This window comes from Prevotella sp. P5-108, assembly GCF_002251385.1.
Classification (GTDB): Bacteria; Bacteroidota; Bacteroidia; order Bacteroidales; family Bacteroidaceae; genus Prevotella.
This window is the reverse complement of sequence record NZ_NPJJ01000038.1, coordinates 57,672-115,342: the sequence shown is the minus strand read 5'-3', so window position 1 is coordinate 115,342 and position 57,671 is coordinate 57,672. Positions and strand designations below refer to the sequence as shown.

The 57,671-nt window shown below is 54.8% G+C and carries 52 protein-coding genes, 1 tRNA gene and 1 pseudogene (2 of these 54 cut by a window edge); 8 read left to right on the top strand and 46 right to left on the bottom strand.

Annotated features, from left to right (window positions below):
- The 4 genes in view from trpA to trpD are tightly spaced (at most 13 nt apart) and all read right to left on the bottom strand, a layout consistent with a single transcriptional unit that may run on beyond the window.
- Nucleotides 1-708, bottom strand: partial view of a tryptophan synthase subunit alpha gene (trpA, locus tag CIK95_RS07765; protein WP_094466700.1) — the 5' portion only. It extends 69 nt beyond the left edge of the window; only the first 708 of its 777 coding nucleotides appear in the window; it begins with the start codon at nt 706-708; its stop codon lies beyond the left edge, outside the window.
- The gene (locus tag CIK95_RS07760; RefSeq protein WP_094385130.1) at nt 701-1,414 is read right to left on the bottom strand and encodes a phosphoribosylanthranilate isomerase; all 714 of its coding nucleotides are present in this window, start codon (nt 1,412-1,414) and stop codon (nt 701-703) included. The genes trpA and CIK95_RS07760 overlap by 8 nt, the downstream gene beginning before the upstream one ends.
- A gap of 13 nt (nt 1,415-1,427) precedes the next feature.
- On the bottom strand, nt 1,428-2,240 hold the full coding sequence (gene trpC / locus CIK95_RS07755) for an indole-3-glycerol phosphate synthase TrpC (RefSeq protein WP_094466699.1): 813 nt from the start codon (nt 2,238-2,240) through the stop codon (nt 1,428-1,430).
- A 5-nt stretch (nt 2,241-2,245) separates the two neighbouring features.
- Entirely contained in the window at nt 2,246-3,250 is a 1,005-nt protein-coding gene (gene trpD / locus CIK95_RS07750) for an anthranilate phosphoribosyltransferase (protein ID WP_173845700.1), read from the bottom strand.
- 452 nt (nt 3,251-3,702) lie between these two features.
- On the opposite strand from trpD, the gene CIK95_RS13575 reads away from it, so the two are divergent.
- On the top strand, nt 3,703-3,828 hold the full coding sequence (locus CIK95_RS13575) for a hypothetical protein (RefSeq protein ID WP_256387326.1): 126 nt from the start codon (nt 3,703-3,705) through the stop codon (nt 3,826-3,828).
- Nucleotides 3,829-3,851: 23 nt separating this feature from the next.
- Nucleotides 3,852-4,511 carry a ribulose-phosphate 3-epimerase gene (rpe, locus tag CIK95_RS07745; RefSeq protein ID WP_094466698.1) on the top strand — a complete coding sequence of 220 codons (660 nt, stop codon included), beginning with the start codon at nt 3,852-3,854 and terminating at the stop codon, nt 4,509-4,511.
- A 14-nt stretch (nt 4,512-4,525) separates the two neighbouring features.
- On the opposite strand, the gene CIK95_RS07740 is transcribed toward rpe, so the two are convergent.
- From CIK95_RS07740 to gap, 7 genes are all read right to left on the bottom strand, one after another.
- Nucleotides 4,526-5,122, bottom strand: a complete 597-nt coding sequence (locus tag CIK95_RS07740; protein WP_022311557.1) for an RNA polymerase sigma factor — start codon at nt 5,120-5,122, stop codon at nt 4,526-4,528.
- Nucleotides 5,123-5,999: 877 nt separating this feature from the next.
- Nucleotides 6,000-7,442: a glycoside hydrolase family 57 protein gene (locus CIK95_RS07730; RefSeq protein WP_022311558.1), complete on the bottom strand. Its 1,443-nt coding sequence runs from the start codon at nt 7,440-7,442 to the stop codon at nt 6,000-6,002.
- A gap of 19 nt (nt 7,443-7,461) precedes the next feature.
- A complete protein-coding gene (locus CIK95_RS07725) occupies nt 7,462-8,733 on the bottom strand; it encodes a glycosyltransferase family 4 protein (protein WP_022311559.1) in 1,272 nt (423 codons plus the stop codon).
- A gap of 14 nt (nt 8,734-8,747) precedes the next feature.
- Nucleotides 8,748-10,691 carry a glycogen debranching enzyme N-terminal domain-containing protein gene (locus tag CIK95_RS07720; protein ID WP_022311560.1) on the bottom strand — a complete coding sequence of 648 codons (1,944 nt, stop codon included), beginning with the start codon at nt 10,689-10,691 and terminating at the stop codon, nt 8,748-8,750.
- A gap of 268 nt (nt 10,692-10,959) precedes the next feature.
- Nucleotides 10,960-11,892, bottom strand: coding sequence for a diacylglycerol kinase family protein (locus CIK95_RS07715; RefSeq protein ID WP_094466696.1), 933 nt, complete (start codon nt 11,890-11,892; stop codon nt 10,960-10,962).
- 18 nt (nt 11,893-11,910) lie between these two features.
- Entirely contained in the window at nt 11,911-12,834 is a 924-nt protein-coding gene (gene miaA, locus CIK95_RS07710) for a tRNA (adenosine(37)-N6)-dimethylallyltransferase MiaA (protein WP_094385182.1), read from the bottom strand.
- 224 nt (nt 12,835-13,058) lie between these two features.
- Entirely contained in the window at nt 13,059-14,069 is a 1,011-nt protein-coding gene (gene gap / locus CIK95_RS07705; protein WP_094385116.1) for a type I glyceraldehyde-3-phosphate dehydrogenase, read from the bottom strand.
- Nucleotides 14,070-14,316: 247 nt separating this feature from the next.
- Here gap and mscL point away from each other — a divergent pair, with 247 nt between their 5' ends.
- Both mscL and CIK95_RS07695 read left to right on the top strand, forming a co-directional pair.
- Nucleotides 14,317-14,742 (top strand): large-conductance mechanosensitive channel protein MscL, encoded by a 426-nt coding sequence (gene mscL / locus CIK95_RS07700; protein WP_094422841.1) that lies wholly within the window; start codon nt 14,317-14,319, stop codon nt 14,740-14,742.
- A gap of 84 nt (nt 14,743-14,826) precedes the next feature.
- Complete coding sequence (locus CIK95_RS07695; RefSeq protein WP_158215110.1) at nt 14,827-15,960, top strand: Sb-PDE family phosphodiesterase; 1,134 nt, start codon at nt 14,827-14,829, stop codon at nt 15,958-15,960.
- A 141-nt stretch (nt 15,961-16,101) separates the two neighbouring features.
- On the opposite strand, the gene CIK95_RS07690 is transcribed toward CIK95_RS07695, so the two are convergent.
- From CIK95_RS07690 to CIK95_RS07540, 31 genes and pseudogenes are all read right to left on the bottom strand, one after another.
- Entirely contained in the window at nt 16,102-17,502 is a 1,401-nt protein-coding gene (locus tag CIK95_RS07690; protein ID WP_094466695.1) for a hypothetical protein, read from the bottom strand.
- A gap of 93 nt (nt 17,503-17,595) precedes the next feature.
- Entirely contained in the window at nt 17,596-19,206 is a 1,611-nt protein-coding gene (gene guaA, locus CIK95_RS07685) for a glutamine-hydrolyzing GMP synthase (RefSeq protein ID WP_094466694.1), read from the bottom strand.
- Between the two features lie 21 nt (nt 19,207-19,227).
- Nucleotides 19,228-19,962, bottom strand: coding sequence for a nucleotidyltransferase family protein (locus CIK95_RS07680; RefSeq protein WP_094466693.1), 735 nt, complete (start codon nt 19,960-19,962; stop codon nt 19,228-19,230).
- Between the two features lie 139 nt (nt 19,963-20,101).
- Complete coding sequence (gene greA, locus CIK95_RS07675) at nt 20,102-20,566, bottom strand: transcription elongation factor GreA (RefSeq protein ID WP_094466692.1); 465 nt, start codon at nt 20,564-20,566, stop codon at nt 20,102-20,104.
- Nucleotides 20,567-20,998: 432 nt separating this feature from the next.
- The gene (locus CIK95_RS07670; protein ID WP_094422855.1) at nt 20,999-22,537 is read right to left on the bottom strand and encodes a phosphotransferase; all 1,539 of its coding nucleotides are present in this window, start codon (nt 22,535-22,537) and stop codon (nt 20,999-21,001) included.
- Nucleotides 22,538-22,903: 366 nt separating this feature from the next.
- A complete protein-coding gene (locus CIK95_RS07665) occupies nt 22,904-23,875 on the bottom strand; it encodes a F0F1 ATP synthase subunit gamma (protein ID WP_022311573.1) in 972 nt (323 codons plus the stop codon).
- A 6-nt stretch (nt 23,876-23,881) separates the two neighbouring features.
- Nucleotides 23,882-25,468, bottom strand: coding sequence for a F0F1 ATP synthase subunit alpha (gene atpA / locus CIK95_RS07660; protein ID WP_094466691.1), 1,587 nt, complete (start codon nt 25,466-25,468; stop codon nt 23,882-23,884).
- A gap of 68 nt (nt 25,469-25,536) precedes the next feature.
- A complete protein-coding gene (locus tag CIK95_RS07655) occupies nt 25,537-26,070 on the bottom strand; it encodes a F0F1 ATP synthase subunit delta (protein ID WP_022311575.1) in 534 nt (177 codons plus the stop codon).
- A 7-nt stretch (nt 26,071-26,077) separates the two neighbouring features.
- Nucleotides 26,078-26,593: a F0F1 ATP synthase subunit B gene (gene atpF / locus CIK95_RS07650; protein ID WP_094385096.1), complete on the bottom strand. Its 516-nt coding sequence runs from the start codon at nt 26,591-26,593 to the stop codon at nt 26,078-26,080.
- A gap of 15 nt (nt 26,594-26,608) precedes the next feature.
- The gene (locus tag CIK95_RS07645) at nt 26,609-26,848 is read right to left on the bottom strand and encodes an ATP synthase F0 subunit C (protein ID WP_022311577.1); all 240 of its coding nucleotides are present in this window, start codon (nt 26,846-26,848) and stop codon (nt 26,609-26,611) included.
- A gap of 74 nt (nt 26,849-26,922) precedes the next feature.
- Entirely contained in the window at nt 26,923-27,966 is a 1,044-nt protein-coding gene (gene atpB, locus CIK95_RS07640) for a F0F1 ATP synthase subunit A (protein WP_094422968.1), read from the bottom strand.
- 21 nt (nt 27,967-27,987) lie between these two features.
- Nucleotides 27,988-28,413 carry a hypothetical protein gene (locus tag CIK95_RS07635; protein ID WP_022311579.1) on the bottom strand — a complete coding sequence of 142 codons (426 nt, stop codon included), beginning with the start codon at nt 28,411-28,413 and terminating at the stop codon, nt 27,988-27,990.
- 18 nt (nt 28,414-28,431) lie between these two features.
- Nucleotides 28,432-28,674 (bottom strand): ATP synthase F1 subunit epsilon, encoded by a 243-nt coding sequence (gene atpC, locus CIK95_RS07630; RefSeq protein ID WP_022311580.1) that lies wholly within the window; start codon nt 28,672-28,674, stop codon nt 28,432-28,434.
- A 25-nt stretch (nt 28,675-28,699) separates the two neighbouring features.
- Nucleotides 28,700-30,226: a F0F1 ATP synthase subunit beta gene (atpD, locus tag CIK95_RS07625; protein ID WP_022311581.1), complete on the bottom strand. Its 1,527-nt coding sequence runs from the start codon at nt 30,224-30,226 to the stop codon at nt 28,700-28,702.
- A 35-nt stretch (nt 30,227-30,261) separates the two neighbouring features.
- Nucleotides 30,262-31,239 carry a 6-phosphofructokinase gene (pfkA, locus tag CIK95_RS07620; RefSeq protein WP_022311582.1) on the bottom strand — a complete coding sequence of 326 codons (978 nt, stop codon included), beginning with the start codon at nt 31,237-31,239 and terminating at the stop codon, nt 30,262-30,264.
- Nucleotides 31,240-31,266: 27 nt separating this feature from the next.
- A complete protein-coding gene (locus CIK95_RS07615) occupies nt 31,267-32,610 on the bottom strand; it encodes an SLC13 family permease (protein ID WP_022311583.1) in 1,344 nt (447 codons plus the stop codon).
- A gap of 160 nt (nt 32,611-32,770) precedes the next feature.
- On the bottom strand, nt 32,771-33,760 hold the full coding sequence (locus CIK95_RS07610) for a glycosyltransferase family 2 protein (protein WP_094422857.1): 990 nt from the start codon (nt 33,758-33,760) through the stop codon (nt 32,771-32,773).
- Nucleotides 33,760-35,223, bottom strand: coding sequence for an oligosaccharide flippase family protein (locus tag CIK95_RS07605; protein WP_094466690.1), 1,464 nt, complete (start codon nt 35,221-35,223; stop codon nt 33,760-33,762). The genes CIK95_RS07610 and CIK95_RS07605 overlap by 1 nt, the downstream gene beginning before the upstream one ends.
- Before the next feature lie 152 nt (nt 35,224-35,375).
- Nucleotides 35,376-35,597, bottom strand: a complete 222-nt coding sequence (locus tag CIK95_RS07600; RefSeq protein ID WP_144007776.1) for a hypothetical protein — start codon at nt 35,595-35,597, stop codon at nt 35,376-35,378.
- Between the two features lie 139 nt (nt 35,598-35,736).
- Nucleotides 35,737-36,666: a tRNA epoxyqueuosine(34) reductase QueG gene (gene queG, locus CIK95_RS07595; protein WP_094466689.1), complete on the bottom strand. Its 930-nt coding sequence runs from the start codon at nt 36,664-36,666 to the stop codon at nt 35,737-35,739.
- Nucleotides 36,644-37,255: a polysaccharide deacetylase family protein gene (locus tag CIK95_RS07590; RefSeq protein ID WP_094385086.1), complete on the bottom strand. Its 612-nt coding sequence runs from the start codon at nt 37,253-37,255 to the stop codon at nt 36,644-36,646. The genes queG and CIK95_RS07590 overlap by 23 nt, the downstream gene beginning before the upstream one ends.
- 2,759 nt (nt 37,256-40,014) lie before the next feature.
- Nucleotides 40,015-40,455: pseudogene (locus CIK95_RS13640) on the bottom strand (DUF2723 domain-containing protein); the annotation flags it as partial.
- A 293-nt stretch (nt 40,456-40,748) separates the two neighbouring features.
- On the bottom strand, nt 40,749-41,450 hold the full coding sequence (locus CIK95_RS07580) for a metal ABC transporter ATP-binding protein (protein WP_022311590.1): 702 nt from the start codon (nt 41,448-41,450) through the stop codon (nt 40,749-40,751).
- A gap of 40 nt (nt 41,451-41,490) precedes the next feature.
- Nucleotides 41,491-42,264 carry a metal ABC transporter solute-binding protein, Zn/Mn family gene (locus CIK95_RS07575; RefSeq protein ID WP_254046441.1) on the bottom strand — a complete coding sequence of 258 codons (774 nt, stop codon included), beginning with the start codon at nt 42,262-42,264 and terminating at the stop codon, nt 41,491-41,493.
- A 66-nt stretch (nt 42,265-42,330) separates the two neighbouring features.
- Nucleotides 42,331-42,765, bottom strand: coding sequence for a YqaA family protein (locus CIK95_RS07570; RefSeq protein ID WP_094385079.1), 435 nt, complete (start codon nt 42,763-42,765; stop codon nt 42,331-42,333).
- Nucleotides 42,759-43,682, bottom strand: a complete 924-nt coding sequence (locus CIK95_RS07565) for a hypothetical protein (RefSeq protein ID WP_094466686.1) — start codon at nt 43,680-43,682, stop codon at nt 42,759-42,761. The genes CIK95_RS07570 and CIK95_RS07565 overlap by 7 nt, the downstream gene beginning before the upstream one ends.
- Before the next feature lie 62 nt (nt 43,683-43,744).
- Entirely contained in the window at nt 43,745-45,016 is a 1,272-nt protein-coding gene (gene purD / locus CIK95_RS07560) for a phosphoribosylamine--glycine ligase (RefSeq protein ID WP_094466685.1), read from the bottom strand.
- Between the two features lie 29 nt (nt 45,017-45,045).
- Nucleotides 45,046-47,292 (bottom strand): DPP IV N-terminal domain-containing protein, encoded by a 2,247-nt coding sequence (locus CIK95_RS07555; protein WP_094466684.1) that lies wholly within the window; start codon nt 47,290-47,292, stop codon nt 45,046-45,048.
- A gap of 98 nt (nt 47,293-47,390) precedes the next feature.
- Nucleotides 47,391-48,863 carry a class I SAM-dependent RNA methyltransferase gene (locus CIK95_RS07550; RefSeq protein ID WP_094466683.1) on the bottom strand — a complete coding sequence of 491 codons (1,473 nt, stop codon included), beginning with the start codon at nt 48,861-48,863 and terminating at the stop codon, nt 47,391-47,393.
- Nucleotides 48,853-49,746, bottom strand: coding sequence for a serine O-acetyltransferase EpsC (gene epsC, locus CIK95_RS07545; protein ID WP_094388068.1), 894 nt, complete (start codon nt 49,744-49,746; stop codon nt 48,853-48,855). Before epsC ends, CIK95_RS07550 begins: the two co-directional genes overlap by 11 nt.
- A 481-nt stretch (nt 49,747-50,227) precedes the next feature.
- Nucleotides 50,228-50,301 (bottom strand) — tRNA-Arg (locus CIK95_RS07540).
- Between the two features lie 184 nt (nt 50,302-50,485).
- Between CIK95_RS07540 and asnA the strand changes: the two genes are divergently transcribed.
- The gene (asnA, locus tag CIK95_RS07535) at nt 50,486-51,523 is read left to right on the top strand and encodes an aspartate--ammonia ligase (protein ID WP_094385069.1); all 1,038 of its coding nucleotides are present in this window, start codon (nt 50,486-50,488) and stop codon (nt 51,521-51,523) included.
- Nucleotides 51,524-51,622: 99 nt separating this feature from the next.
- Here the strand turns inward: asnA and CIK95_RS07530 are convergent, their stop codons facing one another.
- From CIK95_RS07530 to CIK95_RS07515, 4 genes are read right to left on the bottom strand one after another with little or no spacing between them, the layout of a single operon-like run.
- Nucleotides 51,623-52,273 carry a hypothetical protein gene (locus CIK95_RS07530; RefSeq protein ID WP_094388040.1) on the bottom strand — a complete coding sequence of 217 codons (651 nt, stop codon included), beginning with the start codon at nt 52,271-52,273 and terminating at the stop codon, nt 51,623-51,625.
- A 1-nt stretch (nt 52,274) separates the two neighbouring features.
- Complete coding sequence (locus CIK95_RS07525) at nt 52,275-52,739, bottom strand: hypothetical protein (RefSeq protein ID WP_094388041.1); 465 nt, start codon at nt 52,737-52,739, stop codon at nt 52,275-52,277.
- A 14-nt stretch (nt 52,740-52,753) separates the two neighbouring features.
- Entirely contained in the window at nt 52,754-53,071 is a 318-nt protein-coding gene (locus CIK95_RS07520) for a hypothetical protein (RefSeq protein ID WP_144007775.1), read from the bottom strand.
- A gap of 8 nt (nt 53,072-53,079) precedes the next feature.
- Nucleotides 53,080-53,823: a M15 family metallopeptidase gene (locus CIK95_RS07515; protein WP_094466728.1), complete on the bottom strand. Its 744-nt coding sequence runs from the start codon at nt 53,821-53,823 to the stop codon at nt 53,080-53,082.
- Nucleotides 53,824-54,393: 570 nt separating this feature from the next.
- Between CIK95_RS07515 and CIK95_RS07510 the strand changes: the two genes are divergently transcribed.
- The 3 genes in view from CIK95_RS07510 to CIK95_RS07500 are tightly spaced (at most 36 nt apart) and all read left to right on the top strand, a layout consistent with a single transcriptional unit that may run on beyond the window.
- Nucleotides 54,394-56,835, top strand: a complete 2,442-nt coding sequence (locus tag CIK95_RS07510; RefSeq protein ID WP_094466682.1) for a DNA translocase FtsK — start codon at nt 54,394-54,396, stop codon at nt 56,833-56,835.
- Nucleotides 56,832-57,443: a LolA-like putative outer membrane lipoprotein chaperone gene (locus CIK95_RS07505; protein ID WP_022311604.1), complete on the top strand. Its 612-nt coding sequence runs from the start codon at nt 56,832-56,834 to the stop codon at nt 57,441-57,443. Before CIK95_RS07510 ends, CIK95_RS07505 begins: the two co-directional genes overlap by 4 nt.
- Nucleotides 57,444-57,479: 36 nt before the next feature.
- Nucleotides 57,480-57,671, top strand: the 5' portion of a protein-coding gene (locus CIK95_RS07500) for a DUF5687 family protein (RefSeq protein ID WP_094466681.1). It continues 1,323 nt past the right edge of the window; the window shows 192 of its 1,515 coding nt (coding positions 1-192); its start codon is at nt 57,480-57,482; its stop codon lies beyond the right edge, outside the window.

Genomic DNA, 57,671 nt, shown 5'->3' with positions numbered 1-57,671 from the left:
GACAAACTTGCTGCCGATAATGGTTCCGGCGGCGTAGGCTTGGGCACTCTCCAGCGTCTGCCGGTTGGATATTCCAAATCCTATCATGCGCGGGTTGCGCAGTTGCATGGCGTCTATGCGGCGGAAGTAGTCGACCTTGGCGTCGCCAAAACTCTGTTGGGCGCCGGTGATGCCTGCGCTCGACACCATATAGATGAACCCGTCGGTGTGGCGGTCGATGAGGCGTATGCGCTCGGCCGATGTCTCGGGCGTAATCATCATGATGACGCGCACATCGTAACGGTCGGCGATGGGTTTGACCACATTGAGATAATCATCAAACGGCAGGTCGGGAATTATGCACCCCGACACGCCCGTAGCCACGCAGCGCTGGAAGAAGGCTTCATATCCATAGTGCATCACCACGTTGAGATAGCCCATCAGTACCAAAGGGATGCGAACCTGGTCCTTGATGCTGTCTATCTGGCTGAATATCTTGTCGAGCGTAATGCCATTGCGCAGAGCCACGGTGCCTGCCGCCTGAATGACGGGACCGTCGGCAAGCGGGTCGCTGAAGGGGATGCCCACCTCGACCATATCGATGCCACGGCGCTGCAGCGTGAGCAGCACCTGGGGCACCATGTCGACCGTAGGGGCACCCGCGCAGAAGTAGAGCGAGTGGAGTTTACGGTCTGTGTTATCCTGAAACAATCTGTTTATCTTATTCATTTCGTATAGCGTTGATAAAGTTGCGGAGCAAGTGGATGTCCTTGATGCCGGGCTGGGTTTCAAACCTGCTGTTGAGGTCGATGCCGACAAACTGGGGATGGTGGAAGGCGCGTACCCTGTCTACATCGTCGGGCCCGATGCCGCCACCGAGCAGGAAGGGGATGTCGCCGTCGTAGCGGTCGAGCAGCGTCCAGTCGAAGCGGTTGCCGCTGCCTCCTACGCTGTCGCTGCGCGTGTCGAAGAGCAGCATGTCAACCGCGCCGTCATACTCGCGCCAGCGGTCTATGTCACGGGCGTCGGCCACGGGGATGGCCTTGATGATGCGCAGTCCCGGACGGATGTCGGGGTCGATGGTGCGCCGCAGGTTGTCACAGGTGATGCGCGACTCGTCGCCATGCAACTGCACATAGTCGAGGCCGTAGTTGTAGACACGGGTCACGATGTTCTGGGGCATATCGTCGACGAATACACCCACACGGGGCACGTGGGCAGGCTTCTGCATGGGAGCCGCGCCATCGTCGAGGTGGCGTTGCAGCTGGTCGAGCCGCTCACGGCTGTAGTCGGGCATGCTTCCGGCGCGAGAGCGCACCATCTGCACGTAGCGTGGAGACTGGGGATAGAACACCATGCCTATCATGTCGGCACCCAAGTGCTCGACGGCTGTGATATTCTCGGCATCGGTCATGCCGCATACTTTGATAATCATAGTCTGTATAGTTTTAATGGTTGTTGTTGCTGAGGTTGTTCAATTGGCCGACCATACGGGCGAGGGCGTCGCCAGGACTGGGCTCGCGCATAAAGGTCTCGCCGATGAGGAAGCCACGGTAGCCCGACTCGCGCAGACGCGCAATGACATCGGGCGAAGAGATGCCGCTCTCACTCACCTTGCAGGCATCATGGGGCAGACGCTCTGCCAGATGGAAGCTGGTGTCGACATCGGTGGTGAAGGTGCCGAGGTGGCGGTTGTTGATGCCATACATGTCGGGCTCGAGGGCAGCATAGTCGAGTTCGCTCTCGGCGTGCATCTCGAGCAGCACCTCCAGACCCAGCTGGTGGGCAAGCGACATCAGGCGGCGGCACTCGTCGATGGTCAGCACCGAGGCGATGAGCAGCACAGCCGACGCGCCACAATAGCGGGCCTGGAAGAGCTGGTACTCGTCGACCACGAAGTTCTTGTAGAGTATGGGGAGGCTGACGCCCATGAAGCGCGCCTGCTGGATATGCTCGTCGTAGCCGCCAAAGTAGTTGCGGTCGGTAAGGATGCTGACAGCCGAAGCACCACTCTGCTCATAGGCAGGCACCACCTCGCTCACGCGGGCGTCGCGGTGTATCCAGCCACGCGAGGGCGAACGGCGCTTGAACTCGGCGATGATGCCGGTAGTCGACTCCATGAGCGCCCGACGCATCGAGGGCACGGTGATGTGGAGCATCTTCTCGGTCAGCGTGGCCAGCGTGGTGATGGGCAGCAACTGGTGGAACTGCGCTATCTCCTCGCGCTTGTTGGCGACTATCTCTTCCAGTATATCTCTCATGTCGACTATGAATTGATGGTTACAAAACGACGGAAGGCATTGAGGGCAGCACCGCTGTCGATACTCTCACGGGCAATCTCGATACACTCGTCGATAGACTTCAGCCCGCGCTCCATGACCTGGATGCCAAAGGCGGCGTTGGCGACCACGATGTTCTTCTGGGCGGGCAGACAGGTATTGTTGAGCACGCTGTCGAAGATGGCGGCAGCCTCTTCCTCGGTGGCTCCGGCCTGAAGCTCTTCGGGCAGAGCCACCTGCATGCCCAGGTCGGCAGGCGAGAAGACACGCTCATACTGGTTGGTCGACACCTTGAAGTCGCCGGTGAGCGAGATTTCGTCGTAGCCGTCGATGCTATTGATGATGCCATAGTCGATGCCCAAGCGCTGATAGACCTGGGCGTAGAGGCGCATCTGGTCGAGGTTGGCTACGCCCAGCAGTTGGGCCTTGGGGTGAGAGGGGTTGACCAGCGGCCCCAACAGGTTGAAGACGGTGGGAAACTGCAGCGCCTTGCGGATGGGGGCCACGTGCTTCATGGCCTTGGCGAAGAGCTGGGCATGGAGATAGACGATGCCTGCCTCGTGGAGCGAACGGTTGAGGGTGTCGAGGTCGCTGGTAAAGCGCACACCGTGAAGGGCTATCACGTTGGAGGCTCCGCTCACACTGGTGGCGGCATAATTGCCATGCTTGGCGACCTTGTAGCCGGCGCCGGCGATGACGAAGCATGCCGTGGTAGAGATGTTGAATGTATTCTTGCGGTCGCCGCCAGTGCCCACTACGTCGATATAGCGGTCGCAGTCCAACGGGGCCTGCACGCCGGTCTCCAATATGCCGTCGCGGAAGCCCAACAGCTCGTCAACGGTCACTCCGCGCATCTGAATGGCGGTAAGGAGGGCCGTAATCTGCTCGGCGGGATAGGCGTCGCGGGTGATGCCTGTCAGGATGTCCTTGGTCTCTTCGCGGCTGAGCCGTTCCTGGCGGAGCACACGCGTCAAATAATCTTTCATCTCCATAGTCTTGTCTTTTATAGTGTTGGTTCTAAATTTCGGGGTTACGAAAAAAGGCCTGTCGTAAGTTACGGCAGGCCTTTCTCTTATATCTACGGGATATCTATACGGCTGAGCGACTCACGACTTTATCAATCTTGAGTTACGCCACCACCATGCTATAGATACCATATTCTTCATTGTCTTTACTGTTTACGCTGCAAATATAACGATAATCTACGAGCCTGCAAACTTTTTGAAAGAAAAATTTGTGATTTACCGCAATTTTATTACTGAGACCCTCAGCCGATTTCTTATACCTATTATAATATACGCGCGCGTGACTGTATCGGTGGCGGTCATCTCCAGACCGACCGTGACCCTACAGGTGACAGTTTTGAGCAAAAGAAAATGTCACGCGGATGTAATAAAGACCGAAAAGATGCGTTATACAAATATAAAGACTATTAGAAATGCCTATGAACTATTTTACTCCTAACGAGGTGAAGCCCTCGGAAAAAACTTTGCAACTTATCAGACAGATAGCCCGGCTCTGCCAGCGCGCCCACATGAAAGATGGGAAATATAATGTGTGTATGAACTGATTAAACCTTGATGATAGAATAAGATGAACAAAGAGATACTGATATCACCCTCATTGCTGTCGGCCGACTTTACACGGTTGGGCGAAGATTCGGAGATGATAAACCGCAGCGCAGCCGACTGGCTGCACATGGATGTGATGGACGGCGTGTTTGTGCCCAACATCTCATTTGGACTGCCCGTTATCAAGGCAGTACACACGGTATGCCAGAAGCCGCTGGATGTACACATGATGACCGTGCATCCCGAGAACTATATACGCCAGGTCGCCGATGCCGGCGGAGCGCTGATGACCGTACACGCCGAGGCCTGCACCCATCTGCACCGCACCATCCAGGAGATACACAGCGCCGGCATGAAAGCCGGAGTGGCTCTCAACCCCGCCACGCCGCTGGCTATGGTCGAGGAGGTGCTCTCCGATGTAGACCTGGTGCTGATTATGAGCGTCAACCCGGGCTTCTCGGGCCAGTCGTTTATCACCAGCTCGACCGACAAGGTAAGGAGACTAAGACAGATGATAGACCGGCTGGAGCACAGACCGCTGATAGAGGTAGATGGTGGCGTAAACGGAAAAACGGCACCGATGCTCGTCGCAGCCGGTGCCGATGTATTGGTAAGTGGCAGCCATGTCTTCGGTGCAGAAGACCCCGAGGCTACCATACTGAGTCTGAAGTCAAGAGACTGAACGCCGCTGGACGGTCAGTCCAACTGTAGAGTGATGCCGTTGGACTTGGCCATGCGCCGCAGGTTGAGCACGGCGTAACGCATACGACCAAGAGCGGTATTGATGCTTACGCTGGTAGCCTCGGCGATTTCCTTGAACGACATTTCCTGAAAGAACCGCATGAAGATAACCTCTCGCTGCGACGGCGGCAGGAGGTTCATCATGCGCCGAACGTCGCTATATACCTGCTCGTTGACATAGCGGCTCTCCACATTGGGCACTATCACATGGCGCCCGTCAATCTGAGAAAGGTCCTCATTGTCGACCGTGCTCACCACACTCTCTATGCGCTGGTCGCGATAATAGTCCATGATGACATTGTGGGCTATGCGCATAATCCATGCGGAGAACTTGCCGCAGGAGGTATACTGGCCCGACTGGAGACGCATAATGACTTTGACAAACGTGTCTTGAAACACATCTTCTGCCATCTCGCTGTCGTGGACAACGAACAATATGTAGGAATAAAGCCTCTGCTGATTGCGTGAGAGCAATAAATCGAAGGCATTATTATCACCTTTTATGTATGCTATGGCCAACTCTTCATCGGTCATCTTGCTATATACATCCATTATTTCTTTCTTTACTATTGGAGTAAATGTAGGCGATAGGCTTGCGATTTATTGTGTAAATACTGTTAATAATTGCTGCAAAGATAGTATTTTTCTTTATAAATGACAAATTTTAAGTAAGAAAAGTGCTGATTTGCTTCCCTGATATTGCAAAAGAGGTTGGTGCAGGATGCGACCAACCTCGGGGTGATTTCAAAATAAATGGTTGAAATCAAAATAATAATGGCAAAAATAGGATATATATTTGACTTCCCCAAATGTTTTAACAGAAATCTTTCAAATTATTTGTTATTTAGTCGCAAACCATCTATACGACTTGCGCGACTATCTGTAGTACACCCGCCAGCAACTCTGCCGGCACGTATCAAAAGGCACGAACACTCGTATCAATTGTTACGAGCGCTCGTAACATAAGGCACGTACGCTCGTAACATACGATACGAACCAGCAGAGTGTATCAGGGCATGACTAAAGATGGTATAAATCAAGGACAAACGTAATTATCACAATCTCTGCCGATAACATGAAAATGGCAAGACTTGGCTTTTACTGGTTTGCTTTACATCAATATCGTCCGCTTACTGGTTGGCTTCACAGTACTCCAACCCTTTACCATTCTGCTTTACATTGCCTCTACCCTATTGATGACTGTTCCTACCTTTTTACTGGCAAGTTTCACCACCAAGTCTCCCGCGGCATTAGCGAAGAAACAAGGCGTGGCAAGGGATATACAAAAAACGCACCCTGATGTGTCTGGCATAGAGGGAACGATGGTTCGCGCTCTGTGGCAGACGCACAAGGTGCGTCACACTTAACTTATGAGGGTACCCGTTGGTCCTCTATTGCCGCTATCTGCGGTCGAGGGTCTTGGCTTGGTTTACTTTTCTGCCTTAGGCTTCTCTTCCTTGGCCTTCACAGCCTTGGGCTTGGCGGCAGCCTTAGGTTTGGCAGCAGCTTTGGCCTTGGGAGCAGCCTTCTTGGCGGTCTTGGCCTCAACCTGCTCACGCAGCTTCTCGCTGGCAGCCTCAATCTTTTCAATCTTTGCCTGCAGACGTACTATCTCCTTATCCTTGAGCTCTATCTCGTCGCCCTGGTTGCGAATAGTGGTAAGCAGCGACTCGAGTTCCTCATTGTCGATGTCCTCAGGATAAAGGTTGTTGACACGGTTGATGAAGTCGCCGAGGATGTTCATATAGTTGGTGAACGCATCGAAGGCGCTGGCATAGATACCTCTATCCACTGCCACTCCCGAAGGTTTGGTGGAGATGAAGTAGAAGTTATTGGTAGCCTGCAGATAGTCCCAGTCCTGGTTGATACGTGGGTCGTTGGCGATGCGCACGCGGTCGGCTACGCTGTAGAGCTTGTTGAAAGCCTCGCGCTGCATGGGGTTACCCAGCCAGCAAGACACATCGCGCTCCTCGTCCATCCAAGAGAGAGTATCAGGAACATCGAGCTGGCCCACAGACTTCATCTTGGCGCACACCTCTGAAGGAGTGGAGAAGGTGATGCCCTGTGCCTTGGCGCAGGCGGGCAATGCCTTGAAGAACTCGAGGATGTTGCTCGACAGAGGCTGGGCCACGCCGATGGCAGAGAGGTTCATGAAGATGCCATAGAACTGCTCTTCCTCGGGACACTCGGCTATCTTGCGGATATAGTTGTCGGCGAAGAGTGGGTAGCCCTCCCAGTCGCTGTTGTTGAAACGCAGAGAGATGTCGTCGCTAAGGTTGACGTCGCGCAAGAGCAACTTGAGCTTGGGGTTGAGGGCACAGTGGTAGATGTAGTGGGGAGATTTCCATCCCAACACATGCTTGGCACCCTCGGTGAGCATGCCCTTGAAGCCCATGTTGGCTGCCTGCATACCGATGTCATCGCTATAGATGAGGCCGGAATTGCGCAGCACCTTGGGAGACTGGTTGAAGTACTCCTTGATTTTCTCCACCTGCTTCTTGACATCGGTGATGAAGCTCTCCTCATTGGCCAGTGATGAGAGGCCATGAGAATAAGGCTCGGCGAGGAACTCCACGCAGCCGGTGTCATTGAGCTCCTGCAGCTTGGCCAGCACCTGGGGCGCGTGCATCTCCAGCTGCTCGATACCTACGCCCGAGAGCGAGAAGGCTACCTTGAAGGCCTTGCCATGCTCCTTAATCATTTCGCCAAGGGCATTGAGGGCGGGCATGTAGCTACGCTCGGCGATATCGGTGATATCGCGCTCGTTCTCGTAGTCATCATAGTAATAATGGTCGGTACCGATATCAAAGAAGCGGTATCTCTTAAGATGCGTAATCTGATGTATTTCGAAATATAAACAAATTGTCTTCATAATCGTTGTTTGTTAGTTGTTAGTTATTGCCATTGAGCGTGCGCTCATATAGTTCTCGTATCCATGCGCCTACCTTCTCCCAAGTAATCTGGTCGACCTCGTTCTTGCCTTCGGTCTGCAGATAATGGAAGAGGCTCTCGTTGTGGCAGATGGAGTAGATGGCGTCGGCCATGGCGTGGATGTCCCAGTAGTCTACCTTGATACAGTTGTTGAGTATCTCGGCACAACCGCTCTGCTTACTGATGATAGAAGGAGTGCCACACTGCATCGCCTCGAGCGGAGAGATACCGAAAGGCTCGCTCACTGAAGGCATCACGTAGACATCAGAGTCCTTGAGACACTCATAGACCTGCTTGCCGCGCATGAAGCCAGGGAAGTGGAAACGGTCGGCGATGCCGCGCTCGGCGGCGAGGTAAATCATCTGGTCCATCATATCGCCCGAACCGGCCATGCAGAAACGCACGTTGCGGGTGCGGTGGAGCACGAGGTTGGCGGCTTCAACAAAATACTCAGGTCCCTTCTGCATGGTGATGCGGCCAAGGAATGTCACTACCTTCTCCTTTCCGGTGTGGTCGGGACGAGGAATATCGGCCAGCTCCTGACGCAGGGGATACACAGCGTTGTGCACGGTGAAGCACTTGCGGGGGTCCTGATGATACTGGTTGATGACGGTCTGGCGGGTAAGCTCAGATACGCACATGATGCAGTCGGCGTTGTCCATACCGTCTTTCTCTATCGAGAAGACTGTAGGGTTGACCTTGCCACGGCTACGGTCGAAGTCGGTGGCATGGACATGGATGCACAGTGGCTTGCCCGAAACCTTCTTGGCATGGATGCCGGCGGGATAGGTAAGCCAGTCGTGGGCATGGATGATGTCGTAATCGAACGTGCGGGCAACGACTCCAGCGATAATCGAATAGTTATTGATTTCCTGATGGAGATTGGAGGGATATCCACCGGCAAACTCCATCGCACCGAGGTCATTGACGTGCATATAATTGAAATCAGAATAGATGTGGTCGCGCAGGCGGAAGTAGAGGTCGGGGTCCATAATGTTACCCACCTTGTTCTTCACATAGTCGTAATCGACATCGCGCCAGGCGATAGGCACACAGTTCATCGCCACGATATTGGCGGCGCTGCGGTCTTCATCGCCCCATGGTTTGGGCAGACAGAGTATCGTCTCTATATCACCCTGGGCGTGCAGACCTTGAGATATACCATAGTTGGCGGTAGCCAGTCCACCATATACATGAGGAGGATACTCCCAACCAAACATTAAAACTTTCATTTGCGGTCCTCCTATTATTTATATGAATACTTTTCCAGCAACTCCATTGCCCTGAGAATCTCTGCCACGTTCATGGCAAACGAGATAGCGCCTCTGCCCTGGAATGGCGGGTTGCCATCGAAGAGCTCGGGGATAGTTCCGATGCAATGGTTGGACATTTCGTCTTCGTAGCCCACCATCTGGCGCTCGATGAAGCTCAGACGGGTGCGCCTATAGAGGCGCAGACAAGCCTCCATATAGAAGCCGCCGAGCCAAGGCCATGCCGTACCCTGGTGGTAAGCATAGTCGCGCTGTGACTGAGGACCTACATACATGGGGTTGTAGCCACCACTCTTGGGCGAAAGCGTACGCAGACCCTTTGGCGTGAGCAGTTCACGGGTACAGATGTCAAGCACGCTCTTCTTCTGCTCCTGATTGAGGGGCGAATAGTCAAAAGCTACGGGGAAAATCATGTTAGGACGCACACTCCAATCGACCATATAGCCATCGACATAGTCGTAGAGATAGCCATACTCATTGAGGAATGTATCGAGGAATGACTGCTTGGCATTGGCGGCAACAGCCTGAAGGTGTTCGCGCACGGCATTGCCCTCATCGAGAAGAGAGGCACCGAAGAGCAGCGCATTGTACCACAGGGCGTTGAACTCGACGATGTAGCCTGTACGGGGAACAACGAGACGGCCGTTGGCCACGGAGTTCATCCAGGTGATGGCCTCGCCATGCGAACTCTGCGCATAGAGCAAGCCGTTGTCGTGGAGCTTGAGGTTAGGATGGCCGTCGCTCTCGATATACTTGAGAATATCGATGACAAGGGCGCCATACTTCTTGGCACACTTCTCGCGGCCACACTCCTTGGCGTACTGCTGGATGGCCCAGATAGCCCAGAGGGGCACATCGGGTTGCTCTATCTCATAGATATGCTTGGTGATGGGCTTGCCTTCCATAAACTCGCGCAGCGCCACCTCGGCAGTCTTCATCACCAGGTCGAAGTACTCGTCTTCCTCGATGGAGAGAGTGAGACCAGGCAGTGCGATGAACGTATCGCGGGCGCGGCTCTTGAACCAAGGATAACCGGCAAGGATATATCGGTCGTCGTTCTTCTCATGGATATGGAACTGGTGGGCGGCATTGACGAGACAGTGGAAGAAGTTGTCGCGTGGGGTGCGCTCTTCGACTTCGGCATCGAACAACCGCTTCAGACCGGAGGTCTTGCTCTGCGATGTGGAAGCGGCAAAGACGATGCTCTCGCCCTTCTTGATGTTCATCTCGAAATATCCGGGCACGTAGAGGTCCTCATTGGAAGCGTAGCCACGCTCCTGCTCCTTGGGATATTCGACTCCGCGGTACCAGTCGGGAACGAAGTGAAACTCGTTCTTCTTGGAGAACTGCATATAGAGGTCGGGGTAGCCGGCATACATACAGGTCTTGATGCCATTGTCTACCTGAAAATACTCGCGCGAAGCCACCGAATTCTCATGGGTAAACTGGCGCACACTGCGGAAAGCCAGGAACGGACGGAAACGCAGCGTGGTGGCAGAGTGGGCATCTACCAGCGTGTAGCGGATAAGGATGCGGTCCTCATAATGCTGGAACACCACTTCGCGCTTAAGGATTACGCCACCGACGCGATACAGCGTGGTGGGTACTTTGTCACAATCAAACTCACGAATATACTTATGACCCTTGGGACTGAAGTTGTTGCCCTGATACTTATGGAGACCCAGGTTGAACTTGGCTCCATGCTGTATCACTGTCACGTCGAGCGACGAAAGCAGTACATGGTTCTCGTCGTCGAGCTCGGGAACGGGCACGACAAGCAGTCCATGATACTTGCGAGTGTTACACTCTACCACGGTGGAACACGAGTAGGCTCCCGAGCGGTTGGTGCGTAGCAACTCCTTTGGCAACGACTCTTCGAGGTTAGTCATAAGAGTTTTCTCAAACTTAAGATAACTCATAAACTTATGTCAAGATTTAATTAATAGTTGTTCGTTTTTAGAAGCAAGCGACGAGCGCTCGCTTATGCTCATTCAAAAATACTACATTCCATGCAGATAAGCAAATTTTTCATAAACTATTTGCAAAAAAAACAATAAATTCGGCAGTATTATAGATAACCGCCCGAGAGTTGATGTCATTTCCGCCGATGAAATATACCAACAAAGGCATGCCACCTATTATATATAGGGCATGCCTTTGCGTTATTCTGAGTGTGGGAGTTATCGCCTACTCGGGGATGAGAAAGTTGATGACCTCCTGCTCTACCCTCACCTTGAGGGGAGCCATGGGACTGTTCATCAGACGGCCATCGACGCTAACCAGCGACTGGGATATCTCGTCGAAAGTTACCTCGCGCGTGCGGTAGGGATGAACGCTGCGCGAGTTGAGGAACTTGCCGCGCAGGAAGAGATACCATCCATCAAAGAGTTGGGTAATCTCGGGATGATAGACCACCGACACATCGAGCAGGCCATTGTAGGGCACGGCGTTGGGAGTCTGTCCGTAGCCAAGGGCATTGCCCACACACACCGTCATCACCTTGCGTTCTATCTTGTCATCATTGATACGCAGACGCATCTTGTACTCCAGACGCTGGAATATCATGAGGATAAAGGAGAAGATGAATGACAGGGTGCGCGAACCCAAGAGTTGGCGCGTCTGACTGCGCATATTCATGATGGCGGCAATAAGTCCCACGTTGACGCAGTTGAGGAAGTAGCGGTGACAAGCCTCGCCATGCCGGTTGCGATAGTTGATGCGGCCAACGTCAATCCGGCGCACGCGGCGCTGACAGAGCCAGTCGACAGTCTGCTCAACCTCGCCCTCACGGAAACCCCAGTAATGGGCAAAGTCATTCATCGTACCATTGGGAATAACACCGAGAGAGACGCGCTGGCGCACCTCGGCGTCAAACTGCATCAGGCTGTTGACGGCATCGTTGAGGGCAGAGTCGCCACCGGCGATGATGATAGTGCGGTAACCGTTGTTGACCATCATCTTGACCAATATGTCCACGCTACCTGCACTCTCGCTGTGCACGTAGTCATAGTCTATGCGATGGGCACGCAACACACGCTCGATGACATCCCATCGCGACTTGTTGCGGAAAGTGTGTTTGGGGCAATAGATGACTCCCCATTTGTTTTCGTTAACTGCCATTTCTCTACATTATTTATATTAGGGCTGTATATGTGCTATGTCCATAATCTGTGCCACCTTGCTGTCCATGGGGTCAAGGGCATCTATCCAGTGGATGGTAAAGCCGCGGCGCTCCATACCTCTGAACCATGTCATCTGCCGCTTGGCAAACTGGTGGATGGCTATCTCAAGCTGGCGGAACATCTCCTCGTAACTGGTTTTGCCGATGACATACTCGGTGACGAACTTGTATTCCAGACCATAGTAGATAAGATTCTCGGGGGCGATTCCACGGTCGAGCAACTGGCGTATCTCGTCGACCATACCCTCTTCGAGGCGCTGCTTGAGACGCTGCGTTATCTTGCGGCGACGCTCCTCGCGATTGATGTCCACTCCGATGATGACCGAGTCTATGGGTGGCAGCGTGCGGTTGTCTGTGGGGTGCTCGAGATTATAGGTCTCTATCTCTATGGCGCGTATGGCGCGCTGCGCGGTGTCCACATCAGTCCGGTTGTGCATCACCGAATGGTTGCGATGCTTCAGGTCTTCAAGCATTTCGGTGAGTTCGGCGAGCGACTTGTCTGCCAGCTCATCACGCAATGCCTGGTTTTGTGGCACGGGCGACAGGGCGTAACCCTTGAGCACACTCTCAATATAGAGACCCGTACCTCCGCAGAGAATAGGACGCACCCCGCGCGCCACTATATTATTATAAATAAGGTGGAAGTCCTGCTGATACTGGAAGAGGTTATACTTGGTACCGGGTTCACAAATATCTATCAGGTGGTAAGGTATCACGCGGTCGCCCTGACGGTAGTCGTCGAGGTCTTTGCCCGTGCCGATGGTCATGCCACGATACACCTGACGCGAGTCGGCACTGATAATCTCGGCATCGATACGCGCGGCAAGGGCGGCAGCCAGACTGGTTTTGCCCGACGCCGTAGGACCCAATATGGTAATCATCTTCTGCATTTGCTTCTTTCTGCGACAGCTTCGCCCTGCTTACACTACACCTCTCATCAAGGCCAAAGGGCTGTCTATCTGCTACAAAGGTAATGCAAACCAATAAAAATACAAAATAAATCGCCCTGATTTTTACCACCGAGATGCCCATGGGCTTGCACAAGGGTATAAAAAAAGCCGTCCAGCAATGCTGGACGGCCTGTACTTATGTCTACGATTATCGATTAACCGTTAACCTTCTTCATGTGAGCGATGAGCTCGAGCACCTTGTTAGAGTAACCGATCTCGTTGTCATACCAAGATACAACCTTTACGAATGTATCGGTAAGAGCGATACCAGCCTTGGCGTCGAAGATAGAAGTACGAGTATCACCGAGGAAGTCAGAAGATACTACAGCGTCCTCTGTGTAACCCAGAACACCCTTCAGTTCACCCTCAGAAGCCTCCTTCATTGCAGCGCAAATCTCTGCGTATGTAGCGGGCTTAGCGAGGTTTACAGTCAGGTCAACTACTGATACGTCGAGAGTAGGAACACGCATAGACATACCGGTCAGCTTGCCGTTGAGCTCAGGAATAACCTTACCTACAGCCTTAGCAGCACCTGTAGAAGAGGGGATGATGTTGCCAGAAGCAGCACGACCACCGCGCCAATCCTTCATAGAAGGACCGTCAACAGTCTTCTGTGTAGCAGTTGTAGAGTGTACAGTTGTCATCAGACCATCGGTGATGCCGAACTTGTCGTTCAGAACCTTAGCGATAGGAGCGAGACAGTTAGTTGTACAAGAAGCGTTAGATACGAACTGAGTACCCTTAACGTACTTGTCGAAGTTTACACCGCATACGAACATTGGAGTAGCGTCCTTTGAAGGAGCTGACATAACAACGTACTTAGCACCAGCCTGGATGTGAGCCTGAGCCTTCTCCTGAGTCAGGAAGAGACCAGTTGACTCAACTACGTACTCAGCCTCAACCTCGTTCCACTTCAGGTCAGCGGGGTTGCGCTCAGCGGTAACGCGAATCTTCTGACCGTTTACGATCAGAAGGCTGTTCTCAACATCAGCCTCGATTGTGCCCTTGAACGCACCGTGCATAGTGTCATACTTGAGCATGTAAGCCAAGTAGTCTACGGGGCAGAGGTCATTGATACCTACAACCTGGATGTCATCGCGAGTCTGAGCTGCGCGGAATACGAAACGACCGATACGGCCAAATCCGTTAATACCAATTTTAGTCATTTTACTTTTACTTAATTAAAAGGGTTATGTAAATATTTTATTGCTCTGATGCAAATTTTCTTTATTACAGGCGCAAAGGTACAAATTATTTCCTATATTTGCAGTCGAAACGAGTATTAAATAAATTAAAAAAAGCATCTTGCCCGAGATTTTCATAAGGCTGGGAACCGTGGAGGGCAATACTGACAACTCGACTTTGCAAAATTCAAGTGTTATCATACACATTATTAATAATAAGAGCAACATTATGAGTAAATTTATCAACGAATTCAAGGAGTTTGCCGTCAAGGGAAATGCCGTAGATATGGCTGTCGGTGTTATCATCGGCGGCGCATTCGGCAAAATCGTATCTTCGCTCGTCGATGATATCATTATGCCTCCAATAGGTTGGCTTATAGGCGGCGTAAACTTCTCCGACCTCAAGGTGACGCTGCCCACCATGGACTTGGGCATAGAGCAGCTCGAGCCAGCCACCATCAACTATGGCAACTTCATCCAAACCACCTTCGACTTTGTCATCATCGCACTGTGTATATTCATGATGGTCAAGGGCATCAACCATCTGGCACGCAAGAAGGCCGAAGAGCCGGCAAAGCCAGCCACTCCGCCAGCACCCTCTGCCGAAGAGAAACTGCTTACAGAAATCCGCGACTTGCTCAAGGATAAAAAATAGACACTAATCCACCAACAGGCATAGACGGCTCATGTACTGATGGAGCCGCCATTTACCTATAATTCATTTAACCTTTTACATTTCATGAAAAAAATGATTTTGCTGGCTGCCGCGATGGCTGCCACACTGCCGGGCATAGCCCAGACAGACACTATCCAGTACCGCACGTTCCAGGGATACCTCAATCCGCATGAGCGAGGTACCATCCACATTCCCGACATCCTCGGTTACCGCACCATCAAGGCCGACCTGCACCTGCACACGCATCAGAGCGACGGTGGAGTGGCTCCCTACTTCCGAGTTTGGGAAGCCTATCAGGAGGGATTGGACGCTATAGCGCTCACAGACCATCAGCCCATGCCGCGATACAATAAGAACCCAGACGGCAACATTTCCCATCTGCAGGCGGTGAAGGACGCCGAGGACAGAGGCATCACGCTGATACGCGGCGCCGAGCTCACGAGCATGGCGTGGAGGGCCAACTTCAAGGACGTGGGGCACATCAACCTCCTGTTTACCACCGACAACAACCGCTACTTCCCCCGCACCGACGACGTGACCGCACACCAGGCCGACAGTGTGCTGGCAGTGGCTCAGGCCGACAGCGTGTGGGTGACCGCCAACCACCCGGGATGGCCCGACAAGGACAGCGAGTTCTCGCAGTGGCTCATCGGACAAATCAAGAAGGGACGCATACATGGCGTAGAAATCTTCAACGACTTCGAGTTCTACCCGCGCGCCATCGATTATGTCTACGACTACAATCTGACGCCCATCGGCGCCACCGACTGCCACTGGCCCATCGCCTGGCGTTTCGACCTGAAGCGCGCCCATCGTCCCATGACGCTCATCTTTGCCCGCGACAACAGCGTGGCTGCCATCCGCGAAGCACTCTTCGCCCGCCGCTCAGTGGCCTACTCCGACAATACGCTCGCCGGCCGCAAGGAGTATGTCGAGCCACTGCTGCGCGCATCGGTGACCGCCGAGAAGACCGGACGCACGCGCAAGGGCAAGATAGAGGTGGCGCTGAAGAACGTAAGCGACATCCCCTACCGCTTTGCCGACCCCGCCACCAACCGGTTGATGGTAGCCGCCCCGCTCACCACCACCTACGTATGGATGGACGACGCCGAGATGAAGCATACATGGCTGGTGCGCAACATCTACATACGCCCCGACAAGCATCTGGAGATACAACCCCTGTCGCTACAAAGATAACCACGCGCCTCAAATGATGGGGCAGCCCACTCCCTCGCGCCATCCAGTTGAAGCTATCCACAAAAAACAGATGGCGAACAGTCAGCCTATAGACACTGACTGTTCGCCATCCACTTGTCGCTTATAATATCGCAGGGCACCTTAATGTCGCTTACACTCCAGGCAGCGATAATGGTAATGGTCGGTAGCCCGGCTGCAGATATAGCAGGTAGTGCCGCCCGAATTGTGATAAGGGGCCATACTCGAACCAGCTGCGTACTGATGGGCCACAGGGTCGTAGCCCGTGCCGCCACACTTGGGACAGGTACCACGGCGGTTGCTGCTGCGCCCGTTGTCGCGCGATGACGAACGACTGCCTCCGCTGCCCCCGCCACGACCGTCGGTCACGGTGACACGCCCATTCTGGTCGTACCCTACCCCACTGCCATCTGGATAGACCGTACTGGTAAAGGTACTATACCCCTGACCATGACAATTCTGACACACTTTGCTTCCGGCACAACTCTTACAGGGATACCACATGCCACCATAGGCACGGCCGTAAGTTCCACCGAGCCCATGACAGATACCACATACCTTGGTGCCATGACACCACAAACAGGGAGTAGATGTAATAGAGATAATAGAGCCATCGGCCTGACGGGTGTTCTGCCTAAAGCCACCGCCAGGCAGTTCCTCGCGCCAGCTGTTGTTACCAGGCTGATAGGTGGTAGAGTAGCCATTGTTACTCTGGTTAGAAGCAACATTGTTAGACGGTTGGCTCTCCGGGTTGCCACCACCTATATAGTGTAGCTTCATGCCATTATCCCAGTTCTTGCTAAGCCAAGCCGTCACGCCGTTACAATCTATGTTATATGACTGCTGCGGAGTACGCCCTTTCAGTTTGCCATAAGCCAGGAGATACTGTCCACCGCCATATTCGACCAAATGCAAGCGATAACCCTTGTTCCAAATCTTTTTCACCTCGCTGCCCACATCGCCGTCGGTAGCCCAAGTATAGCCCTGAGTCTCTATATTGGTGCCACGGGTTACTACCCACCACCATTTGCCCGAGCTGTAAGTGGCCTGGGTAAGAAAGTAGCCCGCGCTACGCTTCTGGTCATACCAGGTCTTGAGTTCGCTCAGCGTGGCATGCTTATAGCTCTGATCGGTGTAACCCTGGTACTTAGACATTACCACAAACCACTTACTCTGATTACAAGTGATGGCAGTAATATAGTAGCCAGCGTCCCACTTTTCCTTGATCCAGTCACGGGGGAAATCGCCCGAATACTTGTAAGACTGATTGCTGAATTTGGAGTCCTTGCTCATGGCCACCGACCATCCGTTCTCGGTATAGGCCACTGCGGTGATATAGCGGTCATTGTTCCAGTGCTGCTTAATCTTGTCACAGTCCAACTCATTGCCCACACCACTGGAGAACCAGTACTGCTGGCCATACTCAGGGTTCTGCTCCATGAGCATGAACGTACGGTTCTGCGCCCGCATCGCCATCAGGGGCAACAGGAGCAGTATCACTGTAAGGATAAAGGTCTTTTGCATTTGTCTGTCAACAGGTCTTTAATAGTTTGGAGAAAAAGGAAGCCCTGCCCATAAGCAGCAGGGCTTCCCTATAGCGATACGTGAGTGGTAAGTTTACTCCCACTCGATGGTCGAAGGTGGTTTGGACGAGATGTCATAGCAGACGCGGTTGACACCTCTCACCTTGTTGATAATCTCGTTGCTCACACGAGCCATGAAGTCGTAAGGCAGATGAGCCCAGTCGGCTGTCATGGCGTCGGTAGAGGTCACAGCGCGCAGAGCCACAGGGTGCTCATAGGTGCGCTCGTCGCCCATCACACCCACACTGCGCACGGTAGAGAGCAGCACGGTGCCTGCCTGCCAAATCTGGTCGTAGAGCGACACCTCGATTTCACCGTCGGTCATCAGGGCGGGCACTCCGGCAGCCAGCACCTTGCGTGCCTCCTCGCCGGAGAGACGAACCTTGTACTCGCGCAGACCGCGGATGTAGATATCATCGGCGTCCTGCAGGATGCGCACCTTCTCGCGGGTGATATCGCCAAGGATGCGCACAGCCAGACCCGGTCCAGGGAAGGGATGACGGGTGATGAGATGCTCGGGCATACCCAACTGGCGGCCCACACGGCGCACCTCGTCCTTGAACAGCCACTGCAGAGGCTCGCAGAGCTGCAGATGCATCTCCTTGGGCAGTCCACCCACATTGTGGTGGCTCTTGATGACCTTGCCGGTAATATTGAGACTCTCGATACGGTCGGGATAGATGGTTCCCTGAGCCAGCCACTTGGCGCCTTCTATCTTCTTGGCCTCGGCATTGAAGACCTCGACGAAATCACGGCCTATAATCTTACGCTTCTGCTCGGGGTCGGTCACGCCGGCAAGGTCGGCAAAGAACTTGTCGCTGGCGTCGACGCCCACCACGTTGAGACCGAGACACTTGTAGTCATTCATCACATCGGAGAACTCGTTCTTGCGCAGCATGCCGTGGTCTACGAAGATACAGGTGAGGTTGTGACCGATAGCGCGGTGCAACAGCATGGCTGCCACCGACGAGTCGACACCGCCGGAGAGACCCAGGATGACGCGGTCTTCGCCCAGCTGGCGCTTGAGTTCAGCCACGGTGGTATCTACAAACGAGGCGGCGCTCCAGTCCTGACGTGAGCCGCAGATGTCTACCACGAAGTTGCGCAGCAACTGCGTTCCCTGTACCGAGTGGAACACCTCGGGATGGAACTGCACAGCCCAGACAGGCTGCTTGGTGCTGGCATAGGCAGCATACTTGACATCGGCGGTCGAGGCTATCACCTCGAAACCTTCGGGGATGGCAGTGATGGTGTCGCCATGGCTCATCCATACCTGTGAGTTCTGCTCAAAGCCCTTGAAGAGGGCATTGTGGGTATCTACTGTCTGCAGATGGGCGCGGCCATACTCACGCGAGTCGGCCTTCTCTACCTTACCACCCAGAGTATGGGAGATGAACTGGGCTCCGTAGCAGATGCCAAGCACGGGCAGACGACCTATGAACTGGCTCAGGTCTACCTGGAAAGCCTCGGGGTCGTGCACCGAATAGGGCGAACCGCTCAGGATGACACCGATGACAGAGGGGTCGTCCTTGGGGAACTTGTTGTAAGGCAGTATCTCGCAGAAGGTGTCGAGCTCACGCACACGGCGGCCGATAAGCTGCGTGGTCTGTGAACCGAAATCGAGAATAACTATCTTCTGTTGCATTGTACTGAATATTATTGTGGTTTATAGTGTCTTGAGAAACTCTTCGGCCTGGGCTATGGTTTCCATCTTGCCCACATCCATCAGCCTGAGGTCGCGCTTCACGTATCCGTGTATGGAGCAACGCTCACAATAGCGCAGATAGAAATCGATGATGCCAAACCTGTCGGGCATCTCGTCGAAATGGGGGAAGAGGTGCGGACTGAAGACATGGATGCCCGAGAAGGCGTAGGGCTCGCAGGCATCGACCTGCAGGTCGGCATAGGGCGAGCGCACCTCGTGGGTGTCTATATTGGTCCACCCCATGAGCCGGCAATCGTGGGCAGTGTCGAAGAGCAGATAGCGCTTGGTCTGCCGGGGGCTTACCAGCAGCGTGGCATCGCCCTGGGCGCTGTCGTAGAAACGGCGCAAGTCGACATTGCTCAGTATGTCTACGTTGTGAATAAGAATGGGGGAAGTGGTGTCGAAGAGAGATGCGGCATGCTTGATGCCACCGCCCGTTTCGAGCAGCTGGCTGCGCTCGTCGCTGATGCGCACGTCGATACCGAAGCCCTGCTGGGCGGCGAGATAGTCTACAATCTGGTCGGCGAAATGGTGCACATTGACGACCACGCGGGTGAACCCGGCCTCCTTGAGCCTCAGGATGACACGCTTGATGAGCGGCTCGCCTCCCACCTCGACCAGCGCCTTGGGCATGGTGTCGGTCAATGGTTTGAGGCGCGTACCCAGTCCAGCGGCAAAAATCATTGCTTGCATCATGATGCAAAGTTACGCCAAAATCTGGGAAAAGAAGAAGAAAGATAGAATTATTTGCCCCGCCACCACCATTTTTCCGACCGTCGGGCAGGAGCGGCGCAGCGCCGAAGGCTGCATGGTTATCAGCACCATGCAGCGGCAGCTACAGGGTCACCTCGTCGATACGCAAGGTAATCTTGCCGGCAGGCACGCTCACCTCGACCGTGTCGCCGGCCTGGTGGTTGAGCAGGGCTTGGGCGATAGGCGACTTGAGCGAAATCTTGCCTTCGCTCATGTTGGCTTCGTGGGGACTCACGATGGTGTAGGTCATGTGGGCACCGTTGGCCACATTGGTAAGCGTGACCACGCTGAGCAGTCCGATACCCGTGTGGCGGATGGCAGACCGGTCGATGACGCGGGCATTCTCGAGGACGCGACGCTTGAAACGGATGCGGCCGAGCAGACGACCCTGCTCGCGCTTGGCGGCATGATACTCAAAGTTTTCACTCAGGTCGCCCTTGTCGCGCGCCTCAGCGATGGCCTCGCGCACCTCTGGCAGTTTGACAAGTTCGAGTTCGCGCAGTTCGGCTACCAGTTTGTCGTAGCCCTCTTGTGACATATATTCCATTTCTACTACTTTTAGTCCTATTAAAATGGCGAAGAGGCACAAGCGTGTGCCTCCTGCCAACCGAATGCAAAGTTATACAAAATTGGGATATAAAGCAAAGGCGTGGCAGTTTTTTTTCTGCCATGGGGCCGTCACCACGACGCATGGCGCAGCAGGGCAGAGAGGGCTGCCGGCTATAGTCGGCACTGCCCCAGTCTACCCTATCCCGTCGGGCATCGGGCGAAAGTCTGCCGAGGTGGCGTTCATGTATATTGCGTGGTGTGATTTCAGTATTTCACGCCTTGCATTATGGGTTGCAAACCCCGAACTGGATAATTCACGCCCCGAACTCAAGTTGAAGATGATGGCGGGGAGAAAGGGCATAATCAAAAAACGCCCCGCTGTGGCAGCGAGGCGTATGGGGATAATCGGCAAGGGAGGAGGGAGGGGCGCCTACTTGCGGACGAGGGTCTGGGTGATGCCCTGCTCACGGTGGCAGATGCGCACCTCGATGCCAAACTTGTCGTGCAGATGCTCTGCCAGATGCTGGGCGCTGTAGACGCTGCGGTGCTGGCCTCCAGTGCAGCCGAAACTGAACATGAGGTCGGTAAAGCCGCGCTGCAGATAGCGCTCTACATGGGCATCGGCAAGCCGATACACGCTGTCGAGGAAGGTAAGTATCTCGCCGTCGTCCTCGAGAAAACGGATGACGGGCTCGTCGAGGCCTGTAAGTTTCTTGTAAGGCTCATAACGCCCGGGATTGTGGGTGCTGCGACAGTCGAAGACATATCCTCCGCCATTGCCGCTATCGTCGGCGGGTATGCCCTTGCGATAGGAGAAGCTGAAGACACGCACCACGAGCGGGCCCTTGCCGTCGTACTTGGAGAAGGTGGCGGGGCCGTCCTGCGGGTGGGCTGCGTAGACATTGGTGTCGGCTGTGCGGAAGCCGTCGGCACGGTTGGCTGCCGCCTGCTCTATCCGCGTGAAGGCAGGAAGGAGGGTGAGCCGCTCGAGCATATCCATCATGTAGGGATAGGGGAAGAGGTGGCGCACACGCAGCAGCTCGCGCAGATTGTCGATGGCTGGGGGGATGCTGTCGATGAAGTGGCGCTTGCGCTCAAAATAGCCGCGGAAGCCATAGGCTCCCAGCACCTGGAGGGTGCGGAAGAGCACGAAGAGGGAGAGCCGCTCGGCAAAGTGGCGCACAGACGGCACCTCGGTATACTGGCTCAGCGACTGGTAATACTCATAGACCAGCTCGCGGCGGAGCTTGGCGGGATAGCGCGCCGATGCCTGCCAAAGGAAGGAGGCGAGGTCATAATAGTAGGGACCACGACGGCCACCCTGGTAGTCGATGAAATGAGGATTGCCATCGTCATCGAGCATCACGTTGCGTGCCTGAAAGTCTCGGTAGAGGAAACTCTCGGACGGCTCGGAGGTAAGGTCGCGGGCGAACATACGAAAGCAGGCTTCGAGTTTGAGCTCATGAAAGTCGAGCTCGGTGGCTTTGAGGAAGCAGTACTTGAAGTAATTGAGGTCGAAGAGCACACTCTCTTCATTGAACTCGGGCTGCGGATAGCACACCGACCAATCAAGGCCGCGCGCACCGCGCAACTGGATGTTGGGGAGTTGGCGGATGGTGCGCACAAGGAGCTGGCGCTCGGCCTGGGTGTAGCGTCCGCCAGCCTCGCGACCGCCCCTAAGGGCGTCAAAAAGGGAGGTGGAGCCCAGGTCGGTCTGCAAATAGCGCAGCTCGTCGTCGGCCACAGCCAGGATGGCAGGCACGGGCAGCTGGCGGTTGCAGAAATGGCGGGTAAGGCTGATGAAGGCATGGTTCTCGTCGCGGCTGGTGCCCACAACGCCTATCACCGTGAGCCCGTCGGCATCGGTAAAACGATAGTAAACACGGTTGCTGCCGGCGCCAGCCAACTGCTCTACATGGGCGGGCTCGGCTCCGCGCCACTGGCGGTATAAGGAGATGAGTTGTTGCATACTATATATAATAAGGTGTGACCATACGGGGTGTGGCGATACCGTCGGGAGGCGTAAGGCGCGCTGCGAACCTCATGGCACCACTGGACGGCTCAACAAAATTAGCAAAAAAATCAGACACAATGCCCCGCCCATCCGTATATTTTTACCTGGTGCAGGAAAAAAAGGCTAACGGGATGGCCGGGGTATGCAAAGATGATGGGGAAAGAGGTCTTTCACACCTTATGCGGCATGAGAACTGAGGGTGATACACATTGCTGCATCTCTGCGTTGACAACGGGGCATATCAACCAAAAGCGTGAGACGCTATCCACGGTGGTGGAAGGTCTCACGCTTTATTGTTTGCAGAATATCGGTGGTGGATGGTTAGTTGTTGACCGACCCACCTACGATATCAAGAAGTTCGCTGGTAATAGCAGCCTGTCGGCTCTTGTTGTACTGCAGGCGCAACTGGCGCAGCAGCTCGTCGGCATTGTCGGTAGCCGTCTGCATGGCCACCATGCGGGCGGCATGCTCGGAGGCGATACTGTCGAGCAAAGCGGTATAGACCATCAGATTGAGCAACTTGGGAACCAGCGCCTGGAGAACATACTCCAGATTGGGCTCGACCAGGAAGTTGTCGTTGAGGGGCTTGGCCTCGGTCACTACATGCTGACGCTGCTTGTCGCGCTTACGCAGATACTCCTGCGCCTTGGCTGTGGCCACATTGGAGGTAAGGTCGCGGTCGTTCATCACACCAATCTTCTCGGTAGAGAGGTCGATGGGCAGGAACGTACGGCGTGTAAGAATCTGCGAACCGGCGCTCTTGAAATGGTGATAGACCAATTCGACCTTGTCAATCTCGTGGGCAGCATACTTGCGGGTAAGCTCCTGCGAGATGAGGGCACAGTCGCGGGCGTTGGGCTTGTCGGCAAGAGCCACGAAGTCGCCTGCCGAGGTCCACCCTCTCTTCTGCACGCGCTCAGCCACCTTTCGGCCTATGGGATAGACCACGATATCGGTGATGCCCTGGTCGTGATACTCGGCAACTATCTGCTCCATCACCTTGAGCACGTTGGCATTGAAGCCACCGCAGAGAGAGCTGTTGCTCGAATAGACCACGAGGGCCACGCGCTTCACCTCGTTGTGTCGCTGCTCGAAGAGGCTTGTGGCCTCGGGGGTGGAAACGAGGAACGACTTGAGGATATGCTCCAGAAGGTTTTCGTAGGGAAGCATATTCTGGATGGCAACCTGAGCATGGTGAAGTTTGGACGACGCAACCATCTTCATGGCACTCGTAATCTTACGGGTGCTATTGACACTGGCTATGCGGGTCTTTATCTCTTTCAGTGAAGCCATACGCTATTATGCTTTATACAACGAGGCGACGCCTGCCATCACTTCTTCAATGGTGTGGGTGATGGTATCGTCAATCTTACCTTCGGCAAGGGTATCGATAATATCCTGATGCTGAGAGCGCAGCTGGTCGAGGAACTGGTCCTGACACTGGCGGACACTCTCTACGGGTACGTCGTGGAGCAGACCATGCACACCACAGTAGAGCATAGCCACCTGCTCGCCCACGGGCATCGGTGAATACTGGGGCTGGATGAGCAACTGGTTGTTCTTGCGTCCACGGTCGATGGTCATGGCAGTCACAGCGTCCATATCGCTCGAGAACTTGGAGAATGCCTCGAGCTCACGATACTGCGCCATATCTATCTTCAGCGTACCGGCTACCTTCTTCATACTCTTGATCTGTGCCGAACCACCCACACGGGATACAGAGATACCCACATTGATGGCAGGACGGAAACCCTGGTTGAAGAGGTCGGTCTCGAGATATATCTGTCCGTCGGTGATGGAAATCACGTTGGTAGGAATATATGCCGAAACGTCGCCGGCCTGGGTCTCGATGATAGGCAGGGCGGTAAGTGAACCTCCACCACGCACATGGCCCTTCATACACTCGGGCAGGTCGTTCATCTTCTCGGCAACCTCCTGCTGGTTGTTGATGCGGGCTGCACGCTCGAGCAGTCGAGAGTGCAGATAGAACACATCACCAGGGTAAGCCTCGCGGCCGGAAGGACGGCGGAGGATGAGTGATACCTCACGATAGGCAACGGCCTGCTTGGAGAGGTCGTCATAGACTACCAAAGCCGAATGGCCACGGTCGCGGAAGTACTCGCCGATGGCGGCTCCGGCAAAGGGAGCATAGTACTGCATGGCGGCAGGGTCGGCGGCGGTAGCGCTGACGATGATGGTATAAGGCAACGCGCCATGTTCCTTGAGGTTCTGCACCAATGCGGCTACTGTAGAGGCCTTCTGACCGATGGCTACATAGATGCAATAGACGGGTTTGCCAGCCTCGTAGAAGCTACGCTGGTTGATAATGGTATCGACAGCGATGGCGGTCTTTCCAGTCTGACGGTCGCCGATGATAAGCTCACGCTGGCCACGGCCGATAGGTATCATCGAGTCGACAGCCTTGAGTCCGGTCTGAAGCGGTTCCTTTACAGGCTGGCGGTAGATAACACCGGGAGCCTTGCGGTCAAGCGGCATCTCAAACGACTCGGTGAGATCGATCTCTCCAAGACCGTCAATAGGCTGGCCCAAAGGATTGACTACACGTCCAAGGAAGTTGTCGTTGACACGGATGGATGCAATACGGTGGGTACGCTTGACTGTCTGTCCCTCCTTGATACCGGCGGTAGGACCGAGAAGCACACAACCGACATTGTCTTCCTCGAGGTTCATCACGATAGCCATAGTACCGTTTTCAAACTCAAGCAACTCGTTGGCCTCAGCATTACGCAGACCGTAGATACGGGCCACACCATCACCGACGGTAAGCACGGTGCCTACCTCTTCGAACTGCTGGTTGCTGGTAACCTCGGTGAGTTGGCGGAGCAGAACCTCAGACACCTCACTTGGTTTTATTTTATCTGACATGTTGATTTGTTTTAATGAGCTGTCTGCCGGCATGGACGCCGGGACAGACAACCTGTTAATTTAGATAATTACTTTAACTCTGCGAGAATCTTCCTGAGTCCTGTCTTCACACTGGCATCCATGCGATAGGTGTCATATTCGAGTATGAACCCACCGATGATGTCGGGGTCGACCTCAGTATTGAATTCCACAGTTCCACGAGTCTTGCTTTCCACCATCTGCCGCATCTTGTCCTCGATAGCGGGAGTCACGGCAGTAGCGGTGATAAGCCTGCCACAGGTGATATTCTTCTGCTCACGATAAAGTGTAACATAAGAGGCAGCCATAAACTGCAGAGCGTTGTCGCGGCCCTCTCTCAGCACAAGTTTGAGGAAGCGGCGGGTAAGCTCGGTGGGCTCGGTGCCGGCTGCCGTAACGAGCAGCAGTTCCTTCTTCTCAGGCTGGAGCATGGGGGTGGCAATAGCCGTGCGAAGCTGGGGAACCTCGATATAGCTACGACCAAGGCACATCATGTCCTGGCACACGCTATCCTCGATTTTCAGCGCTGTGGCACTCTTGAGAAGCGCACGGGCATATCTCACAGATATCACTCCTAAATCCATAGCTTTATCAGTTTACTTTATTTTGAGGAATATCGTCCAACAGGCGGTCTATCAGTTCCATCTGTTTGGCATTGTCAGACAATTCTTCACGCAGCAGCTTCTCGGCTATCTTTACAGAGAGCTCGGCGACCTGTGTACGTATGCCGCGCATGGCTCCCTGGCGTTCGCTTTCTATCTGCAGACGAGCCTCAGAGAGTAGACGAGCACCCTCTTCGCGGGCCTGACCCTGAGCCTTCTCGACGATGGCGTCACGGGCAGCACCGGCTTCCTGAAGGATAGTGGCTTGCTTAGCGCGAGCTTCCTGCAGGAGGGCATCGCCTTCTTGTCTGACATTTTCCAGACGCTCGGTGGCCTCGTGGGCCTTGCGCAGGCTGTCGTCGATAAATTGCTTACGGCCTTCGACCGAACCAACTATCGCCGGCAGCGCATACTTGGCAAGGAATACGAGCACCACCAGAAACGCCAGTGCCATCCAGAACAGCAGTCCTAAATCAGGCGTCAGTATTGATGGCAAATTCATTATACTCTGTCCTTTCTATTAGTGGATAAGAAACGCACAGGCTGCAATGGCGAAAAGCGCACAACCCTCTACGAAAGCAGAAGTAAGAATCATGTTGGTCATAATCTTACCTGAAGCCTCGGGCTGACGTGCGATAGCGTCCATAGCCTGACCGCCAATCTTACCGATACCAATTCCTGCACCAATAACTGAAATACCAGCACCAATACCGCAGCCCAGCTGTGCCAGACCCTCGGCCAATAAAGTTGAAATAATCATAGTTGTAATGTTTATTAGTTGTTAATTGTTTTGTTAATATTCTCTTGTTCTATACATTATTATATATACATGTTCTATTCGGCCTCTTCTTCCTTGTGGGCGAGCCCTATGAAGACAGCGCTCAGCAGAGTGAAGACGTAGGCCTGTACGAAGGCGACCAGAAGCTCCAGACAGTTCATGAAGAGGAGCATCAGGACGCTGAAGATGTTAAGTCCGATACCGAAGCCCACGCCCATTGTCCATCCCAGGAATATCACGCAGGTGAAGCTGAGTATCACGGCGTGACCTGCCATCATGTTGGCGAAGAGACGAATCATCAGGGCAAACGGCTTGGTAAAGACGCCGAAAATCTCGATGATAGGCATCAATGGAATGGCCTTCAGGAAGATTGGCACATTGGGCCACAATATGTCTTTCCAATACTCCTTGTTGCCAAAGAGGTTGATGGCCAGCATTGTGCATACCGCCAGGAAGAGGGTGATATTGATATTGCCTGTCACGTTGACACCGCCGGGGAAGAAGGGCACCAGTCCCACGAGGTTACAGGTCAGGATGAAGAAGAAGGCGCTGAGCAGATATGGCGCAAAGCGCTTGTACTCCTTTTCTCCTATCGACGACTTCACCACATCATCATGTATGGTCATCACGATGAGCTCCATCGCCCCTACAAATCCCTTCGGCGCCTCGCTAAGGGTATCATGACGACGATACCAACGAGCGCAACAGGTGAAAATCACTATCAGGACAACCACGGCTATCCATATCTGCAGCACCACCTTGGTAATGCTCAAATCCAGAGGGCGCTCGGTGGTCCCGTCTGGCATCTTCTCATAAATCTTGCCATGATGGGTGGCATCAAAGAAGAATGGCGCGGGCAGCGAGTGCTCGGTGCCAACAAACCACTCACCCGTGGCGCCGCTTCTGACGATGATGGGCAATGGAATACTGAGCGAACGCCCCTCGTAACTGGCTATGTGCCACTCATACGCATCAGAGAGGTGCTCCAATACGGTCTCGGGGATATCCAGCTTTTCTTCCTTGCCCCCCTCATTGGCCATAGTTGCCAGGGGGAGCATGACAAGCGCCAGCAGGAGGATGATTGTTCTAATCTGTTTCATATTCATCATATAAAATGTAATCTACGGTTTCTTTTCCGCATCTGTGTTATGCTTATGCGTAAAGAACAGCGTGTGGTGTAGAACTGCGCTGAGATAGAATGCGGCAAAGATGAGGACAAAGGTGAGCATATCGCCCTTGCCGGTCTTGCCGACGAGGAGGAAGTAGACAAACATCACGACCAGCGCCAGCATGAAGCGGCCACCCGAAATGGCCAGAAACACGGAGGGCAGACTGTCGGGAGCCTCGGTAGCCACCTTGCGCCACGCCGTGACCGCCCCTATCTCGACAAAGAGTGCATAGACGGCACTCACGATGAGAGGCAGCGTCACCGAGGGATAGCTCATGGCGAGAACCAGGGTCAGGAAGAACAATACTGCCATGAGTGTCACTCCCTGGCGTATGTACTTCCAGTAGCGGATGTCTATCTCGTTCTTTTGAGTTTCCATTTGTATTCTATTTCAGTATTATACTTCTACGCACAGACTAATCTCATTCTTCTGAACTTCGACAAAACCGCCCATAATGTTCAGTTGTGCCTTCTCGCCGCCTTTGGGGAGATAGGTCACCACGCCAGACTCAAGCGAAGAGATTAGCGGAGCATGGTCCACCAGTATCTCAAACGCGCCGAGGGTTCCGGGCACGGTAACGCTCTCCACCTCGCCGGTGAAAACCACTTTTTCAGGAGAAATTACCTTAAGTGTCAGCATATAGATACTTGTTATTAATCACATCTTATACATTAGCCGCAGCCAGGAGTTTCTTGGCCTTCTCCTTGGCATCCTCGATAGTTCCCACATTGAGGAACGCCTGCTCGGGCAGGTCATCTACCTCGCCATTAAGGATGGCATTGAAACCCTTAATGGTCTCTTCGATGGGCACCATCACGCCTGGCAGACCGGTAAACTGCTCTGCCACAGCGAAGGGTTGTGAGAGGAAGCGCTGTACACGACGGGCGCGGTTAACGGTGAGCTTGTCTTCATCGGAAAGCTCGTCCATACCGAGGATGGCGATGATATCCTGCAACTCGTTATAACGCTGAAGCAACTGCTTTACACGCTGTGCGCAGTCATAGTGTTCCTTGCCCACAATCAGCGGGTCGAGGATACGCGAGGTACTGCCCAGCGGGTCAACGGCGGGATAGATACCCAGCTCGGCTATCTTACGCGACAGCTCGGTTGTAGCATCGAGGTGAGAGAAAGTAGTGGCTGGAGCGGGGTCGGTCAAGTCATCGGCAGGCACATAGACGGCCTGTACAGAGGTGATAGAACCGTTCTTGGTCGATGTAATGCGTTCCTGCATCGCACCCATTTCGCTTGCCAGCGTAGGCTGATAGCCCACTGCCGAAGGCATACGGCCCAAGAGAGCCGAAACCTCAGAACCTGCCTGAGTAAAGCGGAAGATGTTGTCGATGAAGAACATGATGTCGGCAGCTTCGCCGTCCTTGCCACCATGGTCGCGGAACTCTTCGGCCACAGTAAGACCCGAGAGTGCCACAGAGGCACGTGCCCCAGGCGGCTCGTTCATCTGTCCATAGACAAGGGTAGCCTGACTCTTTGCCAGCTCTTCCTTGTCAACCAGCGAGAGGTCCCATTTGCCCTCTTCCATGGCCTTGTTGAAGGCTTCTCCATACTTGATTACACCACTTTCGAGCATATCGCGCAGCAGGTCATTACCCTCACGCGTACGCTCTCCCACTCCGGCAAACACAGAGTAGCCGTTGTGGCCTTTGGCGATGTTGTTGATAAGCTCCATGATAAGCACTGTCTTACCTACACCGGCACCTCCGAAGAGTCCGATTTTACCACCCTTCATGTAGGGTTCGAGCAGGTCGATAACCTTGATACCGGTAGCCAGCATCTCTTTGTGGGTAGACAGTTCGTCAAACTTCGGAGCCTCGCGGTGGATAGGATAAGCGCCCTGCATGTCGAGTTTCTCCATACCGTCGATAGGCTTACCGATAACATTCATCATACGGCCCTTGATCTGGTCGCCGGCAGGCATGGTGATAGGACTTCCCGTAGCCACGACATCCAAGCCGCGCTGCAGTCCGTCGGTATTGTCCATAGCCACACAGCGTACAGTATCTTCACCGATATGTTGCTGGACCTCGATGATGAGGTCTTCACCATTGGGGCGTTTCACTGTGAGCGCCTCATAAATCTTTGGGAGCACCTTCTCCGGATCCTCGCCGTGGGTATCGAAGTATACGTCGATAACCGGGCCGATAATCTGCGAGATGCGTCCATTTATCTGTGACATAAGCTGATTGTGTTAATATGTTCTACATTATTATATTATATACTCAATTCGTCGAGCACCTTGATGAGCGACTTGTCGAAAGGCTTGTCAGAGCGGATGGCTTCCGACAGCGGCACATAGACAATCTCATTGTTGCGCACGCCAACCATCACGTTGCGCTGACCCTGCATGATAGCCTGGATGGCACCCACACCGGTACGCGAAGCGAGGATACGGTCGTGGGCAGAGGGGCGACCGCCACGCTGTAGATGGCCGAGGATGGAAACGCGCACATCATACTGGGGGAACTCGTTGCGCACACGCTCGGCATAGTAGAGGGCGCCACACTTGGGACTCTCAGAGACGATGACGATGCACGAACGCTTTGACTTGCGGATACCACGCTCCATGAACTGTGCCAACTGGTCTACGTCGGTAGAGTCTTCAGGGATGATGGCAGCCTCGGCCCCCGAGGCGATGGCGCTGTTCTGTGCCAGGAAGCCGGCATCGCGTCCCATAACCTCGATGAAGAAGATGCGCTCATGGCTTTGCGCTGTGTCGCGGATGCGGTCCACGCACTCTACGATGGTGTTCATCGTGGTGTCGTAACCTATAGTCGAGTCGGTGCCGTAGAGGTCGTTGTCGATGGTACCGGGCAGACCCACACAGCACACATCGTATGCGCGTGCAAAATCCATAGCGCCGGTGAGCGAACCGTTACCGCCTATCACCACCAGGGCGTCGATGCCCTCTTTCTGCAGGGTCTCATAGGCCTTGGCTTTGCCTTCAGGAGTCATGAATTCCTTGGAGCGGGCAGTTTTGAGTATCGTACCGCCCGACATGATGATACCACTCACGTTCTCGGTAGTGAAGTCAACCACCTCGTCATTGATCAGTCCATCATAACCACGATAGATACCTTTGATATTAAAACCGTTACAGATACCCGAACGGGTTACCGCTCTGATGGCAGCGTTCATTCCGGGGGCGTCGCCTCCAGATGTAAGGATTCCGATTGTTTTAATTTTTGCCATAATCTATATTGTTGTTTCTATTTCGTTCTACATCACTATCATGACCGCCAGCCCCAAGGCTGCGCCTACGAAGGCTTTCCAGCCTACATTGGAGATATACCACCCCACCCTGGCGTTCTCGGTCTTGAGGAATGCCACTCCGCTCAGCGACCCCACACAGAGGATGTTGCCACCCACGGCGGTCGAATAGGCTATCATGCTCCAATAGTCTGAGTTGAGCCCGTTGCTCTTGCCGATGGTGAAGAAGGTAAGTGCCGAAGTGAAGCTGTCGAGCACCGTGCTCAGCGCCGCAGCCAGCGTGCCAGCCACCCAGGTGGCTCCCACGTAGTTGTCGAGCTGTGCCACGAGCCAGCCCACGGCTCCCGTCTCCTGTACCACGCCCACTGCCAGCATGATACCCATGATGTAGAGCATCATCTGTATCACTCCATACTGCAGCACACGAGGCACACGACGCTGCATCATCTCGTCAGTGTCTATCAGACGCCTGTTGAAGATTTCATTGACTACCCACAGCACCGCCAGCACGCAGAAGGCGCCGAGGAAAGGGCTCAGTTTGGTGATACGGTGGAAGGTGGGGATAAACCACAGACCGCCGATACCCACAAAGAGCATCAGCAGCCGCTGCCATATATTCAGACGGGTGTCGTCGCCACGGTAGGGCATCGTCACCCATTCGGTCTCAGTCGTTTCGGGCAGGCTTCTGCCTATCCACCAGGTGGGCAGCAGCCAAGCCGTGAGGCAGGGCAACGCCATCGCCGACGAATAGGCGGTGGGGGTAACGTGGCCCATGTTCCAGAGGAAGAGACCTGTGGGGTCGCCGATTACGGTGAGTGCTCCGCCACAGTTGGCTGCCAGCACTATGGCCGCGCCGAAATAGAGGCGCATGCGCAACTGGGGCACCACCCTGCGCATCACCGTGAGCATCATCACCGTGGTGGTGAGGTTGTCCAGGTTGGCTGAAATGATGAAGGTGATTATCGACAGTGCCCACAACAGTCGGCGGCTGCGACGGGTCTTCAGCAACTGGGAGACGAAGTCGAAGCAACCATTATTGTGAAGTATCTCTACAATGGTCATCGTGGCCAGCAGAAAGAGCACTATCTCTGCTCCGCGGCCAACGTATTTGAGAAAGACATCCTGGGCGATATACTCCTTGACGACACTGCTTGTGGGAACGGCGCCACTCAAGAAGTCGAAATAATCATTAGGGTGCTGACTCATCACGAAGTCGGTGCCGTAGCAGATGTACAATATCCAACCCACCGTTCCTGCAAATACAGCAACAGCAGCCTTATTGACTTTTGTCAGGAGTTCCGTGGCAATTAGCACATAGGCGATTAGCAATATGACAACTATTACGAGTGTCATTTCTCAGATCATTTCCACTGCAAAGATAACCATTTATAATCAAGAAACGCCCTGAGTAGCGGCATTTTTTGGTAGAGGTTAACTTTTTTTTCATTAAGACACACACTTTTTGTGACAAATGGTAAGTTCGCCCCTGTCTCCATGCCCGGCAGAGCAGCTGTCAGAGCCGTCGCAGCCAGCGTTTGAGCGTGAAATAGAGTTCTTCCTGAAGGCAGAAGAGACGCCACGAGGGGCGCAGGGGCATATAGCCCAGTTTCCACTTGTTGCGGGGTTCCAGTGTGGTGGTATCTATGGTCTTCCACACGCGCTTCATCTCTGCCCGAGCAGCCCTACGGTCATGGGGAGTCATATGCTGGCGGTGGATGAAATAGAAGCGCCAGCAGTCGACGAGCACCAACCAGCGCTGGTTCTCATAGCGGCGCAGCACGTCGTCGCCTACGGCCAGGTCTATCAGCTGTCGGCGCATGCTCTCGTTGGCGCGCAGATAGTCAAAATGACGGAGGCCTGCCTTGTGGGTCACCGACGCCTCGTGCTGACGGTAGTAGTAGAGCCCGCCACAGGGTCTCACCTCGCGCGAGATGTAGTAGTGCAGCCGGGTGGTATTGTCGTCGCTATAGGCGCGGCAACTGTCGTCGTAGGGATAGCGGTCGTAGAGAGCGCGGCGCGCCATATAGACTCCGTGGATGGCCCACGACAGACTCTCACTGAAGGCTTCGTAGCCGCTCATCACCTCAAACTGCGGCAGGGGGATGCGCTGCTGATGTTGGTCGTCAAACCACTGCACCACATCAAAGAGCACGCAGTCGGTATGCGCATGGCGGCTGAACACATCGACAGCCTGTCTCAGGGCGTCACGATCGTACCAGTCGTCGGCATCGAGGAAGCAGATATAGTCGCCCTGCGCCAACTTCAGCGCCTGGTTGCGGGCATAGGCCTGGCCGTGGTTTTCGTCGAGTCGCAGGGTGCGGATAGTGTCATAGCGGGCGGCATAGTCAGCCAGCACCTCGGGCGTAGTGTCGGTCGAAGCGTCATCGGCCACTATCACCTCTACCCCATCGAGTGTCTGCGCCATGAGCGAGTCAAGGCACTGGGGCAGAAAGGCGGCGCCGTTGTACACAGCCACGATTACGGAGCATACAGGTCTGACCATCACTGCCGTCCTCCCTGATTGTGGTCCTGACGGTTGCGGCGGCGCAAGAGCCAGAGCGAGACGACAAGACTGGCGAGGGCCAGCGCTATGGCGGCCACCCAGTAGACCCACCCCGTGGCGAGAGTCACCACGGCATAGGCGGCAATGACTGCCGGCAGCTGCATAGCCACACATACAGCCACCCGACCATCGGGACGGTAGCCGTAGCGCCAACGGTTGTAGGCCATCAGCAGCACGGTGTCGAGCACAGCACCGATGAACAGCGCCACACCGGTACCGGTGAGCCCCCAGCAGCCAAAGCAGACATACATCAAGGGTAGTATCATCACCACATAGACGCCCTCCATAAACATGAACGACCGCGAATCGCCTCGTCCCAAGGGGATATAGGCGACAGGCAGTTTGACTGCGCGCAGGAAGAGGGCCATCACCGAGAACTGCATCATGCCAATCACGGGCAGGAACTTGCCACTGAAGAGCAGGGGGAGCAGCACGGGCAGGGCGAACATCATCGCCACGAGCAGGGGCGCCATGATGAGCAGCGACACCTCTATCTGGCGGTTCACGCAGCTGTTGAGGGTAGCCCCCGTGCCACCGACGGCAGAGAGGCGGGGATAGTAGTCGGTCTCCATGGCCGAGAACACCATGCCGCCATAGGTCATCGTCATCATGTAGCCTGCATTGTAGAGGCCCACGGTGTTGAGCGAGCCCGCCACATTGAGGAATGAGCGGATGGCAAACTCCATGCCGCTGCCCATCATGCCGACTACGACAAACGAAAGCCCCAGTTTGAGCATGCCGTTGCCACGGCTGAGAAAGCGGCGGCTGAAGGAGAGGCGCAGGGGGAAGAGACGGCATGAACGCCAGAGGGTCAGCACAGCCTGTATGAGGGCTGCAAGGAAGAGCGAGGGCACGATGGCGGTCTCGCCATAGAGGTAATAGAGGGGAATGGTGACCACCAGCACGGCAAAGACATTGTAAACCGAGATGCGAGCCAACGAGCCCAACTGTCTGACGGCCTTGAGCACTGCCATCTCGCCTCCGGTGAGTGCCATGAGCGCCACCGTGGGCGAGAGCAACAGGTAGTGGAGGGTGTGGGCACCCCAGTTGAAGGAGAAACTGTCGATAAACGGAGCTGCCATCACGCACACGAGCATACCCAGCAGCGCCACCATCACGCTCCAGGAGCGTATCAGGCACACGCTCTCTTCCAACCTGCGGCGGTCGGTGCTCTCATAAGCCTCGGCGATGGTCTTCACACCGCTCGTGGGCACACCCATGTTGGTAGAGTCGCCCACCAGCTTGAGGGTGGAGTTGAAGAGGGCGATAAGGCCCATGCCCCCAGGGCCGAGGATTACCGCCACGAGCTTGTTGCGTATCATCGCCACCAGGATATTGAGTCCCTGGATGGTGCCAAACACGCTGGTGTATTTGAGGATATGCTTGTAGGATGTATGTTCCATATATCTGTCGGGAGCAGCCATGCCCGCCCCATTTCTCCACGGGCTCTTGGCCTGGCTGTGCGGGGCGAAAAGGGCGCAGGCTGAGCCTCGAGGCGGCTGACTTGTTTGTACTTGTATGACTATATCATATAAACGCAGAATATGCCGATTTATTATGAAGACGGCGCACTTAATGTGGGCGCCAAGGCATCGCTGCGGCGAGAGTGAGCCACGACAGACGCCCATCGCGCCACTCTGCCCAGCCCATCAGGGGTTGCCCTCTGACTGGTGCTCACCGTCACCATCATGCGGTCGATGACGGCATAAAACCAGGAGATGGCGAAAATCCTGATTTCGTGGTTTGATTTCTGTATTTCCCACTCTGATTTGCACATTGCAAAGTTTGATTTCACCATTTCACGCTTCGCATCCAACTTTTATGCCATCTCGGTGCAGATGGGCACGGGCACCATCGGGACGGCGCGGAACGGGAGGATATCAGGCATGAACAGGGCGAAAGGGTGGATGGTGCGGTCAGTCGTCGGCAGTGGCTGCGGCGATATTGCGGATGATGCCGGCATACTTGGCGCGCTTCACGGCGCTGCCCTTGAAGAGCCGGCGATAGTCGTCTTCGGTCAGCTGCTGCCAGTCTGCGGTGGTCATCGCCATCAACTCTTGTGAGGGCTGGAACTCGGGCACATCAGTGGGCTGCGCGAAACGGTTCCAGGGGCAGGCTTGCTGGCAGCGGTCGCAGCCATAGAAGCAGTTGCCGAGCGCACGGGATGCCTCGTCGGAGAGGGGACCACGATTTTCGATGGTCTGATAACTGAGACAGCGACAGGCGTCCATCGTAGCCTCGCCGTCGTCGTCGAGATGGATGGCGTGGGTAGGACAAGCCTGCAGACAACGGTCGCAGGTGCCACAGCGTGAGGCCATGGGCTCGTCGTAGTCGAGGGGAATGTCGAGGAATATCTCTCCGAGAAAGAACTGGCTGCCGGCGTGGGGGATGATGAGCTGCTGGTTGCGGCCTATCCACCCTATCCCACTCTGCTGCGCCCAATACTGCTCGAGCACAGGGGCTGTGTCGACAAAGCACCGGTAGCCCCCGGTGATGCCAAGACGGGCTACGAGGAGCTGCATGCGCTGGCGCATCACGTCGTGATAGTCTTTGCCAAGCGCGTAGGCAGCCAGATGAAGCTCGTCGCGAGGCACCTCGACAGCGGGGGCATAGGGCAGCGCCAGACTCACAATGCTCTGCACGCCAGGGACAAGCAGCCGTGGGTCGAGGCGCAGGTCGACATGACGGTACATATACTCCATATCGGCGAAAGTGCGACTGCTCACGCGGCGAAGGAAGCGGCGGGCGTAGCCATCGTCGACGGGGCGCGCCTGGGCTATGCCACAAGCAAAAAAGCCGAGACTGCGGGCCTCGGCTTTTAACTTATTTGAAAACTCGGAATTCATATCCTTGTTCTTTTAACCATCTCAGAGCTTCGGGCAAGGCATAATGCAACTTGTCGATGCTCTTAAGCGAATCGTGAAAGGTAATGATAGACCCGTTGCGGGTATATCGCTTGACATTGTTGAGCACGTCCTCGGCTGTTATCCACTTGGAATAGTCGCGGGTGACGACATCCCACATGATGATGCGATACTTGCGGTTTACCCACCAATAGACCGTGGGCCGCATCCAGCCGTGGGGCGGTCTGAAGAGATGGGCGTGGATGAGCTCGTTGGCCTTGATGACATTGAGGGCATAGGTAATGCTCATGTGCTTGAACGAACCCAGGTGGTTGAAGGTGTGGTTGCCCACCTGGTGGCCCTCCTCAACGATGCGGTTGTACAGGTCATGGTGTCGCAACACGTTCTCGCCCACCATAAAGAAGGTGGCGCGCACTCCGAACTCCCTCAGCGTGTCGAGAATAAAGGGTGTGGTCTCCGGGAGAGGGCCGTCGTCGAACGTGAGATAGACGGCCTTCTCGTGAGAGTTCATTCTCCACACGGCTTTAGGGTAAAGCCAGCGCAGAAACGTAGAGGGTTGCTCGATAAACATGACTATCCTTCGGCATTGGGGTCAACACCACCACGGTTGCGGTAGATGGTGTAGAGCACGTTGAGCTGACGGAGCTGCTCCTTGGCGAGCTTGCTGTCCACGAGTTCGGTCACATCGACTATCTGCTGCATGATATAGAGCTGGGTGAGACACTCGTTGTAGTACTGGTGGAAGTTGGCGTCGTTGAGGGTAACATACCACGACATGTACTGGGTGGCGTCGCGCCAGAGGTCGTTGATAATCTTCTTGGCCTTCGCCTTGGCACCGAGGAGGGCATACGCCCTGGCGATGTCGCCGCCTCCGCCGATATAGCGCAGGGGCAGGTTGTAGGTGGGAAGATACTTCTCGGCCTTGGCAAGCACCTTGGCTGCCTTGTCGGTCTTGCCCTCGGTGATAAGTTTGAGCGCAAGGGTAGCCATAAGCTGTCGATGGGTGTAGCACATGCGGCGAACTGTCTCGTCGAGATAGATGCCGGGCTTCTCGAGACCGCCAAACTTGTAGCGGTTCATTACATTATTATATGTTGTCTCGGTGTCGAAGTTATTGCCGTCCTTGGTGGTGAATGGAGAGATACGGTAAGCCAAGCCCTCCTGGATGAAGTTGTCGCCAAGGTTCATGTAGTTGTCTTCGCCCACGGTCATGGCAACATAGATAGGACGTGTCCACTGGCTGTTGGCCACCATCTCGAGCATCATGAGGTCGTTCTTGTAGAGCGCGCGCTTGCCCTTGAGCGAGATGACCATCCGGTCGGGGATAGAGTCAGAGACCATCATCATGCCGCTACGGCGCACGGCGTCCTTGTCGATGGTGACATAGACGGTGTCGGTGGGGATGACGTGGGTGGTGGGGTCGTTGCTCAGAACCCAATGCTGCATGATGTTCTTCAGCTCGAAGGGGTTCTCGCCGAAGGTCTTGACAGCCTCTTCCTTGTCCTGCTCATAGAACTTAAGCACCTGCTCCTTGAGCTCGGGACGCACTTCGACATAGTCGTTGGTACCGATACAGTACTGGAGACGGTTCCAGGTGATGGGGAGTGAAGGAGAGGTGTAGGCGGGACGGCGCATCTGGTCGATATACCAGTCGGTAGCAAGATAACTGAGGTTGCAGACGCGCGCATCGGTACGCACACCCTCTACATCCTGGTTGTACCAGAGTGGGAAGGTATCGTTGTCACCATTGGTAAAGATGATGGGGTTGCCCTTGTCCTGCAGGGTGTTGAGGTAGTTCTGTCCGAAATCGCGGCAGGTGTATCGGCCACTGCGGTCGTGGTCGTCCCAGGTCTGGCTGGCCATCTGCACGGGGATGAGCAGACACACGGCACCTACAACGCTGCTGATGATGACGCTCTCCTTCTTGAAACGGCGCGCAATCATGTCGATGATGGCAGCGACGCCCATACCACACCAGATGGCGAAGGCATAGAACGAGCCGGCATAAGCATAGTCGCGCTCACGGGGCTGTCCGGGAGTCTGGTTGAGATAGATGACGATGGCGAGACCGGTCATGAAGAACAGGAATGCCACTACCCAGAACTGGCGCTCGCCCCGGCGTCCGCGGAAGAGCTGCCAGAAGAGTCCGATGATACCAATAAGGAGGGGCAGACAGTAGAATACGTTGTGTCCTTTGTTGTTCTTCAGGTCGTCGGGCAGGTTGTCCTGATTGCCGAGACGCCAGTTGTCAAACCATTTGAAACCAGTAATCCAGTTACCCTTTTCAAGAGCGCCGTGGCCCTGAATATCGTTCTGACGACCGGCAAAGTTCCACATGAAATAACGCCAATACATGAAGTTACACTGGTAAGAAAAGAAGAACTTGAGGTTATCCCACTGCGAGGGGACCTTAACCTGCACGGGTTGGCCACAGCGGTCGTAGTTGACGATATCGCCCTGAACGCCACCCATCCAGTCTTCATACTCCTGGGCATGGGCACGGTCGTGCATACGTGGGAAAACCATATTCTGGGCATAGACATAGCGGTCTTTGGTATTGACAATGAAGTAGGAGTCCTTCTCGTCTTCACTGCTCTTCTCCTTACGGCTGTAGATGGGCGCGCCCGTCTTCATACGGGGCACACACATGCCGTCTTTCTCGTCGAGAGCCACCTCAGAGGTGTAAGCCTGGCCGTAGAGCAGCGGGCTGTCGCCATACTGGTCGCGGCTGAGATAGCTGCCGAGGGTGAAGATGTCCTCAGGAGAGTTCTGGTCCATAGGAGGATTGGCTGCCGAGCGGATGACGATGAGCGCGTAGCTCGAGTAGCCTATCATGAGCATCAGCATGCAGAGCAGCGCGGTGTTCTTGATACGCGATGACACGAGATGCACGGCCTTGCCGGTACTGCCCTTACGCTTGTAGTTGAGCACAAACCACAGGATGGCGAGCACGATGGCTCCGGTCACGGCTGCCTTGATGCCGAAACCGTAGAAGGGGATGCCCAACAATGCCACAGAGAGCAGGAATGCCACATTCTGGAGCTTGGGGTGATGGTTGGTATAGGTCTCGTAGATGGCCCATATCACGGTGCCCACAAGGAGTATCAGATAGATAATCTCGCCGGTATTGAACGGACAGCCAAGCACGTTGACAAACAGCAACTCAAACCATCCGCCCACGGTGATGATGCCAGGCACGACGCCGTAAAGCACTGCTGCCACCAGGACAAATGAGATGGCGAGGGCAATAAGCGAACCTTTGAGCTCGACATTGGGGAACTTGCGGTAGGTGAACACCAGCACGATGGCGGGAATACACAGCAGGTTGAGCAGGTGTACGCCGATGCTCAAGCCGGTCATATAGGTTATCAGCACAAGCCAACGGTCGGAGTGGGGCTCATCGGCGTGGTCTTCCCACTTGAGGATAAGCCAGAACACAATGGCGGTGAAGGCGGAAGAATAAGCGTAGACCTCGCCCTCGACTGCAGAGAACCAGAAGGTATCACTGAAGGTATAGATAAGCGCACCTACCAGACCAGAAGCCTCGATGGCTATCATGCGGCTGGTGGTCATATTGCTCCAGTCCTTGATTATCAGCCTGCGCGTAAGGTGGGTGATACTCCAGAAAAGGAAGAGAATGGTGGTGGCGCTGAGCAGCGCACTCATGGTGTTGACCATGCGGGCCACCATAGACGGGTCGCTTACAAACTGGGTGAAGAGGTTGGCGGTGAGCATGAAGAATGGTGCCCCAGGTGGATGGCCTATCTCCATCTTGTAGCCGGTGGTGATAAACTCCGGACAGTCCCAGAACGAGGCAGTCGGCTCAATGGTAGAACAATAGACTACAGCTGCCACAAGGAATGTAAACCAGCCGAGAATATTGTCCACAATTTTGTACTGTTTCATTGTTATTATGTAATTATTAATAATTTCGGGCCTATATATACTTGCAAAGTTACTGCTTTTCGTGCAAGAAAGTGCAGTAATGATAAAGAAAATGAAAAGGATGTGTTCTTTTTAATCAGTTTTTACATTTCCGCGTGACAGACATGGTCACAGATAGGTCAAATATTGAGGAAATGCTCTTCGATTCTCTCATGGGGCATCGAAACGGTATCATGGTAGTGGAGAGTGTGGTTGACACACGCCACATGGCGGGCATTGTCAATCACGGTGGCAATGTCGTGGCTCACGATGACGATGGCGCAGGAGCGGTTGAGTTCGGCAAGGGTCTGGTACATCTGCTCCTGAAAGCGCTTGTCGATGTAGGTGTTGGGCTCGTCAAGGATAAGCACCTCGGGGTTGGAGACGACAGCACGCGCCAGCAACACGCGCTGAAGCTGGCCACCAGAGAGCTGGCCTACATGATGACTGGCCAAGTCGCCGAGTTCAAGGCGGGAGAGGGTGTCGTCAATCTGGCGACGCTGATGGGCATCGAGGCGGCGCTGCCACCAGTGGCGGGTCTTCAGACCAGAGGCTACAATGTCGTAGACGGAGATGGGGAAATGACGGTCTATCTGACTGTACTGGGGGAGATAGCCTATGCCGAGGTGGTCGACAGCCTCGCCGTCGCGGAAGAAAGTCACGCGTCCGGCATCGGGTTTCTTGAGTCCGAGGATGACACGCATGAGCGTGGTCTTGCCGCCGCCGTTGGGACCGATGACAGCCAGATAGTCGTGAGGGTAAATCTGGAGAGAGACATGCTCCAATACAGACTTGCCGTCATAACTGGCGCTGATGTTGTCGAGGGTGATAATGGGACTCATGGTTGTGGATGTGATAGCTGTGGATGATTGGGGCGAGCGGCTACTTCAACCGCTTGGCGGTGAGGAGCATCTCGTCTTCCCAGTTATAACTGAGGGGATTGATGGTGATGACCGTAGCGCCGGTCTCACGGGCTACGATGCGCGTATTGCGGTTGGCAAACTCCTTCTGGAGAAAGAGGCACTTCACCTGGTTGTCCTTGGCTACCTTGATGGTGGCCATCAACTGCGACACAGAGGGTTCGCGTCCATCCTCTTCAATGGGTATCTGGCGCAGACGGTAGTCTCGGGCGAAATAAGTGAGTGATGGGTGGTAGACAAGGAAGGCTGTGGACTTGTCGCGGGTAATCTGCTCGCGGATATGGGTATCGAGGATGTTGATACGGCTGACGAGGTTCTCAAGGTTGGCCTTGAAGTAGAGGCTGTCCTTGGTGTCTACCGCCGCGAGGGCACGGTAGATGTTGCGGGCGATGATCACAGCGTTCTGGGTGCTCATCCAGGTGTGAGGGTCGGGATGTCCGTGCATGGTCGTGGCCATCTCTATCCCCTGGGAAGAGTCGATGACGATGGTATGGGGCGCGTTCTTCTCAAGTTTCTTCATCCAGGCACGCTCAAAGCCTATCTGCCCTACCTTAATATACATGTCGCTCTTGGAGAGGTCTATCATCTGGCGCGCGGTGGGCTCGTAGGTCTCGGGGTTGCTGCCCTTGGGCACCATCGACTTGACGACAAACCTGTCGCCGGCTATCTGCTCGGTGAAATAGCGCAAAGGCTCGATACTGACAATGATGGAGCGCGTGTCTTCAGCACTTTTCATGCTGCAAGAACCCAATAGCACTACGCCCGCAAGGAATAAAAGAGATGTAGGGATTCGCATAATATGTCATATTACTAATGAAGCGCCTGCGGCAAGGGCTATGTAGCGTATCAACTTGCCCAGGGTGATGCTGGTAAATGTAATGCAGAGATTGGCCTTCATCAATCCCAATGCCACGCTGATGGCGCTGCCCAATACAGGCAGAAACGAGAAGACGCCAAGCCATGCGCCGTGGCCGGAAAGGAACCTCTGCGCCCGTTCCACCTTCTCCTTCTTGATGTGGAGGTACTTCTCTATCCACTCCATCTTACCCATACGGCCTACGCCGTAATTGAACATGGAGCCAGCTACATTGCCTATCGTGGCATAGATAATCAGATAGACCGGATTAAGGCCTGCCGCCAGCAAGCCCAACATGATGGCTTCACTGGAGAAGGGGAAGACACTTCCAGCAAGGAACGAGGACAGCAGCATGCCCCAATAGCCGAAATCTATCAACATAATACTAAGTTGCAAAGGATTAACGCCACACTGGCGGCGGCGATGACAAGGAAAGTGACATTACTGGTTTTGGTGTGGCTGAGCGCCAGGAAATGGGCAATCAGCGGCGAGGTGTTGACGATGAGCAACGGGAGCAGCGCAGCATAGCTCTGGGGCTGCAGGACGATAAACACACTCAGCACAATCTGCATGATAACCAGGAACTCATAAATCATACGGGTGCTGATACGGTCATTGTAACTCGTATGGAGATAATGGCACATTCCCAGCACACCCATCAGCAGCACAAAGATGATGGTCAGGGTGACCATGAGCGGGAGGGAGGCGAATCCGGCCAACGCGTCGACGCTCGCAATCGTCAGCAGATAGTCTGTATGCTCTGTCAGTCTGTGGGTATAGACCAGATAGCAACCCACAAGCCAATAAGGGAGCGTCAGCCCCATGAGTGACGCCAGCAGAGTGCGACTGCTGAAAGCCAGCATCTTGGTGGCGAGCAATATCCATAGCACCGGCAACAGCCAGAGCACACGCATCCATATCATGGAGACCACTCCCAGACAGACAAAGGCATAGAAGACAATGCCCGTGGCCTGCTTGTCCTGATAGGAATGGAAGAGGAGCGTGTAGAAGGTGGCAAACCCCAAAGCCGCGACGCCACTCTGGATGTGGGGGAACAGGAAGAGCGTCGTCATGCTGAACACGAGAAACGCACAGGAAACCATACGGCTATAGATGCGTATGAGGGCGTGATGGTTGTTCATCAGCACCATGAGGTAGGTGGCGAGAATAAGCATGCCGAACTCCGCCCACAGATTGTGGGTAAAGAGCCCGGCTGTCAGGTATACCGCCACGGCTACCACTGCCACGAAGGGCAGCGCATATCGGCTTTCGGCTAATCTGTTCTGTATCCGTTTCATTCGTTACTCTTGTCTGCTCCCTGCCGCAGGTCACGGCAGAGAGCCTGGGGGTTATGCTTGTGTCACTTGAGGTCCTGACCGATGTCGCTTCTGAAGTACTTGTCCTTGAACTGTATCTTCTGGGCTTCGCCGAAACTCTTGCGGAGGGCTTCTTCACGGTCTTTGCCGTACGACGAGACTGCTATCACGCGGCCACCGGCAGTGACCACCTCGCCGTCTTTGACTGCCGTACCGCTATGGAAGACGATACTGCCCTGCACGCTGTCGATACCGCTGATGGGATAACCTTTCTCGTAGTGCTCGGGGTATCCGCCGCTGACGAGCATGATGCACACGGCAGCGCGAGGATCAAACTCAATCTTGCGCTCAGCCAGATTGCCCTCGGCAACGCCCTCAAAGAGGTCTACGATGTCGCTCTTCAGCCTCAGCATGACGCTCTCGGTCTCGGGGTCACCCATACGGCAGTTGTATTCTATCACCATAGGCTCGCCATCGACATTGATGAGTCCGAAGAAGATGAAGCCTTTGTAGTCGATACCTTCCTCGGCGAGGCCATCGACTGTAGGACGGATGATGCGGTCTTCCACCTTCTTCATCCATGCCTCGGTGGCAAAGGGAACGGGCGTAACACTGCCCATACCGCCAGTATTCAGACCGGTATCGCCCTCGCCGATACGCTTGTAGTCCTTGGCCTCGGGCAGGACCTTATAGTTCTTGCCGTCGGTAAGCACAAACACAGAGCACTCGATACCGCTGAGGAATTCTTCGATGACCACACGCGCAGAGGCATTACCGAACATACCGCCGAGCATCTCGCGCAGCTCTTTCTTGGCTTCGTCGAGCGTGGGGAGGATGAGCACACCCTTGCCGGCACAAAGTCCGTCGGCCTTGAGCACGTAGGGAGCCTTGAGGGTTTCGAGAAACTTCAAGCCTTCATCAAGGGTGGTACCGTCGAAGGTCTCGTAGCGTGCCGTGGGGATATTGTGGCGCTTCATAAACTGCTTGGCAAAGTCCTTGCTGCCCTCGAGCACGGCACCGGCCTTGGAGGGACCTATCACGGGCACACCGGCAGTACGCTCGTCGGCCTTGAAGTCGTCGTAGATGCCCTTGACCAGCGGGTCTTCGGGGCCTACCACAACCATATCCACACCGTTGTCGGCGACAAACTGCTTGAGCGACTCAAAATCATCGGCCTTGATAGCCACATTCTGCCCCACACCGGCCGTACCGGCGTTTCCGGGAGCGATAAAGAGGTTCTCCACTTTCTCGCTTTGAGCGATTTTCCAGGCCAAGGCGTGTTCGCGGCCGCCGCTTCCTAACAATAATATCTTCATGACTGTATATGAATTATAGGTTTATGTCTTTACTTGAGATAGTCAAAGAAGTACTGACTGATGCGCTCATGGAGATGGGTACTCTGATGACCGCGCATGTTGTGGGGTTCACCGGGATAGGCAAAGAAGTCGGGCTGGGTGCCGGCGGCGATACATGCCTTGAGAAAGGTGAGGCAGTGCTGAGGCAAGACGGTAGGGTCGTTGTAGCCGGTGATAATCTGGAGCTTGCCCTTGAGGTCCTTGGCCTTGTAGAGCAGCGATGTCTTCTTGTAGCCTTCAGGGTTAGTCTGCGGGGTGTCCATGTAGCGCTCGCCATACATCACCTCGTACCAGTGCCAGTCGATGACGGGACCACCGGCCACGCCTACCTTGAACACGTCGGGGTAATTGGTCATCAGCGAGATGGTCATAAATCCGCCGAAGCTCCATCCGTGAACGCCGATTTTGTCTCCATCGACATAGGGAAGGCTCTTCAGATATTCCACACCTTTCATCTGGTCTTTCATCTCTTCCTGACCCAACTGGCGGAACGTAACCTGCTCAAAGGCTTTGCCACGATGCTCGCTGCCGCGATTGTCGAGGATGTAGAGCAGATAGCCCTTGTCGGCCATATATGTCTCCCAACTGCGGCTGCCATAGTGCCAGCTTGCTTCGACATTGTGGGCGTGGGGACCGCCATAGACATAGACGATGGCGGGATACTTCTTGGCGGGGTCGAAGCCTGTGGGCTTGACCATACGCCAGTAGAGGTCGGTGGTACCATCAGCTGCCTTCACCGTACCACAACTGTACTCGGGCACGCGATAACCCTTCCAGGGGTCGGGGGCAGAGAAGTAGTCGAGCTTCTTGCCGTTGTCTACATTGATGATGGCGATATTGCGAGGGGTGTCAGGTGTAGTGTAAGAGTCATAGAGGTACTGACCGTCACTGCTTATCTGGGCACTGTGCCAGCCCTCGCCATTGGCGTCGATGAGGGTGCGCTTGCCGGTAACACAGTCTACCATGAACACGTTCTTCTGGATAGGACTGAGGGCATTGCCGGTGATGATGACACTCTTGCGACGGGCGTTGAAGCCTACCACCTCAAACACTTCCCACTCGCCCTGGGTGAGGGGCTTGATGTCTACCGACTCGGTATTGCCAGCCATACGACTGCCATGCTTGCCGATGGAGCAGAGGTAGAGGTGGTTGTAACCGTCGCAACGGCTCTGCATGATAAAGGTGGAACTGTCCCAAGGCAGGAACATGATGGGGTTCTGCGGCTCTACGTATTTCTCGTCGGTCTCACGATAGAGCTCGCCGCTCTTTTCGCCTGTCTGTGCGTCGTAACAGGTGAGACGGCTGTCGTTCTGGTCGCGGTTGAGTTCAAACATATAGACCTTGCTGCCGTCGGCGCTCCAGGCGATGTTGGTGAAGTAGCGGTCAGTGGGGTCGCCGGCTTTGAGATAGACGGTTTTGCCGGTGTTGAGGTCAAAGACTCCCACGGTCACCTTGTGAGAAGTCTCGCCGGTCATGGGATACTTGTCGGGAGCGGCGGTGGCTATGCAGCTCTCGGTCTCGGGGTGGTTGAAGTTGATTTCAGGGATGTTGACCTGGGGATAGTCGGTCACCATCGACTGGTCCATGCGGTAGAAGGCCAGACGCGTACCGTCGGGACTCCAGAAGGTGCCCTTGTGTATGCCAAACTCATCGCGGTGTACGCTCTGTCCGTAGACGATGTTGCGCGAACCGTCGGCAGAGAGCTGCCACTCCTTCACGCCGCGCTGCACATAGAGGTTGTCGTCCTTGAGATATGCCACAGCCTCGCTGGCAGCACAGGTCTCGAGGATATCGCCATCTATCTGGCGCTCGCTGAGCAGTGCCTTCTTCTTGAAGTCAAAGGTGTATATCGTGTGTCCTTCGCGGATGACCACGATGCTCTTGTCGGCATAGGGGAACTGCGCGTTGTAGAGCGAGTGTACCTTGCGGCTCTTGGTGGGACCAGCCCACTGGTTTACCTCATTGATGGCAAAGAGACGGCGCTCCTTGCCGCTCTTTTTGTCTACGATGAAGCAGGCCTCGGCATCCTGACGCACCAGCTGGTTGCCCCACCAGGTGCACCAGCGGTTCTGCACACGCATGTTGTGGAAGTTTCTGCCGCCAAAGTTGATGTCTTCAAGGGTGAGTCCCTTGTCGCCTGTCTGCTCCTTGACCATACCTACCTGCTGTGCGGTCTGTGCCTGCACGCCCATTGATAACATTGCTGCCATAGCGATGAATGATGTCTTGATATTCATGACCTCTACCTTATTATATATATATTATACTGACAGCCCCGGTGCCTCCCCCGTTGCGGTGCATAGGGATGGAAGCACCCTGACTGCTGTCCTGATGATTAATCTTCTGTCTCGGCGTCGTATGTCTTGAAGGGATTGCGCTTGCCACCCTTGCTGCCGCCCTTGCCGCCACGGCTGTCCTTGCCACGACGGTCGTTGTCGGTGAGGCGGGGACGGGGACGGTCCTGACGGTCGCCGAAGCGGTCGTCCTTGCCACGACGGGCAGGACGCTGCTTGTCGTCAAACGAGTGGAACTTGAATGAGCGGATGTCGCCTTCCTCGTTTTCCTCATGCTCGTCCAGACGGCGCTTGAACTCACGCTCCTTGCGGAAGCGGTGCTTCTGTGCCATCTCGCGCTTCTCGTCTTCAGTCTTCACCACACCGCCCTCAGAGCGGAAGTCGCGCATCTTGCCGTCGAAGATGGCATACTTGCGGAACTCGCACTCCAGACTGCCGTTGTAGACGGGTATCTTGATAGAGGGCTTCAGACCTATCTGGTCGAAGCATTCCTCGCGGTAAGAGAGCACCCAAGCCTCATTGCCCATGAACTGGTGCTTGAGACGCTCGCCTATCATCTTGTAGGTGGCGAGCAGGTTGGGGGTAGAGATGCGTTCGCCGTAAGGAGGATTGGTCACCATGATGCTCTTGTTGGCAGGGTTGGTGAAGTTCTTGAAGTCGGCATTCTCTATGGTGATGTCCTTGGTGAGTCCGGCGGCACGCACGTTCAGACGCGCGGTGTTTACCGCCTTCATATCCACATCATAACCATAGATGTGGTGTTCGAACTCGCGCTCGAGAGAGTCGTCATTGTAGATGTTGTCGAAGAGGTCGGCGTCGAAGTCGGGCCACTTCTCAAAGGCAAACTCCTTGCGGAAGACACCAGGGCTGATGTTGCGGGCTATCAGTGCAGCCTCGACCAGCAGCGTGCCCGACCCACACATGGGGTCTATGAAGTCACACTCGCCCTTCCAGCCTGTCATGAGTATCATGCCGGCTGCCAACACCTCGTTCAGAGGTGCCTCTACGCTCTCCTGACGGTAGCCACGGCGGTGCAGAGACTCGCCGCTCGAGTCGAGGCAGAGGGTTGCGTTGTCTTCGGCGATATGGATATGCAGACGGATATCAGGGTTGGTCACAGAGATGTTGGGGCGGTTGCCGGTCTGTTCTCTGAACTGGTCGACAATGGCATCCTTGACCTTATAGGTTACGAAGCGGGAGTTGCGGAATTCCTCTGAGTAGACCACCGAGTCAACGGCGAAAGTCTTGCCATCAAGGATATACTTCTGCCATTCTATCTGCTTTACGGCCTCATAGACGTCCTCGGCAGAGCGGGCCTTGAAGTGTTTGATGGTTTTGAGGATACGGATGGCGGTGTGCAGCTGGAAGTTGGCGCGATACATCAGCTCCTTGTCGCCGGTAAACGACACCATGCGGCGTCCTATCTGTACGTTGTTAGCACCCAATTGGGTCAGCTCTTGTGCCAAAATGGGCTCCAGGCCCATGAAGGTTTTGGCGATGAGTTCAAATTCCATTGTTATTATCGTCTTTGTTCTTTATGTATTTGCTTGTCTGAGGGGCCATGTCGTGCATCACCCAAGTATTGGCGCCCACCACACAGCCTTCGCCGATAGTGATGCGACCCAGGATGGTGGCATTGGCGTAGACCACCACGTTGTCTTCGAGGATGGGATGGCGGTCGATACCCTTGATGGGGTTGCCCTGGTCATCGAGGGGGAAACTGCGGGCGCCCAGCGTCACTCCCTGATAGAGCTTCACGTTGCGGCCTATGCGGCAGGTCTCGCCGATTACCACACCCGTGCCATGGTCTATGGCGAAGTGGTCGCCAATCGTGGCGCCAGGGTGAATGTCGATGCCGGTCTCCGAGTGGGCCATCTCTGTCATCATCCTGGGGATGAGGGGAACGCCAAGGAGGTATAGCTCATGCGCTATACGATAGTTGGACAGGGCCTTGATGGTGGGATAGCAGCTGATAATCTCGGCAAAGCTCTTGGCGGCAGGGTCACCCAGATAGGCGGCGTCGACATCGGTGGCAAGCCGGCGGCGCAACTCAGGCAGACGCGCTATCAGCTGCATAGCCTTGTCCTTGGCCTCACGCCGCAGAGCCGACACGGCATCATCGGGGCGCGCTGCGCAGAGCACGTCACGTATCTGCTGTTCGAGCAGGTGGTGCAACTGTTCGACAGTGACACCGATATGGAAGCGTAAGGTATTGGGGTCGACCGATGATTTGCCGTAGTAGCCTGGAAATATAACCGCTCTTGCCAACTGGACGATCTCTTCGAGGACGGGCCACGAGGGAAATGAGCGCCCACAGATAAGCCCCTCTAACGAAGAGGGGTCGGCAAGGGCATCGATGGTTTGTGTCAATATGTGTTCGGTAGAGCTATTACTCATCTGTCGTATCAGCATGTTGCTATTAAGATGCAAAATTACAAATAATTATTGATTTTCCGACAACGCCGGAGGCAAAATCACACATATTTATATTTATTATGACTAAACTCGAGCCAGAAAGGGGCGATTTGGCCGACAGCCTCCATGCTTACGCCATCGCCCAGTGGCCATAGATGGGTACACAGACCACCGTCTGCGACCCACTGACCATCATGGGCAGACCACTGACCATCGTCGTCGGCTCGTATCAAATGATACGTGAGCACGTGCCAATTGTCACGTGACCGCGTGACATACGATACGGGCTCACGTGACTTATGATACGAGCCTACAAAAGTCATCAGCACGGCGACATCGCAGCCTCAACAATCGCTATATCAATGCTTTACAAGAACCGCGACAAGGGCTGTCGCGCTGGGCACAAACACAAAAGCAAAAGAGGAAGCCTACCCTATCTCGGTGACTTCCTCTTTCATCGTAGTGACTCCGTTGGGATTCAAACCCAAGACCTTCAGAACCGGAATCTGACGCTCTATTCAGCTAAGCTACGGAGCCATAACTGTGATGCAAAGTTACAGCTTTCTTTTGAAATGTGCAAAATTCCTATCATTTATTTGCAGCGGCGCACAGATTGTCAATACATTTCCCATAATTATCGACAAATTGACAAAATAAAACGACATTTAGTTTGCAGTTTATAAGAAATTATATACCTTTGCAAGCAATTTAACACGAAATCATGAGTAAACTTATCATCAATAAAGAATACAAGCGTGTACTTGACCGCCGTCAGACCGAACATGGCATCAAGCTGGTCAAGGACTTCTTCCAGCAGAACCTCTCGACCGAACTGCGGTTGCAACGGGTTACTGCTCCGCTCTTTGTGCTCAAAGGACTGGGCATCAACGACGACTTGAACGGCACCGAGCGCCCCGTGACGTTCCCCATCCTCGACCTGGGCGACGCCAAAGCCGAAGTGGTGCACTCGCTGGCCAAGTGGAAACGGCTCACGTTGGCTGAATACGAGATTGAACCGGGCTACGGCATCTATACCGACATGAACGCTATACGCGCCGATGAAGAACTGGACAATCTGCACTCGCTCTACGTGGACCAGTGGGACTGGGAAGCGGTGATAACCAATGAGGAGCGCACAGTGAGTCATCTCAAGAACGTGGTAGAGCGCATCTACGCCGCCATTCTGCGCACCGAGTATCTGGCGTGTGAGACTTATCCGCAACTGAAGGCATTTCTGCCGCGACAGATACACTTCATACACAGCGAAGAACTGCTCCAGATGTACCCCGACCTCACCCCCAAGGAGCGCGAAGACGCCATCTGCCGCAAGTGGGGCGCCGTGTTCATCATCGGAATTGGTGGCCGGCTGAGCGACGGCAAGAAGCACGACGGCCGCGCTCCCGACTACGACGACTGGACGACCATGGGCGAGAACGGGAGGGCCGGACTCAATGGCGATATACTGATTTGGTACCCCATACTCAACCGTTCGTTTGAGCTATCGTCCATGGGCATCCGCGTAGACAAGGAAGCCCTGCTGCGCCAGTTGGCCCTCGAGGGCAAGGAAGACCGCAAGGAACTCTACTTCCACCGTCAGCTGCTCGACGGAAAGCTGCCGCTGAGCATCGGAGGCGGTATCGGGCAGAGCCGACTGTGCATGGTGCTGCTCCACAAGGCACATATCGGCGAAATCCAGGCGAGTATCTGGCCCGAAGACATGCGCCGCGAGTGTGCCGAGGCTGGTATGCCTCTGATATGAGACCATTTTTCACTTTATATTTATCAGAAAAGGGACGCAGGAAGACCACATGCCTTCCGCGTCCCTTTTCGCATTTCTCTGGGTGGTGACTGCGCGCGCTCAGTCAAACCTGCACCGCGGGTTCATCTCCTGCGGACTCTGCCAGTCGATGCCCATCGCGGCGAGGACATCCCTCTTGATGCTCCAATACTTGAAGCAGAAGCCCATACCTCGCCACGACAGCCGTGTCTTGTTGTAACAGCGGCGCTCTACCTCATAGATAACCTCTTCCCACTGCTCTGTGCGCTCGACAGGACAGAAGCGGAGCGTGGCGTGGTAACGCTCCATCCACTCGTCGTCGCTCACGGCGGGGTCGATATAGTCTGCCAACTTCTGGCGGGCACGCTCCACATCGTCAAAGACATCCAGCTGGCGACGGTAGCCGGCTGCGTCGCCCTCATAGTCGTCGAAGGAGGTGTCGGTGGCAAGGTCCTGCGCGTCATCGATGAGGGCGCGCATCGACAACTGGTACTCGCGCACCTTGAGCGCAAATCGGGGCACATCGAGTTCGTCCACACACTCCATCATCATGTCGAGCAGACGCACACGGGTGTAAGGCGACAGCTCGCCCTCGACCCGCAACGGCAGGCGGGTGGTCATAAACTCAAACGCCTCCTGTGCCAGGGCGATATTGCGCCACCGCTTGGGCGTAGAGGCAAACCCGTCTATCTTGGAGAACAGCTTGCCCAGTCTCTTGATGTCCTTTTCCATATCAGTCTTCTTCTATAATCTGTTCGGGAGGCCATATCATGTCCATGATGGTCTCTGCGTCATAGTTGCCATGCTCCAGGGCGGTCATGAGCAGGTCGTAATAGCGCTCCATGTCGTCCATAAACTCCTCGGGGTCGTTGTTTTCGGCAGCCAGAGTCATCCATGTCCATGCTTCATCGTGTTCTGGGGCCAGACATCCGCGATCGATGCCCTCGAGGAGTATCTGTCTGAAGAGCTCGGGACGAACGAGGCGGAACGTACTCCAGTCATCGGCAGCGGAGAGGAGCGCTTTCATGGGATAGGCTTGCACATAACCGCCGTCAACAGCCTGGTCGAGCAGCCCCAACACCTCTTGCTGGCGTAGGAGGGTATCGTGGTGGGCGCAGTCGGGAGTGAGGGCGTGTATCTCACCGATGTCGTAGGCCATATCGGCGGCTTTAAGATAATTGTTCAGTGCTGGGTCCATAGCATAAGGGGTTATTAGTCTACAGATACATAAAGTTCAAAACGGCAGTAGTCATGGCCGTCGGTGTCGCAGTGATGACCGCCACCATAGCAGATATGGGTGACGCTGTCGCCATAACGGATGTCGATGCCGTCGTCATCAGCGCCGACAAAGACGAGCGGTTTCCACCGTCCGCCTTCACCACGCCACTTGAGGGCATCACCTGGGCTGAGCGCAGCAAGGTCATAGGTTTCCACTTCGTCATGGTCACAATTGGGGCCACCCATCATGGCTGGATAGAAAGAGTGGCATACTCTCACGCAGTGGGTCGCGGGCTGTCTGTCTGTTTGCATATCAGTGATTAGAATGGTTTCTCAAAATGCTGGTAGTCCTTGAGCGAGCGCCAGGCACCACCCCAGCTGAAGCCGTGCTGGAGGAAAAGGCGGTGGCAGAGGTCGCCGCGCTCTATCTTGTAGTCGAAGCGGCGCTCGCGATGGGTATAGGGTTCGGCGTTGGCTGGCTGGATGAACAGCCGGCCATTGGCACGCCGCTTGACATAGGGATTGTACAGCGGATTGATGTCAACAGCCATCCCCATGGCATGGGCAGAGACCTTGCGACTGCCAGCCACGGTGCGGTAGCAGAAGCAGGAGGTGTTGTTGGCCCGCATGGAGGTCTCGTCGTCAGCCCGATACTCGTCGACCAGCACCATGCGCGCGATGGGATAATGGGCATCGTAGAGCTGACGGAAGATAGCCACCAGGTCGGCAGCGATGCGGCGATGGCAGACCATCTCGCCGAGCACGATGCGGTCGTGGGCGTCGCGGTGGAGCAGCCGCAGATAGCGCAGGTCGGCTCGGGCTATGTGGGGATTGGGCATATAGGAGTAGCGCATACGGGCAAACACCGCATCGCTTATCTGCTCGATGGCAAAGCAGCGGTCTACGCCATAGCGTTTTACCTCCTGGGCACTCACCACAGTGCCGGCGCGCCACGAGTCCAGGTCGGCAGCGCTGGCAGCAGTCACCGCCAGCACCATCACCACCGCCGCACAGAGCGTCTTCATCAGCCTGTCGGCCTTCTTCATCATCGTTGTCATATTCATACCTTCCTTTGCGTCCTCGGCCCGTTGCCCCACTCCCCTATCGGTCGTGGTCATCGTCCGGCGGACATATATAATATATATAGGTGTACAAATTTAGCCAAAATATCGTTTGGAGTGGCATTACAAATGTTAAAATCATTAAAAACATCATCACTGCGGTAGGGATGACAAGGGTAAGCGTTGTTATGGTAGTAGTAAGTTATAAAGTTATACTCTGTGAGAGAGTGCAATACTAAAAATAAAACCTTATGTAGATTATTGTACACTAACAGCCCACGTCTGCACAATAGCGTTTGTCAGCACGGGCTGTTTTTTTATGCCCTTCGGCCAAGCGATGGTCATCACGGCAACTTCCCCGACACCGACAGCCGTCCTGGCGGTTCAACCCATACTCGAGGAAGATAAAAAAAACACGCTAAAGATGAAAATAATAATCAATTCGTGAACGTATATGACTTTTTTGGAGTATTTTTGCAGATACAACGGGTTGCTGCATGGCAACACGCTAACTGCCATCAATGACAGAGAACCCATTTACGACACACCAACATAATAAACACGCACGATATAATGGCAAAGAAGAAAACAGAGAAAAAGCCAAAATCAATGGGCGAGGCCGTGGGCTTCGTCAACATACTGAGCAACGAGAAGGTCGACTTCATCCTGGGACTGCTTGTGCTCTGCTTCGTGATATACATGGTCATCGCCATGGTATCCTACTTCAACACGGGTCAGGCAGACCAGAGCATACTCGACGACATGCGCCCGGGCGAATGGCTGAACTTTTCCCGCCAGTTTACCAATTACTGCGGGTCGCTGGGAGCTATGCTCAGCTACTGGCTCATTACCGTCAACTTCGGCTTTGCCGCATTCTTCATCCCCGTATTCCTGCTCATGGTGGCACTGTGGCTGATGCGCGCCTACAAGGTGAGCCTGCTCAAGTGGTTTGCCTGCATCACGGTGGTTATGGTATGGTGCTCGGTGACGCTGGCCAAGTTTCTCACGCCTTTCGCCGGAGATCTGGTGTTCAACCCTGGCGGCAGACACGGTCTGTACTGCGTGGACTTTCTGGAGAACCTCATAGGCCCGCCCGGACTGGTGGTGGTGCTGGCCATTACTGCCATCACCTTCCTTACCTATCTGAGCGCCGAGACCATCACCATCATCCGCAAGATGCTCAATCCCGTGGGCTATTTTACGTCCAAAATCCAGTTTACCATCAATACCCCCATCACCAACGTCAATGCTGGCGATGATGAGGACACAAGCGATGACAGCAACGAGGACAACCCTGAAGACGAGGTGAGAGAAGAGTCTCGGGCTATGGTTGTGAACCTTTCGCCCGACGAGCCGACGGTCGCCACGCCCGTACCCGATATAGAAATTGAGCCTGCCGCCAACGACGAGCCCAAGGGCAGCACCCTGACCATCGAGGTGCCCAAGGGCGACGAGGCCACCCAGGCGAAGACGCTCACTGCCGACGAGATACGCAAGACTCCCATTGACCCCCGCGAGCCTTTCACGCGATACAAGTTCCCTACACTCAGTCTGCTCAAAGACCACAACGCCGGCAAGGGTAACGCCGTGGATATGGAGGAAATCAAGGTCAACAATGCCCACATCGTCGAGGTGCTGCGCTATTTCGACGTGAGCATCGACAAGATTAACGCCACCGTTGGCCCCACCGTAACCCTCTATGAGATTACGCCCACGCCAGGTACCCGAATTGCCAAGATACGCAACCTGGAAGACGACATAGCCATGAGCCTTGCCGCCGAGGGCATACGTATCATCGCGCCTATCCCCGGCAAGGGCACGATAGGCATCGAGGTGCCCAACAAGAAGAAATCGACCGTGTCGCTGGAGAGCGTGCTGGGCGTCAAGAAATTCAAGGAGACCAAGATGGAGCTGCCGATGGCTCTGGGCAAGACCATCACCAACGAGGTGTTCATGGTAGACCTTGCCAAGCTGCCCCACCTGCTTGTGGCTGGTGCCACGGGTATGGGTAAGTCGGTAGGACTCAACGTCATCATCAACTCACTGCTCTTTAAGAAGCACCCCAATGAACTGAAGTTTGTGCTGGTAGACCCCAAGAAGGTGGAGTTTACCCCCTACAACAAGATAGCCCAGCACTTCATGGCCTGTCTGCCCGAGAACGACGACGAGCCCATCATCACCAACGTGCAGAAGGTGGTGCGCACGCTCAACTCGCTCTGCACACTGATGGACCATCGCTACGACCTGCTCAAGGCCGCAGGTGTGAACAAGATAAAGGACTATAACGCTCTTTACCTTAACCACAGGCTCAACCCGAACAACGGTCACGAGTATATGCCATACATTGTGGTAATCATCGACGAGTTCGGCGACCTCATTATGACTGCCGGCAAGGAGGTCGAGCTGCCTATCGCACGCATAGCCCAGCTTGCACGCGCCGTGGGCATACACATGATTATCGCCACGCAGCGTCCTACCACCTCTATCATCACCGGTAACATCAAGGCCAATTTCCCTGGCCGTATGGCGTTCCGCGTAGGAGCCCAGATAGACTCACGCACCATCCTCGACCGCAAGGGCGCCGACCAGCTCATAGGTATGGGCGACATGCTGTTCCTCAACGGCTCTGAGCCAGTGCGCGTGCAGTGTGCCTTCATCGACACCGAGGAGATAAACGCCATCAACACCTATATCGAAGACCAGCCAGGTCCCGTAGAGCCTATGGAGCTGCCCGAGCCTGTCGACGTGTCGCAGGGCGAAGGCGCCAGCACACCCCGCGAGCCCATTGCCGACAAGGACCCGATGCTCAACGAGGTGGCACGATACGTGGTACTCAACCAGCAAGGCTCTACCAGCAGCATCCAGCGCAAGTTCAGCATCGGCTACAACCGCGCCGGACGCATCATGGACCTCCTCGAGCAATACGGCATCGTGGGTGCAGCCCAGGGCTCCAAGCCGAGACAGGTGCTGGTCAACGACGAGAACCAACTTAACAGTATTTTGTCAGATAAATGATGAAAAAGACTATCTTAATCACACTGATGGTGATGCTCACCCTCACCATCGGCGCACAGAACGCCGCCCAAGCCCGCAAGGTGCTTGACAAGACGGCTGCCGTGGTGAGCAACAAGAACGGCGCAACAGCCCAATTCACCCTTTCCAGCGCCAAGACAGGCACCGTGAGCGGACGGCTGTCGCTCAAGGGCAACAAGTTTCAGGTGACAACGCCCCACTCGATAATATGGTACAACGGCAAGACACAGTGGTCTTACCTCAAGTCGACCGAAGAGGTCAACGTGAGCACCCCCACCGCCGCCCAGCAGCTGCAGATGAACCCCTACAGATTTATCAATATGTATAAGACCGGCTACAACCTCGGTCTTACCGATAAAGGCAAGGCCTACTGGGTGCATCTCACTGCTCGGAACCCCAAAAACAGCGTGCCCGAAATCTATATCCTTATCGACAAGAAGACCTCGCACCCCGAGACCATCAAGATGCGCCGCGGCAAAGAGTGGACCACCGTCACCGTACGCAACTTCAAGGCTGGCCGTTTGGCCGACAGCGTCTTCACCTTCAACGCCAAGGAATTTCCCCACGCCGAGGTGGTCGACCTGAGATAGTCACTTATCCCCATCCTCAACCAGACCACGCTTGTTATGAACAGATACCAGATATTCAAGACGCTTCGCCATCACCGCAAACTGGCTGACCGTCGCGCCTTGAACTATGAGCAGAACCGCGCCGCCAAATACATCGTTTGGTTCTCCATGAGTTTCGGTTTCCTCTACATGTTGTTCCTTGCGGTGATGCTTTCGCTTATCGCCAACAACAGCCGAGGCACCACCCCG

What these genes read in the sequence shown, in the direction of transcription:
- CIK95_RS07760 (WP_094385130.1), bottom strand. Translation starts at nt 1,414, where the DNA reads ATGATTATCAAAGTATGCGGCATGACCGATGCCGAGAATATCACAGCC.
- trpC (WP_094466699.1), bottom strand. Translation starts at nt 2,240, where the DNA reads ATGAGAGATATACTGGAAGAGATAGTCGCCAACAAGCGCGAGGAGATA.
- trpD (WP_173845700.1), bottom strand. Translation starts at nt 3,250, where the DNA reads ATGGAGATGAAAGATTATTTGACGCGTGTGCTCCGCCAGGAACGGCTC.
- CIK95_RS13575 (WP_256387326.1), top strand. Translation starts at nt 3,703, where the DNA reads ATGAACTATTTTACTCCTAACGAGGTGAAGCCCTCGGAAAAAACTTTG.
- rpe (WP_094466698.1), top strand. Translation starts at nt 3,852, where the DNA reads ATGAACAAAGAGATACTGATATCACCCTCATTGCTGTCGGCCGACTTT.
- CIK95_RS07740 (WP_022311557.1), bottom strand. Translation starts at nt 5,122, where the DNA reads ATGGATGTATATAGCAAGATGACCGATGAAGAGTTGGCCATAGCATAC.
- CIK95_RS07730 (WP_022311558.1), bottom strand. Translation starts at nt 7,442, where the DNA reads ATGAAGACAATTTGTTTATATTTCGAAATACATCAGATTACGCATCTT.
- CIK95_RS07725 (WP_022311559.1), bottom strand. Translation starts at nt 8,733, where the DNA reads ATGAAAGTTTTAATGTTTGGTTGGGAGTATCCTCCTCATGTATATGGT.
- CIK95_RS07720 (WP_022311560.1), bottom strand. Translation starts at nt 10,691, where the DNA reads ATGAGTTATCTTAAGTTTGAGAAAACTCTTATGACTAACCTCGAAGAG.
- CIK95_RS07715 (WP_094466696.1), bottom strand. Translation starts at nt 11,892, where the DNA reads ATGGCAGTTAACGAAAACAAATGGGGAGTCATCTATTGCCCCAAACAC.
- miaA (WP_094385182.1), bottom strand. Translation starts at nt 12,834, where the DNA reads ATGATTACCATATTGGGTCCTACGGCGTCGGGCAAAACCAGTCTGGCT.
- gap (WP_094385116.1), bottom strand. Translation starts at nt 14,069, where the DNA reads ATGACTAAAATTGGTATTAACGGATTTGGCCGTATCGGTCGTTTCGTA.
- mscL (WP_094422841.1), top strand. Translation starts at nt 14,317, where the DNA reads ATGAGTAAATTTATCAACGAATTCAAGGAGTTTGCCGTCAAGGGAAAT.
- CIK95_RS07695 (WP_158215110.1), top strand. Translation starts at nt 14,827, where the DNA reads ATGAAAAAAATGATTTTGCTGGCTGCCGCGATGGCTGCCACACTGCCG.
- CIK95_RS07690 (WP_094466695.1), bottom strand. Translation starts at nt 17,502, where the DNA reads ATGCAAAAGACCTTTATCCTTACAGTGATACTGCTCCTGTTGCCCCTG.
- guaA (WP_094466694.1), bottom strand. Translation starts at nt 19,206, where the DNA reads ATGCAACAGAAGATAGTTATTCTCGATTTCGGTTCACAGACCACGCAG.
- CIK95_RS07680 (WP_094466693.1), bottom strand. Translation starts at nt 19,962, where the DNA reads ATGATGCAAGCAATGATTTTTGCCGCTGGACTGGGTACGCGCCTCAAA.
- greA (WP_094466692.1), bottom strand. Translation starts at nt 20,566, where the DNA reads ATGGAATATATGTCACAAGAGGGCTACGACAAACTGGTAGCCGAACTG.
- CIK95_RS07670 (WP_094422855.1), bottom strand. Translation starts at nt 22,537, where the DNA reads ATGCAACAACTCATCTCCTTATACCGCCAGTGGCGCGGAGCCGAGCCC.
- CIK95_RS07665 (WP_022311573.1), bottom strand. Translation starts at nt 23,875, where the DNA reads ATGGCTTCACTGAAAGAGATAAAGACCCGCATAGCCAGTGTCAATAGC.
- atpA (WP_094466691.1), bottom strand. Translation starts at nt 25,468, where the DNA reads ATGTCAGATAAAATAAAACCAAGTGAGGTGTCTGAGGTTCTGCTCCGC.
- CIK95_RS07655 (WP_022311575.1), bottom strand. Translation starts at nt 26,070, where the DNA reads ATGGATTTAGGAGTGATATCTGTGAGATATGCCCGTGCGCTTCTCAAG.
- CIK95_RS07645 (WP_022311577.1), bottom strand. Translation starts at nt 26,848, where the DNA reads ATGATTATTTCAACTTTATTGGCCGAGGGTCTGGCACAGCTGGGCTGC.
- atpB (WP_094422968.1), bottom strand. Translation starts at nt 27,966, where the DNA reads ATGAAACAGATTAGAACAATCATCCTCCTGCTGGCGCTTGTCATGCTC.
- CIK95_RS07635 (WP_022311579.1), bottom strand. Translation starts at nt 28,413, where the DNA reads ATGGAAACTCAAAAGAACGAGATAGACATCCGCTACTGGAAGTACATA.
- atpC (WP_022311580.1), bottom strand. Translation starts at nt 28,674, where the DNA reads ATGCTGACACTTAAGGTAATTTCTCCTGAAAAAGTGGTTTTCACCGGC.
- atpD (WP_022311581.1), bottom strand. Translation starts at nt 30,226, where the DNA reads ATGTCACAGATAAATGGACGCATCTCGCAGATTATCGGCCCGGTTATC.
- pfkA (WP_022311582.1), bottom strand. Translation starts at nt 31,239, where the DNA reads ATGGCAAAAATTAAAACAATCGGAATCCTTACATCTGGAGGCGACGCC.
- CIK95_RS07615 (WP_022311583.1), bottom strand. Translation starts at nt 32,610, where the DNA reads ATGACACTCGTAATAGTTGTCATATTGCTAATCGCCTATGTGCTAATT.
- CIK95_RS07610 (WP_094422857.1), bottom strand. Translation starts at nt 33,760, where the DNA reads ATGGTCAGACCTGTATGCTCCGTAATCGTGGCTGTGTACAACGGCGCC.
- CIK95_RS07605 (WP_094466690.1), bottom strand. Translation starts at nt 35,223, where the DNA reads ATGGAACATACATCCTACAAGCATATCCTCAAATACACCAGCGTGTTT.
- CIK95_RS07600 (WP_144007776.1), bottom strand. Translation starts at nt 35,597, where the DNA reads ATGTGCAAATCAGAGTGGGAAATACAGAAATCAAACCACGAAATCAGG.
- queG (WP_094466689.1), bottom strand. Translation starts at nt 36,666, where the DNA reads ATGAATTCCGAGTTTTCAAATAAGTTAAAAGCCGAGGCCCGCAGTCTC.
- CIK95_RS07590 (WP_094385086.1), bottom strand. Translation starts at nt 37,255, where the DNA reads ATGTTTATCGAGCAACCCTCTACGTTTCTGCGCTGGCTTTACCCTAAA.
- CIK95_RS07580 (WP_022311590.1), bottom strand. Translation starts at nt 41,450, where the DNA reads ATGAGTCCCATTATCACCCTCGACAACATCAGCGCCAGTTATGACGGC.
- CIK95_RS07575 (WP_254046441.1), bottom strand. Translation starts at nt 42,264, where the DNA reads ATGAAAAGTGCTGAAGACACGCGCTCCATCATTGTCAGTATCGAGCCT.
- CIK95_RS07570 (WP_094385079.1), bottom strand. Translation starts at nt 42,765, where the DNA reads ATGTTGATAGATTTCGGCTATTGGGGCATGCTGCTGTCCTCGTTCCTT.
- CIK95_RS07565 (WP_094466686.1), bottom strand. Translation starts at nt 43,682, where the DNA reads ATGAAACGGATACAGAACAGATTAGCCGAAAGCCGATATGCGCTGCCC.
- purD (WP_094466685.1), bottom strand. Translation starts at nt 45,016, where the DNA reads ATGAAGATATTATTGTTAGGAAGCGGCGGCCGCGAACACGCCTTGGCC.
- CIK95_RS07555 (WP_094466684.1), bottom strand. Translation starts at nt 47,292, where the DNA reads ATGAATATCAAGACATCATTCATCGCTATGGCAGCAATGTTATCAATG.
- CIK95_RS07550 (WP_094466683.1), bottom strand. Translation starts at nt 48,863, where the DNA reads ATGGAATTTGAACTCATCGCCAAAACCTTCATGGGCCTGGAGCCCATT.
- epsC (WP_094388068.1), bottom strand. Translation starts at nt 49,746, where the DNA reads ATGAGTAATAGCTCTACCGAACACATATTGACACAAACCATCGATGCC.
- asnA (WP_094385069.1), top strand. Translation starts at nt 50,486, where the DNA reads ATGAGTAAACTTATCATCAATAAAGAATACAAGCGTGTACTTGACCGC.
- CIK95_RS07530 (WP_094388040.1), bottom strand. Translation starts at nt 52,273, where the DNA reads ATGGAAAAGGACATCAAGAGACTGGGCAAGCTGTTCTCCAAGATAGAC.
- CIK95_RS07525 (WP_094388041.1), bottom strand. Translation starts at nt 52,739, where the DNA reads ATGGACCCAGCACTGAACAATTATCTTAAAGCCGCCGATATGGCCTAC.
- CIK95_RS07520 (WP_144007775.1), bottom strand. Translation starts at nt 53,071, where the DNA reads ATGCAAACAGACAGACAGCCCGCGACCCACTGCGTGAGAGTATGCCAC.
- CIK95_RS07515 (WP_094466728.1), bottom strand. Translation starts at nt 53,823, where the DNA reads ATGAATATGACAACGATGATGAAGAAGGCCGACAGGCTGATGAAGACG.
- CIK95_RS07510 (WP_094466682.1), top strand. Translation starts at nt 54,394, where the DNA reads ATGGCAAAGAAGAAAACAGAGAAAAAGCCAAAATCAATGGGCGAGGCC.
- CIK95_RS07505 (WP_022311604.1), top strand. Translation starts at nt 56,832, where the DNA reads ATGATGAAAAAGACTATCTTAATCACACTGATGGTGATGCTCACCCTC.